The organism is Halobacillus sp. B23F22_1 (assembly GCF_043497005.1).
In the GTDB taxonomy this organism is placed as follows: domain Bacteria; phylum Bacillota; class Bacilli; order Bacillales; family Halobacillaceae; genus Halobacillus_A.
Genome location: NZ_JBIEKE010000001.1, coordinates 1,152,734 through 1,210,404, shown reverse-complemented (window position 1 = coordinate 1,210,404; position 57,671 = coordinate 1,152,734). Strand labels below are relative to the sequence as shown.

At 39.8% G+C, this 57,671-nt stretch carries 44 protein-coding genes and 1 riboswitch (2 of these 45 running past the window's edge); of the genes, 22 read left to right on the top strand and 22 right to left on the bottom strand.

The genetic code is table 11. From position 1 onward, the window contains the following. The 4 genes from ACGTNH_RS06130 to ACGTNH_RS06115 all read right to left on the bottom strand — a co-directional run. Positions 1–464, bottom strand: the start of a protein-coding gene (locus tag ACGTNH_RS06130) for a LacI family DNA-binding transcriptional regulator (protein WP_394585759.1). It extends 604 nt beyond the left edge of the window; the window shows 464 of its 1,068 coding nt (coding positions 1–464); its start codon is at positions 462–464; its stop codon lies beyond the left edge, outside the window. Positions 465–485: 21 nt separating this feature from the next. Beyond that, a complete protein-coding gene (locus tag ACGTNH_RS06125) occupies positions 486–1,310 on the bottom strand; it encodes a carbohydrate ABC transporter permease (RefSeq protein WP_394585758.1) in 825 nt (274 codons plus the stop codon). Then, the gene (locus ACGTNH_RS06120) at positions 1,310–2,170 is read right to left on the bottom strand and encodes a carbohydrate ABC transporter permease (RefSeq protein ID WP_394585757.1); all 861 of its coding nucleotides are present in this window, start codon (positions 2,168–2,170) and stop codon (positions 1,310–1,312) included. Before ACGTNH_RS06120 ends, ACGTNH_RS06125 begins: the two co-directional genes overlap by 1 nt. Before the next feature lie 207 nt (positions 2,171–2,377). Then, on the bottom strand, positions 2,378–3,682 hold the full coding sequence (locus ACGTNH_RS06115) for an ABC transporter substrate-binding protein (RefSeq protein WP_394585756.1): 1,305 nt from the start codon (positions 3,680–3,682) through the stop codon (positions 2,378–2,380). A 510-nt stretch (positions 3,683–4,192) separates the two neighbouring features. Between ACGTNH_RS06115 and ACGTNH_RS06110 the strand changes: the two genes are divergently transcribed. Continuing rightward, positions 4,193–4,954 (top strand): sugar phosphate isomerase/epimerase family protein, encoded by a 762-nt coding sequence (locus ACGTNH_RS06110; protein WP_394585755.1) that lies wholly within the window; start codon positions 4,193–4,195, stop codon positions 4,952–4,954. Positions 4,955–5,154: 200 nt separating this feature from the next. On the opposite strand, the gene ACGTNH_RS06105 is transcribed toward ACGTNH_RS06110, so the two are convergent. Beyond that, complete coding sequence (locus ACGTNH_RS06105; protein WP_394585754.1) at positions 5,155–6,729, bottom strand: glycosyltransferase; 1,575 nt, start codon at positions 6,727–6,729, stop codon at positions 5,155–5,157. 207 nt (positions 6,730–6,936) lie between these two features. On the opposite strand from ACGTNH_RS06105, the gene ACGTNH_RS06100 reads away from it, so the two are divergent. Beyond that, positions 6,937–7,992 carry a hypothetical protein gene (locus tag ACGTNH_RS06100; protein WP_394585753.1) on the top strand — a complete coding sequence of 352 codons (1,056 nt, stop codon included), beginning with the start codon at positions 6,937–6,939 and terminating at the stop codon, positions 7,990–7,992. A gap of 24 nt (positions 7,993–8,016) precedes the next feature. Here the strand turns inward: ACGTNH_RS06100 and ACGTNH_RS06095 are convergent, their stop codons facing one another. Continuing rightward, on the bottom strand, positions 8,017–8,871 hold the full coding sequence (locus tag ACGTNH_RS06095; protein WP_394585752.1) for a MurR/RpiR family transcriptional regulator: 855 nt from the start codon (positions 8,869–8,871) through the stop codon (positions 8,017–8,019). 140 nt (positions 8,872–9,011) lie between these two features. On the opposite strand from ACGTNH_RS06095, the gene gnd reads away from it, so the two are divergent. The 3 genes from gnd (at position 9,012) to gntK (ending at position 12,949) form a co-directional block, all read left to right on the top strand. Further along, entirely contained in the window at positions 9,012–9,911 is a 900-nt protein-coding gene (gnd, locus tag ACGTNH_RS06090) for a phosphogluconate dehydrogenase (NAD(+)-dependent, decarboxylating) (RefSeq protein WP_394585751.1), read from the top strand. A 59-nt stretch (positions 9,912–9,970) separates the two neighbouring features. Next, positions 9,971–11,326 (top strand): GntT/GntP/DsdX family permease, encoded by a 1,356-nt coding sequence (locus ACGTNH_RS06085; RefSeq protein ID WP_394585750.1) that lies wholly within the window; start codon positions 9,971–9,973, stop codon positions 11,324–11,326. Positions 11,327–11,404: 78 nt separating this feature from the next. Further along, the gene (gntK, locus tag ACGTNH_RS06080) at positions 11,405–12,949 is read left to right on the top strand and encodes a gluconokinase (RefSeq protein WP_394585749.1); all 1,545 of its coding nucleotides are present in this window, start codon (positions 11,405–11,407) and stop codon (positions 12,947–12,949) included. Between the two features lie 187 nt (positions 12,950–13,136). Here the strand turns inward: gntK and ACGTNH_RS06075 are convergent, their stop codons facing one another. Then, complete coding sequence (locus ACGTNH_RS06075; RefSeq protein WP_394585748.1) at positions 13,137–13,889, bottom strand: MurR/RpiR family transcriptional regulator; 753 nt, start codon at positions 13,887–13,889, stop codon at positions 13,137–13,139. A gap of 150 nt (positions 13,890–14,039) precedes the next feature. Here ACGTNH_RS06075 and ACGTNH_RS06070 point away from each other — a divergent pair, with 150 nt between their 5' ends. The 4 genes from ACGTNH_RS06070 (at position 14,040) to manA (ending at position 21,406) form a co-directional block, all read left to right on the top strand. Then, positions 14,040–16,007: a fructose-specific PTS transporter subunit EIIC gene (locus ACGTNH_RS06070; RefSeq protein ID WP_394585747.1), complete on the top strand. Its 1,968-nt coding sequence runs from the start codon at positions 14,040–14,042 to the stop codon at positions 16,005–16,007. Between the two features lie 60 nt (positions 16,008–16,067). Further along, entirely contained in the window at positions 16,068–18,707 is a 2,640-nt protein-coding gene (locus ACGTNH_RS06065; RefSeq protein ID WP_394585746.1) for a glycoside hydrolase family 38 N-terminal domain-containing protein, read from the top strand. Beyond that, complete coding sequence (locus ACGTNH_RS06060; protein WP_394586145.1) at positions 18,707–20,377, top strand: alpha-amylase family glycosyl hydrolase; 1,671 nt, start codon at positions 18,707–18,709, stop codon at positions 20,375–20,377. The genes ACGTNH_RS06065 and ACGTNH_RS06060 overlap by 1 nt, the downstream gene beginning before the upstream one ends. Before the next feature lie 72 nt (positions 20,378–20,449). Further along, entirely contained in the window at positions 20,450–21,406 is a 957-nt protein-coding gene (gene manA / locus ACGTNH_RS06055) for a mannose-6-phosphate isomerase, class I (RefSeq protein WP_394585745.1), read from the top strand. A gap of 272 nt (positions 21,407–21,678) precedes the next feature. Here the strand turns inward: manA and ACGTNH_RS06050 are convergent, their stop codons facing one another. The 7 genes from ACGTNH_RS06050 to ACGTNH_RS06020 all read right to left on the bottom strand — a co-directional run bounded on the left by ACGTNH_RS06050 (position 21,679) and on the right by ACGTNH_RS06020 (position 29,003). Beyond that, positions 21,679–22,545 (bottom strand): ROK family protein, encoded by an 867-nt coding sequence (locus tag ACGTNH_RS06050; RefSeq protein ID WP_394585743.1) that lies wholly within the window; start codon positions 22,543–22,545, stop codon positions 21,679–21,681. A 21-nt stretch (positions 22,546–22,566) separates the two neighbouring features. Next, a complete protein-coding gene (locus ACGTNH_RS06045) occupies positions 22,567–24,000 on the bottom strand; it encodes a sucrose-6-phosphate hydrolase (protein WP_394585742.1) in 1,434 nt (477 codons plus the stop codon). Between the two features lie 70 nt (positions 24,001–24,070). After that, positions 24,071–25,468 (bottom strand): sucrose-specific PTS transporter subunit IIBC, encoded by a 1,398-nt coding sequence (locus ACGTNH_RS06040; protein ID WP_394585741.1) that lies wholly within the window; start codon positions 25,466–25,468, stop codon positions 24,071–24,073. A gap of 206 nt (positions 25,469–25,674) precedes the next feature. Then, positions 25,675–26,664, bottom strand: a complete 990-nt coding sequence (locus tag ACGTNH_RS06035; protein WP_394585740.1) for a LacI family DNA-binding transcriptional regulator — start codon at positions 26,662–26,664, stop codon at positions 25,675–25,677. Positions 26,665–26,735: 71 nt separating this feature from the next. Continuing rightward, the gene (locus ACGTNH_RS06030) at positions 26,736–26,942 is read right to left on the bottom strand and encodes a hypothetical protein (protein ID WP_394585739.1); all 207 of its coding nucleotides are present in this window, start codon (positions 26,940–26,942) and stop codon (positions 26,736–26,738) included. Positions 26,943–27,118: 176 nt separating this feature from the next. After that, positions 27,119–27,715, bottom strand: a complete 597-nt coding sequence (locus ACGTNH_RS06025) for a class I SAM-dependent methyltransferase (protein WP_394585738.1) — start codon at positions 27,713–27,715, stop codon at positions 27,119–27,121. A 322-nt stretch (positions 27,716–28,037) separates the two neighbouring features. After that, positions 28,038–29,003 (bottom strand): ABC transporter substrate-binding protein, encoded by a 966-nt coding sequence (locus ACGTNH_RS06020; RefSeq protein ID WP_394585736.1) that lies wholly within the window; start codon positions 29,001–29,003, stop codon positions 28,038–28,040. Positions 29,004–29,138: 135 nt separating this feature from the next. Then, positions 29,139–29,241, top strand: a riboswitch (purine riboswitch). A gap of 87 nt (positions 29,242–29,328) precedes the next feature. On the opposite strand from ACGTNH_RS06020, the gene ade reads away from it, so the two are divergent. Next, a complete protein-coding gene (gene ade / locus ACGTNH_RS06015) occupies positions 29,329–31,101 on the top strand; it encodes an adenine deaminase (protein ID WP_394586144.1) in 1,773 nt (590 codons plus the stop codon). Between the two features lie 83 nt (positions 31,102–31,184). After that, entirely contained in the window at positions 31,185–32,606 is a 1,422-nt protein-coding gene (locus tag ACGTNH_RS06010) for a hypothetical protein (RefSeq protein WP_394585735.1), read from the top strand. 57 nt (positions 32,607–32,663) lie between these two features. On the opposite strand, the gene ACGTNH_RS06005 is transcribed toward ACGTNH_RS06010, so the two are convergent. Further along, positions 32,664–34,241, bottom strand: coding sequence for an EAL domain-containing protein (locus ACGTNH_RS06005; RefSeq protein ID WP_394585734.1), 1,578 nt, complete (start codon positions 34,239–34,241; stop codon positions 32,664–32,666). 201 nt (positions 34,242–34,442) lie between these two features. On the opposite strand from ACGTNH_RS06005, the gene dhaK reads away from it, so the two are divergent. From dhaK to dhaM, 3 genes are read left to right on the top strand one after another with little or no spacing between them, the layout of a single operon-like run. Next, complete coding sequence (dhaK, locus tag ACGTNH_RS06000; protein WP_394585733.1) at positions 34,443–35,438, top strand: dihydroxyacetone kinase subunit DhaK; 996 nt, start codon at positions 34,443–34,445, stop codon at positions 35,436–35,438. 18 nt (positions 35,439–35,456) lie between these two features. Further along, on the top strand, positions 35,457–36,071 hold the full coding sequence (gene dhaL / locus ACGTNH_RS05995; protein WP_394585732.1) for a dihydroxyacetone kinase subunit DhaL: 615 nt from the start codon (positions 35,457–35,459) through the stop codon (positions 36,069–36,071). 3 nt (positions 36,072–36,074) lie between these two features. Continuing rightward, the gene (gene dhaM, locus ACGTNH_RS05990) at positions 36,075–36,452 is read left to right on the top strand and encodes a dihydroxyacetone kinase phosphoryl donor subunit DhaM (RefSeq protein ID WP_394585730.1); all 378 of its coding nucleotides are present in this window, start codon (positions 36,075–36,077) and stop codon (positions 36,450–36,452) included. Positions 36,453–36,613: 161 nt separating this feature from the next. On the opposite strand, the gene ACGTNH_RS05985 is transcribed toward dhaM, so the two are convergent. Then, positions 36,614–37,516, bottom strand: a complete 903-nt coding sequence (locus ACGTNH_RS05985) for a DMT family transporter (protein ID WP_394586143.1) — start codon at positions 37,514–37,516, stop codon at positions 36,614–36,616. Positions 37,517–37,669: 153 nt separating this feature from the next. On the opposite strand from ACGTNH_RS05985, the gene ACGTNH_RS05980 reads away from it, so the two are divergent. Beyond that, the gene (locus ACGTNH_RS05980; protein ID WP_394585729.1) at positions 37,670–39,853 is read left to right on the top strand and encodes an FUSC family protein; all 2,184 of its coding nucleotides are present in this window, start codon (positions 37,670–37,672) and stop codon (positions 39,851–39,853) included. A gap of 132 nt (positions 39,854–39,985) precedes the next feature. On the opposite strand, the gene ACGTNH_RS05975 is transcribed toward ACGTNH_RS05980, so the two are convergent. After that, positions 39,986–42,019 (bottom strand): catalase, encoded by a 2,034-nt coding sequence (locus tag ACGTNH_RS05975; protein WP_394585728.1) that lies wholly within the window; start codon positions 42,017–42,019, stop codon positions 39,986–39,988. Between the two features lie 308 nt (positions 42,020–42,327). Between ACGTNH_RS05975 and ACGTNH_RS05970 the strand changes: the two genes are divergently transcribed. From ACGTNH_RS05970 to ACGTNH_RS05955, 4 genes are all read left to right on the top strand, one after another. Beyond that, positions 42,328–44,004 (top strand): M4 family metallopeptidase, encoded by a 1,677-nt coding sequence (locus ACGTNH_RS05970; RefSeq protein ID WP_394585727.1) that lies wholly within the window; start codon positions 42,328–42,330, stop codon positions 44,002–44,004. A 373-nt stretch (positions 44,005–44,377) separates the two neighbouring features. Then, positions 44,378–45,406, top strand: a complete 1,029-nt coding sequence (locus tag ACGTNH_RS05965; protein ID WP_394585726.1) for an AimR family lysis-lysogeny pheromone receptor — start codon at positions 44,378–44,380, stop codon at positions 45,404–45,406. A gap of 335 nt (positions 45,407–45,741) precedes the next feature. Then, positions 45,742–46,761, top strand: coding sequence for an AimR family lysis-lysogeny pheromone receptor (locus ACGTNH_RS05960; protein WP_394585724.1), 1,020 nt, complete (start codon positions 45,742–45,744; stop codon positions 46,759–46,761). 21 nt (positions 46,762–46,782) lie between these two features. Further along, a complete protein-coding gene (locus ACGTNH_RS05955; RefSeq protein WP_394585722.1) occupies positions 46,783–46,941 on the top strand; it encodes a hypothetical protein in 159 nt (52 codons plus the stop codon). A gap of 37 nt (positions 46,942–46,978) precedes the next feature. Here the strand turns inward: ACGTNH_RS05955 and ACGTNH_RS05950 are convergent, their stop codons facing one another. The 4 genes from ACGTNH_RS05950 to nadB form a co-directional block, all read right to left on the bottom strand. Beyond that, positions 46,979–48,661 (bottom strand): catalase, encoded by a 1,683-nt coding sequence (locus ACGTNH_RS05950; protein ID WP_394585720.1) that lies wholly within the window; start codon positions 48,659–48,661, stop codon positions 46,979–46,981. Positions 48,662–48,791: 130 nt separating this feature from the next. Then, complete coding sequence (gene nadA / locus ACGTNH_RS05945; protein WP_394585719.1) at positions 48,792–49,898, bottom strand: quinolinate synthase NadA; 1,107 nt, start codon at positions 49,896–49,898, stop codon at positions 48,792–48,794. Then, the gene (gene nadC, locus ACGTNH_RS05940) at positions 49,898–50,746 is read right to left on the bottom strand and encodes a carboxylating nicotinate-nucleotide diphosphorylase (RefSeq protein ID WP_394585718.1); all 849 of its coding nucleotides are present in this window, start codon (positions 50,744–50,746) and stop codon (positions 49,898–49,900) included. The genes nadA and nadC overlap by 1 nt, the downstream gene beginning before the upstream one ends. Further along, positions 50,727–52,283: an L-aspartate oxidase gene (gene nadB / locus ACGTNH_RS05935; RefSeq protein ID WP_394585717.1), complete on the bottom strand. Its 1,557-nt coding sequence runs from the start codon at positions 52,281–52,283 to the stop codon at positions 50,727–50,729. Before nadB ends, nadC begins: the two co-directional genes overlap by 20 nt. Before the next feature lie 89 nt (positions 52,284–52,372). Between nadB and ACGTNH_RS05930 the strand changes: the two genes are divergently transcribed. The 3 genes from ACGTNH_RS05930 (at position 52,373) to ACGTNH_RS05920 (ending at position 56,545) form a co-directional block, all read left to right on the top strand. Then, positions 52,373–53,494, top strand: a complete 1,122-nt coding sequence (locus tag ACGTNH_RS05930) for an IscS subfamily cysteine desulfurase (RefSeq protein WP_394585715.1) — start codon at positions 52,373–52,375, stop codon at positions 53,492–53,494. Between the two features lie 100 nt (positions 53,495–53,594). Then, entirely contained in the window at positions 53,595–56,054 is a 2,460-nt protein-coding gene (locus ACGTNH_RS05925) for an alpha-amylase family glycosyl hydrolase (protein WP_394585714.1), read from the top strand. A 143-nt stretch (positions 56,055–56,197) separates the two neighbouring features. Further along, positions 56,198–56,545, top strand: a complete 348-nt coding sequence (locus tag ACGTNH_RS05920) for a YflT domain-containing protein (protein ID WP_394585713.1) — start codon at positions 56,198–56,200, stop codon at positions 56,543–56,545. 104 nt (positions 56,546–56,649) lie between these two features. Here the strand turns inward: ACGTNH_RS05920 and ACGTNH_RS05915 are convergent, their stop codons facing one another. Further along, a protein-coding gene (locus ACGTNH_RS05915) for a YhgE/Pip family protein (RefSeq protein WP_394585712.1) crosses the window boundary here: on the bottom strand, positions 56,650–57,671 show its final stretch. It continues 1,162 nt past the right edge of the window; only the last 1,022 of its 2,184 coding nucleotides appear in the window; its start codon lies beyond the right edge, outside the window — the gene reads right to left on this strand; the stop codon is at positions 56,650–56,652.

Here is a 57,671-nt window from a genome sequence, read left to right as displayed (position 1 = left end):
TATAGTGGTTTGCCCACAACCACAAAGGGAAAATTATGCTTCATTAAATAAGGGGCTACTTTGTCATCTTCTTTAGAGTAAAGAACGATGATACCATCCACACGTTTTCCTTGAACCATTTTAACGACATCTTGAAAAATCGATTCCTCAGATTCACCGGTTGTTAAGTTCAAACTATAATCTCTTGTATGGCAGGATTCACTTATCCCTTTAAGTATCTCTGAAAAGAATGGATTTTCAAATGAATGAGTCGCAGAGTCCTTCATCACAATTCCAATTGTTTGAGTGGACTGACGGACGAGAACTCGCCCATTTATGTTTAAATGGTAGCCCATTTCCTCCATAATCTTTCGGACTCTTCTTTTTGTATCTTCACTTATTCTTGGACTATCAGATATTACTCGGGACACAGTGGATGGGGCCACATTTGCTCGTTTCGCAACATCTTTTATTGTGACTGACATGTTCATCCACCCCTTTAACTATTATTTCACGGCACCTTCAGAAACTCCTGCAATGATTTGTTTTTGAGCGAAGAAGTATCCAATAATCACAGGAATAATGGCAATGGTTAAACCAGCTAATGCTAGGTGCCATTGCTTCGTATATTGGCCGAAGAAGAAAAACATCTTCAACGGAATCGTTGCGTTTGATTCGCTTAACACGAGAGATGGAAGTAAATAATCATTCCAAATCCAGATAACATTCAAAATACCTACTGTGACAGAAATCGGCTTCAATAATGGAAAAACAATGAACCAAAATAATTGAAAACGGTTAGCTCCGTCGATGATGGCTGCTTCATCCATTGATTTTGAAACTCCAGTCATAGCTCCGTGATACAAGAAAATGGATAAGCTGCAACCAAATCCTAAGTACATGAAGATCAATCCACCCGCATTCAGCATATCTGCCTGACCGAAAAGAGCAACTAACGGGATCATTACTGATTGGAAAGGAATCAGCATAGCAGCTACGAATACGAAAAACATAATGCCGCTTAACTTACTCTTATTTCGAGCAAGAGCGTAACCTGCCATGGATGAGAAAATGATTATGATCGCTACACTTAAGCCTGTAATCAGCGTTGAATTAAATAATGACTTAAGGAACTCAAGATCGATAAACGCTTCTACAAAGTTTTCTGTAATCCATTCTTCCGGAAACCCTAGTACTCCTGTAAAGATATCACGTTTTGTTTTAAAGGCATTAACAATCATTAAATAAAATGGAGCAATCCAAAGCAATCCTAACACGAGACCTAATATTTCGATTGAGAATAAATTTCTCTTTTCGTTGTTCTTCTTCATTACATCTCAACCTCCCGCTTCTTGTTGTAATACACTTGAGTTAATGCAACAACAGATACAATCAAGAAGAAGATAACTGCTTTTGCCTGAGCATAAGCCATGTCATTATCAGAGAACGCTGTGTTTACAATTTCCATCGCAACCATTTGAGTTTGGTTAGCTGGCCCCCCATTTGTTAATGACAGGTTTTGGTCATAGATCTTAAAGGACATGGATAAGGTTAGAAACATACTAATTGTAAATGCAGGTGCAACTAGTGGAAATGTAATATTTTTAAAACGTTGAAATCCATTAGCCCCATCAATTTTAGCCGCTTCAATCAAGTCCTTAGGTATATTTTCTAAGTAAGCTATATAAATGATCATAATGTAACCAGCCATTTGCCAGCACGTAAGAATGACAATTCCCCAAAATCCAGTATTTGCTGTAGACAACCAGCCATTAAAACCTTCAATACCTGTTAAATCTCCGATGTCACCAAATACACTGATAAAAATAAACTGCCAAATAAATCCTAGGATGAGTCCGCCGATAAGGTTAGGCATGAAGAAGATTGTTCTTAATAAGTTACTAGATTTCAGGTTTCTAGTTACGATTAAAGCTAATCCTAACCCAAATACGTTTAATAGAATAACTGCTACAAAAGCAAATTTTGTAGTAAACCAGATGGAGTTCATAAATTCGGCTTCCTGGAACAAATTAATATAGTTTTGTAATCCTAGAAACTCATTAGCTCTAAGTCCATTCCAGTCTGTAAATGAATAGATAAATCCATAAATGAATGGAATGACCACGACTACCCCAAGGCCTAATATAACAGGGGTTAGGAATAACCAAAAGGCAAGGCTTTTATTATGCATGCGACCGTCCTCCAATGCTGATTACGCTAACTTTTATGTATAAAAGTAGAAGCGAGTTTTATGAAATCGATTTCAGAGAGTAATGAAAGATGAACATCTCATCTATTAGGCTGTCTAATTGCCTAAACACCCTAATAGAAAAGATATTCAATTAATGAATCGATCAAGAGCATGAAATCATGCTCTTGTCGATTCTGCATTCAAAAATTATTGTCTGGCGCTTTCCCAGCCATTACGTGCCTTTTCTTCAACTTCTTCCCACTCAATGTCTCCGCCAAGGTATTCTTGCATAGCAGATCCTAAGTGATCTTCAGTCCATGATGTCGGTGCCCCCATGAAGACCCATCCCAAGGTTTCTTCTTCAGATGCATATTTGTAAACTTCTTCAGAAATAGGGTCAGCAATGTTTTGATCTTCATAGCCTTCATACGCTGGAATGAATTTAAATTCTTCTGTTACAAACTTCTTACCTTCATCAGACATGTACATCCAGTCTAAGAAATCTTTACTAGCTTCAATTACTTCCTCGTCAGCCTGATTGTTTACTGCCCAGTTATTAGCTACTCCAACAGGAAGCTTACCTTCTTGTCCTTCAACCGGAATTGGCAGCAGACCTACGTTATTCTCGGCGAATTCAGGATCCATTTCTTCAAGTGTGTTGTAAACCCAGTTACCTTGCTGGATCATAGCCACATTCTCTAAAGAGAAATGCTCTTCTACTTGCTGAGAGTAGTCAAGGCTTAGTACAGGCCCTACAGAGTAGTCAGCTTGCAGATCTAGGAAATGCTGCATTTGATCTCCCTGCTCAAACTCCACGGTGTCAGCTTCATAAGCTGCTGTTAAGTCATTATCAAACTCAGTAGCTAGGAACGTATTCGCTAAGTGGTTGCCTAGCACCCACTGCTCTTTAGCTGGCAACGCAAATGGCGCTTCAATACCTAAGTCATCCTTCTGCTCGTCGATCGTTTGCACAGCTTCCTCTAAATCATCCATTGTTTTAATAGATTCTGCATCCACACCTGCATCTTCAAACATTTGCTTATTGTAGAGAATGCCGTACCCTTCCTGGTTAAAAGGAAGTCCCAAAATTTCACCATCACGCTCTACAGCTGAAAGTGTGCCTTCTAGCGCAGCTCCTGCAGCTTCTGTATCTGAAAGGTCTGTTAGGTAATCTTCATACTCATCTACATCTGCAGGTCCGCCTACGTTAAAAATGTCAGGATCTTCACCAGATGAAAAGGCTGTTTTCAGGGCTTGTCCATAATCATTACCGCCACCAACCGTTTTAACATTAATATTTACATCAGGATTTTCCTCTTCATACATATCTACTAATTCTTCAAACTGATTCTTGAATTCTACTTTAAACTGAAAGACATCAACGGTTACTTGATCTTCAGAACCTTCGCCATCATCGGATCCAGAATCTCCTGACGAAAAGGAACAACCTGCTAAAACAGTTGAAGCCAGCAGTGCTGAAGCCATTCCTGTATAAAACTTTTTCTTCTTCATGTAACACACTCCCCTAATAATTTGTCTAATTAAATGAATGCGCTTCCACTATTCACATAAAAAATAGATGGTTAGGTTATTATGGCGTAATCCTTCGACTTATCTGCATCTCACAACTCTAGTGCACTCGTTTGCATTTTGTATGTAGCAACGAAGCACAATGCTGTAAAAACGCTCAATAAGTACTAGTACAGAGATTGGATACGTTTTCGTGAATACGTTTGCACAAATTCATTATCTAAACTATACCATGGTAAAAATAGAATAACAACATGAATTTTTAGATAATATTTTTATTTTGTAACCGATTTCAATAACCATAATTACCCATAGCCCCCAGGCCCCCTGTTCTACCAACGATTTTATGGCAAACGTTTTCGCAAATCTTATTGAAAATCTATCGATAAATTTTTAATGTTTTTACAGAAAATTTGGTTTTTTTAAAGTGATTTTGTAAGATTTAAGGGAAGACATGTTCTAACACCATTTTAATAGAAAAGAGGGAGATGCATGAATGCGATACCTGTAGCCGTGCAGTTATACACACTGCGTGAAGAAACCGAAAAAGATTTTGAAGGTACGTTAAGAAAAGTCGCTGATTTAGGGTTTGATGGCGTGGAATTCGCTGGCCTCGGGGATTATACGGCAAGCGAAATGAAGGAAATTTTAGATGAGATTGGTTTAACAGCAGCTTCCAGTCATGTACCACTGGAACAAATTAAAAATAATTTAACACAAGTAATCGAGGTACAAAAAACACTTGGAAGTAAATATATTGTGTGTCCTTACTTCGAACCTCAAAATGAAAATGACTACCAACAGCTCATCGAGATTTTAAAAAGAGCTGGTGAGATGTGTCGTTTAGAAGGAATAAAGCTATGTTATCACAACCATGATTTCGAACTGGAAAAACGTCAAGAAGGAGGAACATTTCTTGAAATGATCTTTGAAGAAACGGATCCTCTTGATGTTAAAGCGGAATTTGATATTTATTGGCTTAAGAAAGCTGGTGAGGATCCAGTTGAATGGATAAAACGCTATGACCGTAGAACTCCTCTCCTACACTTGAAAGACATGACGACGGATGAGGAACAATTTTTTGCGGAGTTAGGATCTGGAGGCATTGACCTTGATTCTGTTTTATCACTGGGGGAGCAAACAGACGTACAATGGTGGATCGTAGAACAAGATGAAAGCCGAAAGTCCCCTTTAGAAAGTTTAGAGATAAGCATGAATTACTTAAAAACAAAGCTACCTCATTTAATGAAATAATAGTAAACAGGCTGGGGCAAAACTAAATAAAGCAAAAATAATCCGAACTGATTTTTTCAAAATCGTTCGGATTATTTTTGTTAAAGAATATTCACAACAATGCTCAGTCATAAAACTCGCTTTCCGAGGGCACGGCCTCAGATTCCTTGTAAAGCAAAGAGCACTTTCCTGCAGGATCTACGTTTACACTAATTTTATTATCAATGCTGTCTTTTATATTCTTCTACTTTAGCAATGGAAGTAAGAAATTTATCTTTGTAGGATTCTTTACTAAAGTTCTCCTTAATAAAGGCAGCACCTTTTACTCCCATTTGCTTAGTAGTTTCGGGATTCCTAAACAAATCAATCATTTCTTCAGCTAAGGCTTCGACATTTTTATCTTCTACCAGCTTTCCTGTCACATTGTGCTGAATTAAATCGTTAGGGCCATAGCGTACATCATAGCTGACAACAGGAGTCTCGTTAACTGTACTTTCCAAAACGGATAACGCAAAACCTTCACTTTTAGATGTTAATACAGAAAACAAACCACGTTGATACACTTCATCCGGATCATGGGTATAACCTTTAATACTAACGTTTCCCTCTAATCTCTGCTCTTTAACCAGCGATTTCAGCTTCTCTTCTTCTGTTCCAGTACCCCAGATTTCAAGCTTTGCGTCTGGAATGTATTGTACGACTTTCTTGAAAGCTTTTATAGTATGATCAATTCTTTTTAATGTAGATAGCCGGCTTACAACTACGGCTAGTTTTGGATCACGCTCATCGTTAGACAATACCTTCTTAATAGCTCCCCGGCTCTTACCCTTAGACTCATGATAATGAGGGATCGTATGGAAGAAACCCTCTTTTCCAAAGCGACGAATCAAATCCTGTCTTTGCTGTTCTGTTAATACAAAAGCACCATCGTATTGATCCAGATTTTTTATTGCTGTTTTCACCTTAGTTGCTATTTCTCCATTTTCATCAAACGGATAATGAACATGACTGCTGTGAAGACGCCATATTTTTGTAGCATATTTACGAGGGATTTCTGCTAACACTTCATCTGTGCTGCGCGTGTCAGAAATGACAACCGGATCTTTATACTGTGATAGAAGACTGGTAATCCAATCCACTTTAAACTTGGTACTGCCTTCTCTGTATATTTTAATAAGCTCTCCAGTTTTAGGATTAAACTGATTAATCCGAATCACCGATCCTGCTTTAGGATCAATCCATTCTGATAAATAGGCCTCTCTTTTTTTATTGTAATACACCTTCTGCCTAGGCTTATTCTTGTTGAAATCCATAAATACAATTCTCTTTATATTTCCTTTAGGATCAAAATCTTCTCTTTTCGTTCGGTAGCGGTTTTCATTAAAATAATCAATAAAGTTAAGGTGGTCATCATCCCCATAATCGATGTATTTTGTATAAACTCCATTTTGATAAATGCGGTAAGCGTTCTTTCCATTACGCTTGTCAATGGTCCCGCCTCCTGCTAAATCTTTTAGAGTTTTCTTCTTAAGCGACTTTTTACTTGGAGAATTTTCCATATTTCCATCTAATTCCTCATAGTGATTTAGGATGGTAACATTGGGATGGATTTTATCCATTTCTACTAATTGGCGTCTGATTTGCGGATAGTTAAGATTATAGTTGAAGGTTACCATATAGACATCAAATCCCATTTCAGCAAAGGTGGAAGCCTGCTTCAGCGAAGCCTTAGTTAATCCCCCTCTGACCAAATCGATTGAATTCATTAAGAAAAAGATAGGTTGTTGTTTATCCATGATCTCACCTGCTTTGAAAGGTTAGTTTAGTTAGTTATTAGTACATTCGTTCTTAGTCAACAATTTATGTGTACAACATCTTGTCTTTTCCCATATTCTTTAAATTTAAACTCCTTTTATTGAAGGAATTTACAGAAATATGTTTGCATTAGACTTTCACCCAGTCCTCTTGCGTTACATACCTTACAAAAAGAGGAGCGTGAGAATGTGAAGGGTAAAGAAATCCATTATTTTGGAGGCGACCATACAGCTAAAGGATTCTATCCATTTTATTTATCTAATTACCAAGGGTTGGATCACGTCATCAGATGGAAAAGAGGAGAATTAATTAGTGCATCTGATCCTTTAATGATATTGGCAAAAGAATGGAGGAATAAAGGATACGAAGTAGAAATGATCCACTGTGCTGCTAACCATAAGGCCCTGGACGGCTTTATACTACCCGAATTAAAGGTCGGCGTTTATGCTGGTCATCATATTGTTCGTGGGTTCGGAAAAGCCACTACTGAACGTTTTGTTTCCGCTCCTTTATCCAGCCATTTAGAACACAAAATTCAACTTTACAAACGTCAAATGAAAGAAGCCTATCATCAAGCTCAGGAAGCTTTTAAAATCGGGTTAGACATTCATGACGATCTGGAACTTATTTATATCACGAATATGAATTTTTCAAAAGCAAACGACTTAACCGATGATTTTATAAACCAGCTCAATCTTTCAAAAGCACCAACTGCTTCCATGCAAAGAACGAAACACCGCTTTTTTGGGGCGTCTACACCAGAGGGAGTTGTAGATTATATCCCGAATTTAACGGAAGGGTTAGAGCGTCGCTATTTTATTAAGGGGCGTGCAGGAACAGGCAAATCAACCTTTTTACGAAAAGTGGCTGAAGAAGCAGAGACATTAGGCCACAATGTTGAACTGTATCACTGTGGTTTTGACCCTGAAAGTATTGATATGGTCGTATTGCGGGAACTGGGTATTTGTGTGTTCGACAGTACCGATCCGCATGAGTACTTTCCTGAGCGTAAAGGAGATTCTATCGTCGACCTCTATGCAGAAACAGTTACAGCAGGAACGGATGAAAAATATGCGGAAGAAATTGAAGAACTCACTAAATCTTATAAATCCTATATGAAAAAAGGAATTATTTATTTACAACAGGCAAAATATTTAAATAATGAATGCCACGACCTTTTCTTAGAAAATGATTATGAAGATATTTATCAAGAAATAAATAAAGAAATACAAAATCATAAATAAACGGGGTCTGCAGACCCCGTTTATTTATAGTCTTTTTAACGACATGGCTTCTCGCATATCTTCAAGAGAACGTTTTCCCGTTTCCTGCTTAGCTATCATGATGTTTGTATACAGCGCGTCAATAATACTTAACTGAGCAATTCTTGATGAAAATGCTTCTGAACGAAAGTCAGTTTCTTCGGATACTGTATAAAGAGATATATCGGCTTCTTTTGTTAGTGGTGATTTCGCAAAGTTCGTTATAGCAATCGTCTTTATTCCTTTTTCCTTTAGAACTCTAAGAACATCGAGAGAATCCTTCGTCGTGCCAGAGTGAGAAATAATGACTGCTACATCGTCTTCTGCCAGCTGGGATGCCGACATTAACTGCATATGGGAATCAAGCTGAGTACTAGTTAACAATCCTGTTCGAATAAATTTATGATAACCATCTAGAGCGACCACCGCTGACCCCCCACAGCCATAAAATTCAATTTTTCTTGCTTGCAGTAAAGCATCAACAGCTTCTTCAATCGCTTGACCGTCAAGAATCTGTAACGTACTCTCCAGCGTCTTACTATTAGAATGAAAGACTTTTTCGGAAACCGTTATGATACTATCCCCATCATTAATTTCCTCATGAATATCTTTAATAGGGGTTACAATCTCAGCAGCTAAAGCAATCTTTAATGCTTGATAACCTTTAAAGCCAATTCGTTTACAAAAACGAAAAACCGTCGATTCTGCTACATCCAATTCATCGGCTACTTGGTTAATCGTATGGTGGATGATCGTTTCCGGCTGCTCGAGGATGTAATCTGCAATTTTCTTCTCTTTATCACTAAACTTCGAATAACTGCTTCTAATTCTTGCCAATCCATGCTGTGTCTCCCGTTCCATCATGCGCCCCCCTGCTTAAGTGTCATATTAATAGTATATAAGAAAAAATAATTTTTTAAATATCTTGCTTACGAAATTTTTTTTGATATAATCTCTCGTAGGTGAAAAAATATTCTTTTGCCACTAAGGAGGCAGTTCTTATGAAAATAGGTATGGTTGGCCTTGGAAAAATGGGCCTTAACTTGAGCTTGAACTTACTAGACCATGATCATACTGTTGTAGGTTATGATTCAGACTTAACGGTTCAAGAAAAAATAAATCGAGAAAAATTTTTTTATCGTAATTCTTTAGAGCAGTTGGTTAATGATCTTCCAACTCCACGAGTCATTTGGCTGATGGTACCTGCTGGTGAAGTAACTGAAAAAGTCATTCAGAACCTTTCAGAACTATTGGACCAGGGTGACATGATTATTGATGGTGGTAATTCAAACTACAAAGATACTCTTAAACAATCGGAGTTTCTAGAAGATAAGGGAATTTATTTATTTGATTGTGGTACAAGCGGAGGAACTGATGGAGCTAGAAGCGGTGCATGTACAATGATCGGAGGCCATCCCGATAAATTTAAACATATTGAACCGATTTTTGAAGACGTGTGTGTGGAGAATGGTTATCTTTATACAGGTAAAACGGGAAGCGGTCACTTTCTAAAAATGGTCCATAATGGGATCGAATATGGAATGATGCAAGCCATTGGAGAAGGATTTGATATCCTTCATAAGAGTGAGTTCAATTATGACTATGAGAAAGTAGCTAAAGTATGGAACCATGGATCTGTCATTCGCTCGTGGTTAATGGAACTAATGGAACAAGCTTTTTCAAAAGATGCAAATCTTGAGGATCTTCGAGGAGTAATGAATTCTTCTGGGGAAGGGAAATGGACTGTAGAAACGGCACTCGACCTACAAACTTCTGCACCTATCATTGCGCTATCTCTTATGATGCGTTATCGTTCTCAGGAAGAGGATACTTTCTCAGGTAAAGTTGTGGCGGCATTAAGGAATGAATTCGGTGGACATGCTGTCGTAAAACATAAGTAACTACCATTCTTTAATCTATTTTGTGAAAGCGGTTCATTACATTCAAAGGAGGAGATAACATGTCAGATTTATCATTAATTTTCGTAGCTATAACGGGAATTTTCTTACTATTATTTTTAGTTATTCGTACAAAGTTACACGCGTTTGTTGCCCTTTTACTCGTTAGTTTAGTCGTAGGTATTGCTGCAGGGATGCCTTTAGGCGATGTCATCGATTCCATGGAAAGCGGCATGGGCGGAACACTTGGATTTGTTGCAGTTGTTGTTGGTTTAGGTGCTATGTTTGGTAAGCTTTTAGAAGTTTCCGGCGGAGCTGAACGACTAGCCCAGACATTGATTGCTAAATTTGGTGAAGATAAAGCGCAATGGGCTTTAGGGATTACTGGTTTTCTAGTTGCCATACCTGTGTTTTTTGATGTTGGATTTATTATATTAGTCCCCATCGTTTATGGATTAGCTAAAAAAGCAGGAAAATCAATTTTATATTACGGAATTCCTTTACTGGCTGGTTTAGCGGTGACTCACAGCTTTATCCCCCCTACTCCCGGCCCTATAGCAGTAGCCGATTTAGTGGGTGCAGACCTTGGCTGGGTTATCCTTTTCGGTGTGCTGGCAGGTATTCCTTCTATGATTCTAGCAGGTCCTTTATTCGGCCGTTTTATCGCTTCTAAGATTAACGTAGGCGTACCAGATTACATGGAGATTAGTGAAGAAGAGCAGCAAAAAGAATACGATAAAGAGCTGCCTGGTTTTGGCTTAATCGCCACGCTTATCTTTATCCCTTTAGTATTAATTTTAATGAATACGATTTCAGAGCTGATGTTAGAGGAAGGAAACTTATTCCGAAGCATTGCTACTTTCCTTGGTCACCCATTTGTAGCCCTAACCCTCGCTACTTTACTTACGTTTACGTTCCTGGGAACGAAACGCGGCTACACAAGAGATGAAGTTCAAGAAATTGCTACAAAAGCACTGGAACCTGCTGGGATTATTATTCTAGTTACAGGTGCTGGTGGTGTATTTAAACAAGTATTAATTGATTCAGGGGTCGGTGATGTCCTCGGTGAAATCATGATTGATTCTGCGCTTCCACCCGTACTTTTAGCCTTTGTCATTTCTACAGCTGTACGCTTAGCTCAAGGTTCTGCTACGGTGGCTATGGTTACAGCTGCCGGACTTGTCTCACCATTAATTGAGACGCTTGGTCTAGACGGCCCAGTCCTCGGTCTCGTTGTTATCTCCATTGCAGCAGGGGCTACCGTATTTTCTCACGTGAATGACTCTGGATTCTGGCTCGTTAACCGATACTTTGGACTCGATGTTAAAGACACTCTGAAATCGTGGACTGTTATGGAAACCATTATCGGTTTCGTCGGATTTTCCGTCGTATTCGTCATAAGCTTGTTTATATCGTAAACTATATTTAACTGTGAAAAGGGGATAGCCATGTGTCTGTCCCTTTTTCATAAATAGATTCACACAGGAGGAACAGCGATGACTTCACTATCTTATTATTTAGGGGTAGATATTGGTACAACCAGTACCAAGTCCGTACTTTTCACAAAAAAAGGAGAAGTGGTGACTCAACATACCATTAATTACCCTTTACATACTCCCAACCAGCTTGTAGCTGAACAAGATCCATCTGAAATCTTAGATGCTGTTCTTGGTACCATTCGAGAAACAGTAAGAAAAGCGAAACTTAACGACGGAGATTTATCGTTTGTTTCTTTTAGTTCCGCCATGCACAGCTTGATTGCTGTAGATGAAGAAGACGAGTTATTAACCAACAGCATTACATGGGCGGATACAAGAAGTGCCGAGTATGCTAGAAAACTTAAAGAAGAACTAAACGGCCATGACATTTATTTGCGTACAGGGACACCTGTGCACGCGATGTCGCCTCTCGCCAAATTAATGTGGATGAAAGAAGAAAAGCCAGAAGTATTTGTTAAAGCTAAAAAGTTCATCTCTATTAAAGAGTATGTTTTTTATAAGTTGTTTGGTGAATATATTGTTGATCACTCGATTGCCTCCGCTACAGGGTTATTTAATTTACAAGAGTTAAACTGGGATGAAGGGGCCTTACAGGTTGCGGGAATTACATCAGATCAATTATCAACGATAGTGCCCACTACTCATTCTATTGCAGGTATCCGGAAAGAGTATCAACCGTACCTTGGTATTGCAGAGAATACCCCATTCATCGTTGGCGCAAGTGATGGGGTGTTATCTAATTTGGGCGTTAATGCGATAGAGCCAGGAGTTATTGCTGTAACCATAGGTACAAGTGGTGCTATACGAAGCGTCACAAACGAACCGAAAACGGATCCAAAGGGTCGAATTTTCTGTTATGCACTCACTGAGGACCATTGGGTTATCGGCGGTCCGGTAAATAACGGCGGAATGGTGTTACGATGGCTGCGCGATGAGTTTGCTGCAGCTGAAGTTGAAACAGCTAAACGGCTTGGAATCGATCCTTATGATGTGCTCACAAAAATTGCAACCAACGTCCCTGCAGGATCTGACGGTTTAGTGTTCCATCCTTTCTTAACAGGAGAACGAGCTCCACTATGGAATTCAAGTGCTCGGGGCTCGTTTTTTGGTCTCAGCATTCATCACGAAAAACAACACATGGTCCGCGCCGTTCTTGAGGGGATTATTTACAACTTATATACCGTTCTTCTCGCGCTCGAGGAATTGACGGGTGAACCCCAGCGGATTCAAGCTACCGGAGGTTTTGCTCGATCAGAAGTTTGGCGGCAGATGATGACAGACATCTTTGATAAGCCTGTCGTGGTACCAGAAAGCTATGAAAGTTCTTGTCTGGGAGCGATCGTTTTAGGAATGTATGCCACAGGGGAGATTGAAGATTTCAGTATTGTTTCTGATATGATCGGTAATACTCACACCCACGATCCGGTTCCTGAAACATCTGCTGTCTATCGTGAACTTCTTCCCATTTATATAAGGTTATCGCGCTTATTTGAAGAAGAGTATGGCGCTATTGCAGAATACCAGAGAAAACATATAAAATAACATGAAGCTGGAGCAAAACGATAAACAGAACGACCCGAACCATTCATTTGAATTGGATCGGGTCGTTCTGTTTATAATAGCACCGCTTCCTCCACACATTGCATTACTCATTCGCAGTCTTTTTAAAGTGGACGAAATAAACCCCCGATAGCTTTAATTACAATAATCAGCAAGCAGCTCCTAAAGCTTATTCTTTTTCAGACATAAACTTCAAATAATATTCAAAGGTTAAGTCAGCGAGCATAACAAGTGACGATCGGTTGGAGACATCATATCCTTCATACGATACTTTTTCGACCGGGGCACTGACCGCCTGCCTGCATGTTTTAAACAGCCGGCTGTCCGGATTATTTGTCATGGCCACTGTTTTAATGTTTAAATGATCAATTTTATCGCACGCTTTAATTAGCGTCTCTGTTTCTCCGCTTGAAGAAATAAAAATGACAAGATCATCTTTACTAATCCAATTACTAATAAGGTCGATCATATGAGACTCATAAATATACGTGGTCGACAAATTCATCTGCATGAGTCTTTTACTTACATACTCCCCTATCATTTTTGTAAGTCCAACAGACAATATAACGATCCGACTGGCTTCTTCAATCGATTGAGCGATGTTTCGTAAATCATCTGCACGCAATTGCGACAAACTATCTTGTACATCTTTTTTGTATCGCTCTATAGGATCAAGATCTCCTGGAAGTTCTGCTGCTTGATAATTTTTCAAAAAGTATTTTAATTCTGAGAAACCTTCCATATTAAGTTTGTGACACAAACGGATCACTGTCGTCGTGCTCACGTTATTTTCTGCTGCCATTTGTGTCAGCGGCATGTTTTTTGACTTTTCCCAATGATGTTCAATGTAATACAATACATGCTTCTCTGAATGCGTCAACAAAGGGATCTTTTCTGAAAATGTATCAAGTAAAACGCCCATTAACTAAGCCTCTTTTCTAGATAATAACCAGAGTATAGCATGCAGAATGTACAATTGTACATTTCCTGTATAACTACCGGTACTTAACCTATGATACAAATGAATTAAGCAAATGAAAACACTTACAAAAAGATAGAAAGGGTGACGGGAATGAAATTAGCACAAATGACAACATCATCACTTATTCGCTTTGACATAACAGATTCTAATAAAGAAAATGTCATAAGAAAGTTAACCGAACAATTGTATGATGAAGGATATTTGACATCCAGGGACGACTTTTACAAAGAAGTATTAGAAAGAGAAAAGTTATCCGCTACGGGTTTTGAAGCGGGGCTAGCTATTCCACATGGAAAATCAGAGGCGGTAAAAAAAGCCGGTTTTGCAGTAGCAAGACTTTCCACTCCTATTGAAGACTGGGAAAGCATTGATCCTGACAATAAAGTAGAACTTGTCTTTTTACTTGCCATACCTGAAGGGGAAGCAGGATCAACGCATTTAAACTTATTAGCTGAACTTAGTACAAGATTAATGGATAAATCGTATTATCAACGATTAATGGAAGCGGCAAATTCAAATGAATTCATTGAAGCTCTGGATCAGGAGGACAACCATAATGTTGAACAACCGATCCAGGGAATGGATCGTACTGTACTTGTCGTCACTGCTTGTGCTGCCGGGATTGCCCACACGTATATGGCTGCTGAAGCGATGGAGCAAGCCGGAAAGAAAAAAGGCGTACGTGTCTTTTCCGAAAAACAGGGAGCTAACGGTCTTGAAGACGAACATACAGCAGAACGTATTAATCAAGCGGACGCTGTCGTTTTTGCAACGGATATAACACCTAAAGGTAAAGAACGCTTTAAAGGTCTTCCTTATGTCCAAACTCGAGTAGCAGCCCCGCTGGAAAGAGGCGAAGAATTAATCGATCAAGTGTTAACTGATCCTGACGGCGTGGTCGAATCCAATGGTGAAGAGGAATCTTCTACTACATCTAATAAAAAGCAAGGCGTGCTTGCAGAAATGGGACAAGCCATTTTAACCGGTATTTCTTACATGATTCCGGTCATTGTGGCTGCCGGACTTATGATGGGGATTGCAAAGCTTGGAGCGATTCCATTTGGCCTTGTTAATGAGATTAATGATCCTAGCTATGCCACTTCTGACAATGAATTATTTGTTATTTTGCACCATTTAGATAAATTTGGGTTTCTTATTTTTCAATTTATGTACCCCATCTTTGCTGCTTTTACCGCTTATTCTCTTGCCGATCGAGTAGGGATTGTAGCTGGTTTTATAGGTGGTCTATTTGCTGCCGGGGTTCACTATCAATATTGGGGAGTGGAAGAAGGAATTCCATCTGGCTTCTTAGGTGCTCTCATCTTAGGTTTAACCGCTGGATATATTGCAAAATTTTTAAATGAAAAGATTAAGTTGAATAAAAATTTCCAAGCGATGAAGCCAATGCTTATCATTCCAGCCATCAGTGTGATGTCTATTTTCTTATTAAATTTTTATGTGGTAGACCCTGTGTTTGGTGGATTAAACGAGCTTCTTCGAGTAACCATCGAATCTGCTCAAGAATCCGGGGAGGTTGTGTTGTCGACAATTATTGCCTCTGCTACAGCATTTGACCTTGGCGGCCCTGTTAACAAAGCAGCAGGCGCCATCGCAATTGGACTGGCAGCTGACGAGATTTTCCCTTTAACGGCCCGCGTGCTAGCGATCGTTATCCCGCCGATCGGCCTTGGGTTAGCAACTGTCATTGACCGGTTTGTTGTAGGTCGCAGGGTTTTCGACGCCAACCTTCGTGTAGCCGGTAATACGTCGATTTTGCTTGGCTTTATTGCCATTAGTGAAGGTGCGATTCCATTCATGCTACGCAACCCGCTTATTACTATTCCGATTAATATTATTGGAGCGATTATCGGTTCAGTAACGGCGGTATTACTCGGTGCCATTCAGTGGTATCCGTTACCAGCATTCTGGGGCTGGCCGCTCGTTGAAAATATTTGGGCTTACCTGATTGGTTTGACTGTCGGTGCTCTGTTTATAGCACTAGCTAACATCTTCATTCGCCATTCATTAATTAAAAGAGGACGAATGACGGTTGAATAACTCACCTTGCCTGTCCGTACTCCCCCGGGCAGGCTCCCATGCTAAAGGAGGAAGTTTTCCATGTCAAAAAAGCGCGTTTATGTCGTTCCCCACTCTCACTGGGACAGGGAATGGTATTTCACTATAGAGGATTCAAACTTATTACTTGCTGAAAACCTTGATCATCTCGTAACGATTTTAGAAGAAAACCCAGATTATCACGGGTATGTATTTGACGCTCAAATTTCCATTGTTGATGAGTATTTAAAAGTGCGTCCTAAGAACACCGAACGTCTTCGTAGTCTAATTACCGAGAAACGACTGTTTGTCGGGCCTTGGTATACGCAGGCGGACTCTTTACTCGTCCACAAAGAATCACTGATTAGAAATTTGCTTTACGGAGTTAAAGGTGCCAAAGAGATGGGTCATTCGATGAACATCGGCTATCTCCCCGACATCTTCGGGCAAAACCAGTACCTCCCTTCTATTTTTAAAGGATTCGGTATTGATAACGCCATACTTCAACGAGGCATCTATCAAGACCAACTTGATGGGAACACGAATTTCTTGTGGCAGTCTCCAGACGGAAAACAAGTAAAAGCAAATGTTATCCCTTTAGGATACGGGCCAGGAAAATTCTTAAGTTCAGATGATGAATTTCATTACGAGCGTCTACAGCCGATGCTTGAGAAACTTGAAAACGTAAATCAAGACACGAATCACTTACTTCTTCCTTCAGGAGGTGACCAAGTATTGGTCCGCGCTCATTTCCCGGCGACCATTCAGCAATTAAATAAAAAAGATGATCGCTATGAATTTGTCCTATCAGATTATGAGACTTTTATGAATGATACATGGGAATCCAACTTCTTTAATAACGTGATTGAAGGGGAACTGATCGGAACCGAAGGTTCACGCATCCACAACACAATCGGTTCACAGCGGTATGATATTAAAAAACTGAACGATGAAGTCGAACACAAACTCATTCACCAATTAGAACCTCTTGCTACAATTGCTTTACACGTAGGCCTTAGATACCCTCAAGAATGGCTGGATCTTATGTGGAAACAGCTGTTTGATGTGCATGCACATGACAGCATCGGAGGTTGTAACTCTGATGAGACGAATCACGATATCATCCAACGTCTCATAAAAGTGAATCGTCAGGCAGATGGTCTTATGAATCTTCTTAAAAAACAAATGACGGAAGCGATTCGTAACGAAGAAAAGCATGATGATCTTGTAGTGATCTTTAATACAGATCCTAAACCCTACCAGGGCGGCATTCAATCCGTAATGTTTACAAAAACACCTCAGTTTGGAATCCATTCCATGAAGGAGGAGAAACTCAAATTTTCTATTATGCAACAAGATTACTTGAGCGGAGGGAAAAAAATAGTGGTTACTGCCCAAGGAGATCAAGAGGTCGAGATTCCTGGTTACTACCGCTCAGAAGTGTATATTCCTCACACGGAATTGCCTGCGTTAGGGTACTCTACGTGGAAGATTGTTGAAGAGGAAGGTATTAGTGACAATCTTAGTGAAGTGCAAGCTCAATCGATCGGTAACCGTCATTATTCCGTGGAATGGAAAGACGGCACCCTTACGTTACAAGAACGTGCTTCCAACGCAACAATTAAAGATTTTATTCAATTTGAGGATACGGCAGACGCAGGAGATTCATACGATTATTCTCCTCTTCCAAATGACCCACCCATCATCTCTGGTAAGGCTGAGCTTCTTTCTGTGGAGCATTCCGATGCTGTGCACAGGTTGACCGTGAGCCACAAGATGCAATTACCGCAAGACTTATCGGCTCGTAAACAGGGTGTTTCTGATGAAGCTTTTTCTATAAAGACGGTCATTGAACTTCGCAAGGATGAAAGCTTTGTTCGAATGAAACATGTGGTGGATAACCACGTAAATGATCACCGCTTACGTGTTCTGGTGAAAACGCCTGTGGAAAATCCGAATTTCTCTTATGGCGATCAGGGATATAGTTTAATTCGTCGTCCTGTAGTAAGTGAGCGAATGACTGACTGGCGTGAGCAAGGATACAAGGAAGCGCCCGTTCCTATTTATAAAGTCGAACAGTTCGCCGGGCTTTTAAGTGAGCGTGGTTCACTTATGGCATTCACAAAAGGAATAAAAGAATATGAGATTGTCGATTCTTCGATTGCTCTCACGATGTTCCGTAGTGTCGGGCTGCTTGGACGCGATGATTTAATGTGGAGACCTGGACGTGCTTCTGGAATTAACAATAAGGTCGTGACGACTCCTGATGCTCAGATGCACGGAGAAATGACGTTTGAATACGCACTGCGGTTGTCTGGCAGTGAGCTTTGCGCAGAAGAATTGTTTGATAGTGCCGTACGTTACAAGGAACGTTATGTGACGTATCAGAGACAAGAATTAAATACTTTTGAAGAACGACTGGACAGATTTGAAATTCCATACCCCGTGAAAAAGCTGCCTAGTCAGTATTCCCTTACTGAACTTTTCGATGATGGATTGTTTGTCAGTTCAGTGAAAAAAGCTTATGACAGTAAAGATTTAATTATTAGAGTGTTCAATCCTGCTGATGTTAAACGTGCAATTGATATCAAAGGACGCCCCGATGTCGAAGCGGTAAATTTAAACGAAGAGCCTGAAGGTGATTTGTTTGTGGAAGCGAAAAGCTTTCAGACGATTCGATTATCCAACGGAGGTGCTGAGTGATGAATTTGCTGGATCAAATAAAAAAGCATTTAGTAAACATTTATGATGACGTTTCAGATAAGGATCTACAGCTTTTTGAGCAGCTTATCAATCGCTGGGAAAAAGAGGAATGGCAGGCCGCAAAGACTCCAACGGAAAAGAGCGTCTATCTCATTTCCTACGGGGACAGCATTTATAGTAAAAATGAACCTGCACTGCCAGCTCTGCATCAGTTTTTAAAAGAAGAAGCAGGTGAAACCATTACTGATGTGCACCTTTTGCCAATGTTTCCTTATACGTCGGATGACGGCTTTTCAGTTACGGATTATCGTGCGATCAACCCTGAGCTCGGTTCATGGTCTGATATTCGTTCCTTCTCCAATGATTTTCGAATGATGTTTGACTTTGTTGCGAACCACATGTCGAAATCAAGTGAGTGGTTTCAGGAGTATTTAAAAGATCATCCCGACTACCGTCATTACTTTATCCCGAAAGATGAACAGTTTGACACCAGTCAAGTGGTCCGGCCGAGAACTTCTCCTCTTTTTCATGAGTATGGGGGTGGGAAAACAGCTTGGACAACATTTAGTGAGGATCAAGTGGATGTGAACTTCAAGCATATTCCTGTACTCGTGGAAATGACAGATATATTACTAGAGTACGCAAACCAAGGAGCTGCAAGCATTCGGTTAGACGCGATCGGATTTATTTGGAAAAAATCAGGTACAACCTCCATTCACTTAGAAGAAGCGCATGAAATTATCCGCTTATGGCATACGATCCTCAATGCCTTTAAGCCGAATACTCAGCTCATTACGGAGACAAATGTGCCGCACAAAGAAAACATCAGCTATTTTGGAGATGGGAAGAATGAAGCTAACATGGTCTATCAATTCAGCCTCCCTCCCCTTGTTCTCTATAGTTTGATGACTCATAAGGCTGATAAATTAACGGAATGGGCAAAATCAATTGAGAAAGTATCTGATTCAGCCACTTATTTTAACTTTTTAGCCAGCCATGATGGTATAGGTATGCGTCCGACAGAAGGCATTTTAAAAGACAAGGAACAACACCTGCTCGTTGAACAAGTGAAGCGAAACGGCGGAGAAGTTTCTTATAAAAGTAATCCAGATGGAAGTCAATCCGTATACGAGTTAAACATTAATTATTCTGAGGCACTTATAAACAAAGAAGAAGACCTTACGGAAGCAGACGGGGTAAAGAAAATGCTGGCTGCCCATTCTATTTTACTCTCCGTTATTGGTGTGCCCGCGATTTATTACCATTCTTTGCTAGGTTCAAAGAATGATCGAAAAGGGTATGAGGTTTCTGGGATCCCTCGTCGAATTAACCGGGAGAAGTTAGAGTACGAGCGGATTAAACGAGAAGTCCATGAAAATGAGAGGCGCTCAGCCATTTTTTACGGACTTAAAGAGATGATTCATATTAGACAAAGTGAAACAGCATTTTCCCCATACGCTGTCCAGGAGGTCTTAGAAATAGATGAGCGTATTTTCGCGTTAAAGCGAATAAACGAACAGACGGGAGAAGAAATATTTTTTGCCGTGAACACATCACGCGATGATGTTTCGTTTAATTTACCTTATCATGGTACAAAGCTTTGGGGCCCAGTTGGTAATAGTGGATCCATTACCCTTGGGGGCTACGACTTTATATGGCTGAGACGTTGACAACTTATTATACAAACTTGTGGTACAATGACCGATAGAGTAAACATTCAGACGTAAAGGTGTGAAGCAACTATGTATCAGGAACCTATTTTTCTTTCTCCGGAATTCAAAGAACGAATCTGGGGAGGAACCAAACTAAGAGATCTTTTTCATTATAATATTCCTTCTGATGAAACGGGAGAATGCTGGGGAATTTCCGGCCATGCGAATGGACCTAACAGAATTATAAATGGCCCTCTTGCAGGGAAAACATTAAATCAGGCTTGGGACAGCCACCGTGAATTGTTCGCTGACGAACAAGGTGATGAATTTCCATTACTGGTGAAGATTTTAGATTCAAAAAAAGATCTTTCAGTACAAGTACACCCTGATGACACGTACGCACGGGAAATCGAAGGTGAGAATTACGGAAAAACTGAGTGTTGGTATGTGATCGACTGTGAGGAAGAATCAGAAATCATTTTCGGACATTATGCCAAAAGTAAAGATGAACTTACTGCCATGGTAAGAGATGGTCAATGGAATCAATTACTTCGCCGGATTCCTGTTCAGCCAGGAGATTTCTTTTACGTTCCAAGTGGTACCATTCACGCCATTGGGGAAGGCATTCAAATTCTTGAAACGCAGCAAAGCTCTGATATCACCTATCGTGTCTACGATTATGATCGCGTTAGGGCCGATGGACAAAAGCGTGAACTTCATTTAGATCGTTCACTTGACGTAACAAAGGTTCCCCATAAAGATCCTGAAGTTGTACGTGATTCGTATTTAGAAGCAGGTTTACGATTTGAGAAGCTCGTGGAAGAGAAATATTTCACGGTTCATCATTGGGACTTAGATGGAAAAAGCAATGAGCTTTATCCAAATAAGTACACACTCATCAGTGTCCTCACCGGTGAAGGTGTTGTAACCATTGATTCAAAAGATTATTCCTTTAAGAAAGGTGATCATTTCATCATTCCTGCTACAATTAACAATTACACGGTAAGCGGAAGAGCGAAAATGATTACTTCCCGCTCCAATAAATAAGATTTAGCACGCCTGGCAATTCTGCCGGGTGTGCTTTTTCTATGCATTAATATGGGTAAGGTATGAGAATTAAAAATAGACCAGGATATTAGTAAAGCAATTGCGCCAAAAAGGACGGTAATTTAGGAGCAGATAATTGAACATAAGAATGGGTGTTAAATTGATTTCCGTGGATGGCACGGCGCACATTCGATGTACTATAAATAATCCGAACTGATTTCAATAGAATCGTTCGGATCATTTATGTATTATTCACTTATATTCCAGACTCTTTAACGCATGGCTAACCCTAACGCACCTTTGACACCTGCTTCATTCGTCAATCCTGGCGGAACGATGTAATCGTTAATATTCTCTTCCGTAAGTCTAGGAGAACTGACATAGCCGTTAAGCATCTCTACAACATTTTTTCGAATTAAAGTAAACAGCTGTTCTTGCTGCATGACACCTCCGCCCATAATAATTCGTTCAGGTGAAAGAATGTAAATATAGTTAACGAGCGCTTGAGCTAAATAGTAAGCTTCCATTTCCCATACGACCGGGTCCTCAGCAAGTTCTACTCCAGCTTTTCCCCATCTTGCTTCAATCGCCGGGCCTGCTGCCATACCTTCTAAACAATCTTTATGATAAGGACAAGTACCGGCAAACGTGTCTTGTTCATGACGTCGAACAGCAATATGTCCCATTTCAGGATGAGAAAGACCGGTTAACGTGCCGCCATTTACGATAGCACCTGCACCAATCCCTGTCCCTACTGTTATATATAAGCACGTATCCACATCAATTGCATTGCCCCAGCGTGCCTCAGAAAGCGCTGCTACGTTCACATCGGTATCTACCACTACAGGGACCCCAAGTTTTTCTTTGATATCGCCCGCTAAAGGAAAGTCAATCCAATCAATTTTCGGCGTTTTTTGAATCTGACCATACGTCCCGCCTTTTTCATTAATATCAATTGGTCCAAAGCTTCCTACTCCCATTTTTTCGATCCCTTTGTCACTAAAAAAATTATACACTTTAGGCATTGTTATCTCAGGGGCTTCTGTAGGAATAACTACTTTTTCAAAAATATTACCTTCTTCGTCACCGACAGCACAGACAAACTTTGTACCTCCCGCTTCAATTGCTCCAATCTTCATCCTCTCATTCACCATCCCATTTTAGTCTCTAATGTGTATTGTATCATTTTTCAAATCCCAAACTTGAAGTTGGATCGTATTTTTTGTAGATACCTTTAAGGAATCGTTCTCAACTTCAGCAAAGATTCTCGAAGTGAAAACTTCTTCTCCCTTATTCACGAATATTTCTAGTGATGAATGGTCAACAAACAGACGCAAATGATTGAAACCATTAGGTAGACGGCAGCTGCGAGTTTCAATTGTTCCGTCTACGTAGCTTAATCGCTCAAGGTGGAGGATATTCGCGTCACGATCATACATAATTTTCGCATAATCAAAAAGATGCAGCTCTTCTATTTCACCACTTATTTCAATTTCAGCCGTTCTCCCCAAAGAAGTTGAAAGATCACTGTCTACTGTTTGGCTATATCGCTCCTGTATTCGTAATTTTTTCATCTCTTCTAATGGCAGTTGATATAACTTTTCACCCTTCAACTCCAATTGTCTTGGCAGAGTCATTTGGTGTACCCAACCATTCGATACTGTAGGCTGCTCGGATTCATTTTGGTCCGGGACTCCCATCCAACCAACTAACAGTCTTCTTCCTTGATCATCTAAAGTGGTTTGTGGGGCATAAAACTCAAATCCACGATCCACCTCTTCAAAATCGCTATGCGAGAATGAAGCAGAGGAATAATCAAGAGAACCAACTACATACCCAGACTGATATTGGTTATTGAAATCGATCCCATTTGCAGCTAATCCTTGGGGCGAGAACAGCAAGATTTCACTACCCCCTAATGAAAATAGATCGGGGCACTCCCACATATAACCTAAGTTGTTGAACGGAGTTGCTTCAGCATCAGAAAGTACTCCCCTGTGTGTCCAATTCTCCAAGTCCGAAGATTCAAGAAAAGCTACACAGCCTTTTTTATCAGTCGATTGAGCACCGATCACCATGTACCAGTGGTCTTTATATTTCCATACTTTCGGATCTCGAAAATGTGGGGTATAACCTTCAGGGAGAGGGACCTTTACACCTTTTTTCTCAAACTGAATGCCGTCTGCTGATTCTGCGAGGCATTGATACGTCTGACGTTCTCCTCGTTCATTCTTAACGTTTCCTGTATAAAAAACCTTCAATTTATCTTCATCAGCTATGGCACTGCCTGAATAACATCCATTTTTATCAAACCAATCACTTGGCGCAAGTGCAACGGGCTCCAGTTTCCAGTCTATTAGGTTCTCTGACCGGAAATGACCCCAGAATTTCGCTCCATGACCAGTATGAAACGGCATCCACTGAAAAAAGAGATGATAATTTCCGTTCCATTGAATCCAGCCATTAGGATCATTCAATAAGCCTGCTGGAGGAGCCAAATGATAGCCGGGATAATAAGGATCCTGCTTCACTACCGGGAATTGATGATCCACAGCATCAGATATTTGCTGACGTAAGTTTTCTTCATAGCTCATAACTCTTATCTCCTTACTTGAACAAAAGGAGACCCAGCAAGTATCTCCAGGTCTCTTTTTTATCATGATATTACTTCTTTTCAAGCATTTTATCGTTAAATCCAAACATATACGTTAACACGAAGGCAATAGCAATCGCTACAATATTTACGAGAAGGTAACCAAAGATTTGTTCATTGAGATAGAGGAGAGATCCAGGGATTACGGTAATCGCCAGTCCCGTTGCTTGTAAGTTAAAAATGGAAGCAAGGAACCCTGAAACACCACCGCCGATCAACCCCATGATAAATGGTTTCATATAACGTAAATTCACACCGAAAATCGCTGGTTCAGTAATACCTAAGAAAGCAGAAATCGATGATGGAAATGCGATAGCCTTTAATTTGTTTGAACTTGTCTTTACAGCTACAGCCAGTGCTGCTCCACCTTGAGCGGCGATTGCGCCTGTAATGACCGGATTAAATGGATTATACCCGAGGTTCTCAAACAGTTGAATTTCCAGGAAATTAAAGATATGGTGTACACCTGTAATTACTATTACTTGGTGGAACAACCCGATAAGCAAACCACTCAAACCAAATGGAAGTTCCAGTAAGAACAGCATAGTTTGGAAGATTCCATCTTCTGCAATATGCAAAATAGGTCCAAGAATAAACAAGGACAAGGCAATCATAACTAGTAACACAATAAAGGGTGTAAGAATTAAATCAAGCGCGTCTGGAATCCGCTGCCTGCACCATTTCTCAAGTTTGGCGCCAACTAAACCGGCAAAGAAAGCTGGTAATACCGAGCCTTGATAACCGACAATAGGAATAAAGTCCAGGAAATAGATTGGACTTTCGCTTCCTTCAGCAACAGCCCACGCATTAGGGAGAGAAGGCGAGACAAGCATTAAACCTAGAACTAACCCAATGACTGGTGTACCACCAAATACTCTAAACGTCGACCAGGCTACAAGAGCTGGTAAGAAAATAAAAGCCGTGTCTGTGAGTACCTCAGTAAATAGAACAATATTTTCAGGGACTGTCTCTGGAGTTAATCCAAAAAAATCTAAGAAAGCTTCCTGGAGCAGCAAGCCGCGCAGCCCCATAAATAGCCCAGTAGCTACCAGAACAGGAATAATAGGAACAAATACATCACCAAATGTACGAATTGCTCTTTGAAAAGCCGTTCCCTGTTTAGCTGCTTCCTCTTTCATTTCGGATTTAGAAGATCCTTCTACTCCGTGTTCTGTAACAGATTGGTATATTTGGTTAACTGTTCCAGTGCCAAAAATAATTTGGAATTGTCCAGAATTATAAAAAGCTCCTTTAACCTTTTCGATATCTTCCAGCGTTTCTACGTCTACTTTTTCTCTATCGTGTACCATCACTCGAAGTCTTGTCGCACAGTGTGCGATGGATTGTATATTTCCCTCTCCACCAACAGCCTCAATCACCTGCTTAGCAATCTCTTTATTACTAGCCATGAGAATTCCTCCTTTTAATACTGATATGTGTGATCGATTACATAACTGGTAAAAATGAAATTTAAAAGTGCTATTTCTATTTCTTCACCCTGTGTAGGGAATCGATTACACATCTTACAATAAAAAATGTAAGCGTTTGTAAGTCGATTCAAAAAAAAGAGATGAACGTTTTGTGTAATCGATTACATATCATTTACTGCTTTGTACTATACACTATCTCTTTTAATAAGTCTATAGGTCTGAACAAATCTTTCTTTTTCTTTTATTTGCTTCAACTGTTCAAGCAATAGTCGAGCGGCTTTCTGCCCTGCTTCTTTATTAAAATAATCCACCGTGGTTAAAGAAGGAGTGACGTATTGCGACATCGTTGACGCGCCGACTCCAGCTACAGCTATATCTTCCGGAATACGAAAGCCTTGCTCTCTTAGATATTCCATTGCACCAATAGCCATACGGTCTGTGACAACAAATACCGCTGTCGGTAGTTCTTCACTACTGTTTTTAATGATTTTTTTCATCGCTTCATACCCAGATTCAATACTGAAGTCACCCGTCTCCAACCATAAATCTTTCACTGGAAAACCGTATTTGGCTAAGGAATCTTTATAACCTTTTTTGCGCAAAACTCCTACTGAAGGATCTTCTTCGCTCACCCCTATAAAAGCAATTCGCTCATGACCTTTGCTTACGAGCATGTTGGTCATATCTACTGCAGCGTGGTAGTCATCATATAAAATTGACGTCACCCCTGGAAGGTCTTGACCCAGGGAGATAAAAGGCAGTTCAACGTCTTGAATGGTCGATATAAGGTGCTCATTTATATTTGTCGCTAATAAAATAATACCGTCTACATGACGACTTTGAAGCAACCTTATATATTCGATTTCCTTTTGTTTATCAAGTTCAGTATCGGTTAAGAGGATTTGAAAGTTTTCTTTAGCAACCACTTCATTAATCCCACTAACCACTCTACTGGCGGTTTCAGTATCAATTCTAGGAATGATTACCCCTATGACTCCGGACTTTTTCGTACGGAGGGACTTAGCGGAAAGACTTGGAATGTAGCCTGTTTCTTCCACGATTTGCATAATCCGTTTTCGTACTTCTTCACTAACGTATCCGTTATTGTTTAACACGCGAGAAACGGTCGTTCGAGAAACATTTGCCATTTTTGCGATATCATTGATCGTTGTCATATCCGCGCCTCCATTACGTAATCTACAATCATTTTAGGCGATTAGGAGCAAGTTGTCTATGAATAATAAATTTATACAGTCTTTCCAAACTTAGAAAATTTCTTAATATCTTTATAGAATTCATAGCAATCTTTACATAGTTCGACCCAGGCGGTTTTACCGTCTGTAACAGTAACTAGTTCTTTCTCATCTACTAATTCTTTACACTTCCAACAAGAATCCTTAATTTCAATTGCTTCCGCTAATTCTTTTCTTTCCATATGGTCAAAATAACTCATTGTTCCAGCCCCCTAGTTTAATTTGACCTTACTATACGTTTTTTAAAGAAAAGCTTCTACTAATTAAAATGGGAACTTCATAGCACAGAACCTGTTAGAAATGTTAATTTCCCCTCTAAACTTTTAAAGTTACCTAAACTTCAGCAAGTTATAATAATTATTATTAATCTATTTTATTATTCAGGAAGATGACCTATAATCGTTACGAATAAGCCGCCAAAGTAATCTTCCACGCAATCTATTTTTATTTTAGATTCTTTTACCAGCTTCAAAGTCTCTCGATCTAAATGACATCCATCGCATAACCGCTTCCATAATGGAGTAACTGCTTTTTGCGTAAAAGCCATCCATTCTTGTTCCATTTTCACATGTTCAAATAAAATTACTTTAGCCCCAGGTTTGGCCACTCTTTCTATCTCTTTTACAGCACGTTTAGGTTCAGGAATGGTACAAAATACTAATGTACCAACAACCGTTTCAAACCGATGCTCTTTAAATGGAAGGCGTTCAGCCACTGCATCGTGAAACCTGATGATTGGCTTAGCTTGCTTTCCATTTTCAAAAGCATAATTCACCATAGCTGTGTTCGGTTCTACAGCATCCACCGAAGAGACACGGTCATGGTAATGCGGAAAATTCAGACCAGTCCCTGCTCCAATCTCAAGAACGTTCCCCCTTGCCTCCTTTAATAAGTCTTTTCTTATTTCACCCATCTTGCTTTTTTCAACAGGCTTCATAAAATAATCATAAATAATAGGAAAAATACTTCCCATCGTTCTCATCTCCTTGTGAAAACCTTATAAAATCAAGCTTCCCTATTAAGTTAAGAACATAACTTAAAAAGGTCGACATACTTAATGAGGAGTCCACTGATTAAGTCCTTTCTATAATGTGCATACAAGGTGTAATGTCGATTTTCTTAGCTAGTGTGAATTTATACTTATAAAGAAATAGAAAGTGCAATTCTCTTGAAAGTTAAAAAAAGCGGTCAGTGTGGAAATTAACTTCTACACCAACCGCTTTTTTAAATTTTCCCTTTTACGGACTTTCAGTTTTTCAGGTGGTTTCCTTAAAGATAACAGGGATAAAAAGAATTTAATTATTTTCTAAGAGTGCATCTGTTACTTCTACAGCTAATCGCTCAGCGGATAAAGGACCAGCAAAAGTCCCCATATCTCCGGGAAGCTTATAGGTTCGGTTATTTTCAACAAAATTAAGATTTGTCCACCCGGGATTATCAGCAAGTTGCTCAAAAACATTATCATCTTCCTGAACTATGTAAAAGAAATGGGCTTTCTGATAATTTTGCAAGGTTTCAACTGTGGTCTCTATAAACCCATAGATTTCTGGCTCATCAGTATGAACAAGGTTGCGAATACCGATCTCTTGAAGTACACCAGCTACTACAGAATTAGTAGTAAAATGCCTCATCGTTGGAGTATTCTGAGCTGTAAAAGCTTGCGTAACTACCGCTTCTACATTATGTATTTCTTCTTCTTCAAGGCGTGAGACTTGTTCCTTATACGTCTCATTTAATTGTTTAATCGTATCGCCGGCTACCTCCTGCTTATTAAAAATAGCAGCCATGGTATCAAATTCATCTAATAAGTGTTGGTATTGATCGTCTGCCGCTTCCTCTGAATAAGGAGAAAAAATTACTGTGGGGGCGATTTTCTCTAGTTCATCAATTATTTCTTCATGACGATATTTTGCTCCAATAATTAAATCAGGTTCCATACTAGCAATAGCTTCAAAGCTGGGTTCTGAACGAGTTCCAACATCTTCTGTTGATTCAGCCAGCGGGTCCCCTACATTAACCCAGCGATTATAGCCCTCCACATCGGCTACTCCTGCAGGCTCTATTCCCAGCGGTAATAAATGCTCGACATAAGACCATTCAAGCACGACTACTTTTTCTGGTGTACCATTTATAGTTTGTTCCCCCAATCCGTCTTCAATTGTAACGCTCCTTTCAGTATCAGTTGAAGCTTCCTCTTCTTCACTGCAAGCGAATAACCAAATGGGTAATGTCATAATTAAAAATAACCATAATTTCTTCATTCCACATGACTCCTTTCACTATGTAATCAGTTAATTGATAAAGATTATCATTATCAATACTATGTTATCCTTGGACTTTGCTTCTGTCAATAAAAATTGACGGTTTAAGCTCTTTCTTCTATACTATCGAATAACAATCTCAACAAAATTTGCTTATGTATAGGCGTGAGAATAAGGCCCAGGTGTTTCTACCCAAGCAACCGTAAATTGCTGGACTACATGACCTTCACTAAGGGCGACGTATACCCTGAGAAGTTTATGTAACACCTGGACATTTGTTCAGGTGTATTTGTTTACTTTTAAAAAAGGAGACCCCCATATGAAAATGACAAGCTATCAACGCCAACAACTGGCTGCAACAGCATTAGGAAAAAGGAAAGCAGAAGTTATTATTACTAATGGAACTATCGTTAATGTTCACTCTAAAGAACACCTCAGAGGAAAAGATATTGCCATTACATTGGGGGCGATTGCTTACATTGGAGAATGTCAACATCTTATTGGAGATGAAACAGAAATTATCGATGCAGAAGGAAAGTTTATTACTCCAGGATTAATTGATGGACATATGCATGTAGAAAGTACGATGCTGAGTGTCACTGAATTTGCTAAAGCAGCCATTAAACAAGGAACAACAACTGTTTTCATGGATCCACATGAAATTGCCAATGTCTTTGGGCTCGAAGGAGTTCGCTGGATGCACGAAGAAGGCCAGCAGCTGCCTTTACGCGTGTTCACTACTGTTCCATCGTGTGTGCCTGCAACAGAAACGTTGGAAGATGCAGGTGCAGAACTTTTACCTGATCATATTAAAGAAGCTTTGAACTGGGAGAAGGTAGCAGGTTTAGGAGAAGTGATGAATTTTCCTGGCGTAATTCATGGCGATGAAAAAATGACTAAAGAAATTGACGCAACCATTCAAGCGGGCAAAACGGTTACTGGACATATCCCGGTTGAAGATCCTAAAATGCTTCAAGCTTATGTGGCTTCAGGTGTTTCCTCTTGTCACGAAACCGTTACCCGCGAGCAGGCACTTGAAAAATTAAGATTAGGCTTACACGTGATGATAAGGGAAGGTTCAGCATGGCAGGATGTAGAACAATTAGCTCCCATCATTACAGAGGACCAGATGCCGACTGAAAATCTTTCACTTATTACGGACGACGTATATCCCCAAACATTAATTCAGCAAGGCCACCTCAATCACGTGGTACGAAAAGCTATAAAAGAAGGAATTGATCCTACTACAGCCATTCAATTAACCACCATTAACCCTGCCCATTACTTCAATTATGGAGATACGCTCGGAAGCATCGCTCCAGGGAAATGGGCAGATATTTTAATCGTAGATCAATTAGAAGAAATGAAACCGACTACAGTGATGATCGAGGGTAAAGTCATATACGACGAGGATACTTATCAAGTGACTTTTCCTACGTACACTTATCCAGCCAAGGCAAAGAATTCAGTTCATTTAAATCGCTCGTTACAAACTAATGATTTTCATGCCGCTACAACTTCCGCTTCTTCTGTTAGGGTAAATGTAATTGAAGCATTAGAAAATAATGCACGAACTGTAAAAGCAACAGCAAATCTTCCGGTAAACGACGGGGTTATTCAATCAGATCAAGAAAATGACATCATCCACCTTTCCTGTATCGATCGTCATCATCAGTCTGATCAAATTTCGAACGCTTTTGTTAAAGGATTTCAATTTAAAAGTGGAGCTGTAGCTTCTACTGTTGCGCACGATAGTCATAACCTTTTAGTCATGGGTGTAAATAAAGAAGATATGACAGTCGCAGCTAACAGACTATCTGAACTAGGTGGAGGCATGATCGTTGTAAATAAAGGAAAAATATTAGCTGAAGTTCCTCTCCCAATTGCTGGACTTATGTCTGACCAACCTTTTAAAAATGTTGTTAAGCAAGTAAAGGCTCTTGATCAAGCATGGAAAGAAATTGGATGCCCGCTGAATGCGCCATTTATGACATTTTCGTTAATTGCACTCCCCGTGATACCTAGTATACGAATAACAAATCGAGGAATAGCAGACGTGGATACATTTGAATTAATCCCATTAGAGATTAGCGAATAAAATTAGGTAAACACCCATAAAGCTCCCCATGCATATTCTACTCCTATCCCCTTCTGTTAATCGGGGGTGAGGAGGCATGTGTGGTGGAATTGACATTATCTCACGGGCTGTATGGCTTCTTTACACTGCTCATTATTATAACGATGACTTTGAGAAAAGGTGTAGTACTGCCCACCTTATTAGGGACATTTGTAGTAGCATGGGTTTTTAATGGCAGTTTAATAGGTGGGTTTACAGCAATATTCAATGCAAACCTCGTGGCTGCTAAAGAACTGTTCAATATATTTTTAATCATTACTTTCATGGTAGCGCTGCTCCATTCGTTAAAAGACTTAGGTGCTGACCGGAGAATGATTGAGCCTGTTCAGAAGGTTATGATCAATAGTCATATCTCGTTCTTCGTACTTGTCGGAGTTACGTATATTATTTCTTTATTTTTCTGGCCGACTCCAGCTGTTCCGCTGATATGCGCTTTATTAGTTCCAGCAGCCATCCGGGCAGGATTACCGGCTATGATTGCAGCCGTAGCTGTGGCTTTAGCAGGTCAAGGAATGGCCCTATCTTCAGACTATATCGTCCAGGTAGCCCCAGGGTTATCAGCAAAATCTGCGGGAATATCAACAACTGCCGTCATGGATCAAGCTTTGGTACTATCCTTTATAACCGGAGTAGTTGCTATTGGAACGGCCTATCTTATTTATCGAAAAACTTTTAGGAAGAAATCAGACCCAAGAAACGAGTTAGAGATCCAGGCCATGCAGGGACTAAAAAATGAGCACAAGAGTAGTAATAAAAACATAGATCGATGGAGTAAATTTTTTGCGGTACTCGTGCCCATATCCATGCTTGCCGTCATGATTTATATGGTTTCCACGAAATTAGAATCAGGTCGAATGGGTGGATTTGAAGGTGGAGAAGGCGCAGCCTTCATCGGAGGTGTAGCCGTTATCTTATTATTACTTTCGACGGTGGCATTTGGAAAATATCGTTCCCTCGATTACATTAGTGACCATATTACTGAAGGCTTTGTCTTTGCTTTTAAAGCAATGGGACCAGTCATTCCAATTGCAGGCTTCTTTTTTCTAGGCAGTCCTGATTTTGCAGGGAGTATCTTATCTATTTCGGATGAAGCGGCTCCAGCGTTGTTGTTTGATTTAGTACAATCCAGCCAGGAATTCCTGCCTCAAAGCGCGTTTTTAGCAGCATTTAGTGTATTGTTGATTGGGATTATTACCGGTTTAGACGGGTCAGGTTTCTCTGGTCTTCCTTTAACAGGAGCTTTAGCTGCTTCTTTAGCTAATAGTAACATTGAGCCGGAAACTTTAGCAGCGATTGGACAAATGGGGTCGATATGGACTGGAGGCGGGACCATTATTGCTTGGTCCTCCCTTATTGCCATCGCAGGTTTCTGTGGTGTTTCCGTCATGGATCTTGTTCGCAAAAACTTCATTCCCGTTATGCTTGGATTGTTGATGTCGACTACTCTAGCTTTATTTATTTTTTAAAGCTCATATAAAAACTGTCTCAAGATTTGAGGCAGTTTTTCTAATTAACATTCTAAATTAAGAAGGGGTGTTTGTTACATCTCTGGCTACAACTACAGCGTGAGTTATTTTTTGATTCTCATCCAGTACTGGTGTTCCTTTTGCATCCACTTGCACCCAGTAGCCATCAGAGTGTTTGTGTCGGTACGTTGCACGGCGGATTTGTTTTGTAGCAAGAAGTTGATTAAATTCATATCGTACACGTTCTGCATCTTCAGGGTGAATATAGTCAAAAATTCGTTCCCCTTTATACATGTCTGCCTGAAATCCAAGAACCGCCTCGTGAGAAGGAGAAGCGTATTCTACCAATCCATTTACGTTCACTACTTTTATTAGATCAGAAATATTCTCAGTAATAAAACGGTACTTTTCCTCATTCTTTCTAAGAGCCTCTTCTACTTTTTTTCGTTCAGTAATATCAACACACGAGCCTATAACTTCGACAACACATCCCCTTTTTATTAAAGGTCTTAAGGACGCAATGTAATGAATGCCGTTAACTTCCGCTTCATAGGTCACTTTATCCGTTCCATTCCAAGCTTCTTCATAATACCTTACTTTATTTGCAGCCAGATCACCAGGTAAAAATTCTTTAAGCTCACGCCCTACAACCTGTTCAGGGGTGAGCCCCAACCGATAAAGCAGTTCTCCATCACACAATGTGTGGATGAACCGCCCGTCTCGCTTTACATATTTCAGCGTCATTCCCTGCTGTTCTCTAACCGTTTCCCACAGTTCTTGGCGTACGGTACGTATTTCTTCCTCCATCCATTTCTTTTTAACCATATCATCATTAGGCCCATGCTTTTCCAATACTTTATTCACGTTACGAACGATGGTCAAAAAATCATAAGCGGCTACAGGAGGGCTGAATAAATAACCTTGGGCTTCATCACACAAATTGCTTTGTAAAAAAACGATATGATCTTCTTTTTCTACGCCTTCTGCTACGACCTGAAAATTTAACTGATGAGCCATGATAATCATCGTTTTTACAATAGTTTCATCATTAAAGTCTTGAGTACAGTGTTGAATAAATGATTGATCAATCTTAATTTTATCAATCGGAAGCTTCTTTAAATAATGCAAAGAACTATAGCCTTTGCCAAAATCGTCTATGCTGACTTGAAACCCCATGTTTTTTAGCTCTCTTAAAATCGTATAAGCAAAGTCAATATCCATCATCATGCTTTCTGTTATCTCTAACTCTATCTTCTCAGGGTTTACTCGTGTCTCTTCAACAATCCTCCGTACCATTTCCAGAAAATCAGGTTGATGCAGCTGACTCACCGAAAGATTAACAGACATGGTAATGGAATCCTGTTCCCTATGCTCCCAATCTTTTAATTGTAAGCAAGCGTTTCGTAACACCCACTCCCCAATGGGAATGATCCAGCCTGTCTCTTCCGCTAAAGGAATAAATTCGCCTGGGGAAATCATTCCTTGCTCAGGGTGTTTCCATCGAATTAAAGCTTCCGCCCCGATGAACTCGCCATTAGTTAGATCTACTTTAGGCTGGTAATAAAGCAGAAACTCCTGGTTTAATAACGCGTCTTGTAAATCTTTTTCTAAAATGACGTGAGACCGATTATCCATTGCCACAAACCCTCCTTAAGATATTTTATCTTTATATCGACAACTTTCGCCAAAATTCGAGGTGTATCCCGAGCATTTGTTCCATTTCTTAATCCAGCCGCTTCGAAATTAGTATTTTTTTCTCCAATATAATAAAATGGAAGCGTATACTTCTCAACATAAATTGTAAATGTCGAAGTAAACCAAAAGGAGAGGTTAAAAGTGAAAAAAATTGTAAATGATCCAGAATCCGTCGTTCAAGACATGTTAGATGGATTGATTACAGCTCATCCAGATTCTCTTAAACTAGTACCCGATACCACAGTTGTAGTTAGAAAAGATGCTCCCATTGCTAATAAAGTAAGTATCGTCAGTGGCGGCGGAAGCGGTCATGAGCCTGCCCACGCCGGGTATATAGGCAATGGAATGCTTGATGCTGCTGTATGCGGAGAAATGTTCACCTCCCCTACTCCTGATCAGGTGTTTGAATCTATTAAAGCGGTGGATGGAGGTGCAGGTGTTTTTCTCGTTATAAAAAATTATACAGGTGACGTAATGAACTTCGAAATGGCTGCAGAACTCGCAGAAGCAGAAGGAATTCAAGTGGAAAAAGTTATTGTTAACGACGATGTAGCTGTGGAAGACAGCTCCTTTACCACCGGACGCCGCGGGATTGCTGGCACGGTTTTTGTTCACAAAATTGCTGGAGCAAAAGCAGCTGCCGGCGGCTCGATAGAAGAAGTGAAAAGCGTGGCAGAGAAGGTTGTCGCCAATGTTCGTTCCATGGGAATGGCTATCACTCCTTGCACGGTTCCGGCTGCTGGAAAGCCAAGCTTTACCCTGGAAGAAAATGAAATGGAAATAGGAACGGGCATTCATGGAGAGCCAGGAATTGAACGAAAACCAATCGCCTCTGCCAGAGAAATCGCTGAAGAACTGACGCAAAAAGTTCTTGAAGATATTGAATTTAATAGCGGGGACGACGTAGCTGTCATGGTTAATGGGATGGGTGCTACACCCGAAATGGAGCTCTATATACTAAATAAAAAAGTAAACGAGATGTTAACAGATCGAGGACTTACGATTCATAAAACCTTCGTAGGCGATTATATGACATCTTTGGAAATGGCAGGATGTTCGATTACTTTGCTAAAGCTCGATGATGAACTAAAAACTTTATTAGATGCGGAAACGAGCGCCCCTGCTTTTCGCAAATAACCAATAAGGAGAATGCATATGGAACTGCACGTACAAGATGTAATCACTTGGATGAATAAAACGAATGAACGACTGCAAAACAACAAGGAATATTTAACTTCACTCGACCAGGCTGTTGGCGATGGTGACCACGGGATCAATATGGCACGAGGGTTTAACGAAGTCGTCCAAAAACTGGAGGGGGCAGATTATGAAACGGTATCTGATGCATTAAAAGATGTAGCGATGACTTTAATGAGTAAAGTCGGAGGGGCAGCCGGTCCTCTCTACGGTACAGCTTTTCTAAAATTATCAACATCACTTAAAGGGAAAGACTCTATCGATCAGGAACCGTTTAAAGCTGGTTTAGAAGAAGCGTTAGCCGGAATGAAACAACGAGGAAAATCAGAGGAAGGAGAAAAAACATTAGTCGACGTTTGGTCGCCGGTCATAGAAGCATTTACGAACAACTTCAACCCTGATGACTTAGTTGAAACAGCTCAAACAGCTATGGAAAAAACGAAAGATATGAAAGCAACCAAAGGCCGTGCTTCTTATCTTGGTGATCGTTCAATCGGACACCTTGATCCAGGCTCTGTGTCCTCTTTTTACTTATTTGAGTCCTTGGCCGATACACTCAAAGGAGGCGAATAAGCAGTGAAATCAGTAGGAATAGTCCTAATCTCCCATAGTTCAAAAGTGGTCGAAGGAATTAAAGACATTCTCAACCAAGTGGCAAATGACGTACCTGTTGAATTGGCCGGCGGGACAGATCAAGGAGACATAGGGACCAGTATTGATAAAATCCAAACCGCCATAGACAGAGCATACACTGATAGTGGAGTACTTATCATTTACGATCTTGGTAGTGCCATGATGAATGCAGAAGTCGCAGTTGAAATGAGCGAATTTGATGATATAGAAATCGCGAATGCTCCCCTATTAGAAGGAGCTTATGTAGCTGCAGTTGAATCAAGCATGGGGAAAAGCTTATCAGAAGTTAAACAGGCAGCTGAGCGAGCGTTGTTAGATTAAACGTATGATTTATGAAATAAGAATGAGATGCAAAGAAGCAGACATTTATACTAACGCAGAGTATAAGCGTAGTAAAAAAACATCTAACATAAATCATCCGAACGGATATCTACAGAATCGTTCGGATGATTTATGCTTTCTTCAGTTTTCCCCTGACTGTATTATTGTTCTATCGTTTGGTTTCGTCTTCGCTGCACCATATATTCCACGGCCCCGGTACCAATAAGAACTCCGCCTACGATCAGCACTAAACCTGATAAGTGATACCATTTAATAGCCTCTCCCAGAAACAAAGCAGCACCCAGTAAAGCAAAAAAAGTATTGAAATTTATAAATATAGCCGCTTCCGCTGGACCTACCTGCCTTATCGCAAAATTATAAACCATATGGCCAAACGCCGTACAAATCAATGCACTAAACAAAAACACTGCACCCAGTTCTACATCAAACAGCTGTATAATTTGACCTGGATTCGATTCCACAACTAAGCTAAATAAAAAAATTATTACAGAACCAAGGACGAGCATATACCCAGTCAGCAGCCGCGGATCTAAATCCGGATTTAATTTGCTGATTAAAATAAAACTGAACGCCTGGGCTGCAATTGAAATAAAAACGAGTACATCACCTACAGAGACCCCCGTCACTCCACCAGATCCGACAAGCGTGGTCACAATTACGCCGGCAAACCCAAGCATGAAGCCCAAACTTTTAAAAATCGTCACATGCTTACTTAATAGAACTGTAGAAAGCACCATCGTCAACAGTGGGCCTAATCCAACGATGAGACCAGTATTAACTCCTGATGTCAGCCTTAAACCGATCGCCATAAAGGCATGATGAACTATTACATTGAATGTGGCAATATAAAAGATAAGAAGTACTTCTTTTTTCGTCGGCCATCGAAGTATTTTCATAAAATACAAGATCACTAATACAGCTATCCCTGCTGCAAATATTCGAACCGATGTTAACAATATCGGATCAATATCTGTAACCAGCACTTTAATCGCAGAAACATTAAATCCCCACAACATCATAACGAAGAGAAGCAATATGTACATGCGTGCCACTTTATCACCTAATTTCTTGATTTCAACCTTCTCCCCACTATACTATGAATTCAAATGTATGACAGCTAAAACTTTTTTCTAAGTAATTCCAGTGAAACTATGGTAAAATATAATGTTACTTACTAAGAAAAGGTTGATTTACTATTGAAATACTCACACCTCCCTTTTAATTACTGGTACAACCGATTACTTGCTTCAGACCCAGGACGAAAAAGGCTTCATCAAGCTGGTAAAGCAACCATCAGCTTGATGTCTTCTGTGTTTACCGTCCTGATCATCCTCGAAATGACTAACGGTCCTGAACTTACCCCCGCTATAATGGGAGGAATTGCAGGTATGATGGGAATTCTGGTAGTTAATGATGAGACGACTGAACTAAAAAAAGGAACAACGCTTCTGCTCAGTGTATCCGCTATTGGCGGAGTCACCTTTGGATCACTCTTAGCTTGGAATGTAATTTTAGTCTCGTCTTTAATGATTGTCATCATTTTTAGTGCGTTTTATTTTTCTAAGTTCGGAAGCCGTTATTTCTCACTGGGGATGATTGCTTTTCTAACCGTTTACTTTGCTTCATTTTTAAAACTGCCGCCTCAACAATTTATTTGGTTTTATTTAGCTATTCTTATTGGAATAAGTATTGCTTATATTTGTAACTTCATCATTTTTAAAGGCACAGCTCAACTTTTAAAAAGAAGTATGTATTCGTTTCATAGACAAGCAAATCTAACGTTTCAGCTGCTTCTCGATATGCTTGAGGACGAAGCGATTGATGAAAATCGCAGCAAACGATTAACAGCAAACGTTAAAATTCTTCGAGATTATGCCGGGCATGTGTCCACCGACTTAAATACACACGATATAAAGGAACTGTGGCCGGGTCTCTCTTCATCTCAAGTAAAGCTTTATGTATTTGATACAGCTATGTTTGTTGCCACTCTTGCCGATTCGCTTTCGCAACTAAAAAGAGATGAAGCAATCAAGCCTAATGGTTTGCGGTCGTTACTTATCCAATTGATCGGATCGCTGCAGAAAGCTGATGTCCTAGCAGTGAATTATGAAGAAAGAAACTTAACAGAGGCCCAGCTGGCTACCGACGAATTAAAAAGCAAGATTAACGATTTATTTAGAAAACAAGGGGAACCGGAAGGCCGATTGTACTTACTTCGTAGAATTGAATCGATCTCTCACCACGTCACTCATGCAGCCTTGTCGATTCAACGAATTAAAAACGAAGAGTCACTTGATCGTTTTGATAAAGCCACGCGAGAAGAACAACCTCAAATGGAAGAAGAAGTGAAAAATAAAGGACTTGAGCCCACTACTAAAAAGGCATACCAAGCATTAGTAGCAGGCACCATTTCAATTGGCGTCGGATATGCCATTTCTCCGATTCAGCCCTACTGGGTGGTCCTCACTTCCTTTATTGTATTACTCGGTACTCAATCAGTCGGCCGTATTTACTTAAAAGGACTTCAACGTTCAATCGGTACAATCCTTGGAGCTGTTATCGGCTTCTTTTTAGCAAAAACAGTGTCCGGTCATTCAGAACTTGAAGTATTTCTATTGTTTGCCGTCGTGTTCTTTGCTTTCTACTTATTAACAGTCTCCTATATGATGATGAGTCTGTTTATCACCATGTTGATTGCCTTTATGTATGATTTATTACTTGGGGGGATCAGCTTTGAGCTGCTAGGCGCCCGTGTCATCGATACCATTGCAGGTGCTGGAATTGCTTTACTCGTCTCTTCTTTCCTATTTCCTACAAAAACACGAGATAAAGTTTATGAGACATTTACAGACTATCTTGATGAACTTAAAAATTACCTTATCCCTTACATTCGCAGCTTCACAGAAAACACTGATGTAAAAGCCCTGACTGACCAGGCCTTCATACTCGATGAGAAACTACAAATCATTCTTGATGAAGCAGAGCCCGTTATGCAGCATCCCGCTACACGTCGACACTCTGAGCTGCCAAAGTGGGTCACTATTTTCACGGCAGTAAATTACTACGCCAATCACCTGGTAGCCTCTTCTTATCAGAAAAATATAGGCTTTCCTAAAGAAGTACAAGACGTTTTTCCTGTTCTCGAAGAAAAACTTGTCCATAACATTACAACTATCACACAATTGCTAAATGGAGAAGACGTTTCAAAAGAATTATTTTCATTAAAAAAAGAGAGAGAACTGATCGAGAAAGGAGCCCCTCTTGAACATCAGCATTACATTGATCTTGTGCATCATGTCTATTATATCTGGCGCATAAATCAGTCGTTGCTTCTTTTAGGAGACAAACTTACAAGGGTACCACGTACCGAAAAGCTGTAAAAGAACGTAGTACCAAGTGTTAATTTTTGGACCTGTTACCCGGTACGCGGCATATAAATAATCCGAACGATTTCAATAAATCGTTCGGATTATTTTATGCCTTATTCAGATATGTCTCAGTCTCTCTCTCTTTTATACAAGCTGACGATCCCAATGACGATGTTCAGCAATGGCACTAATAAATTCATTTACAAATTTTTTCGCATCATCTCCATGCACCACCCCTGGACTAGCAGAAATATTAATTTCTTCAAGCCATTTTTTCCCTTCATGGGTTGCACCGATCGGTTTACAGTGGGAAAAAGCTTCCTGAATAAAGTATAAGGCATCCTTATGAAACTGCTCACTTACCTCATTACCGCCTACCGCATAAATGGAATCAAATAAAACGGATTCTCCCGTTAAGAACGTGTGATCTGCTTGTAACTCTGCTCCATCAGATCCTTTAATAGTGCCCAGCTTTTCACTTACAATTTCCGGCTGTACTCCTCTGTCTTTAAGTGCAGAAATAATAGAGCTGACTTCTGAGCCATCGAAGCCATTAGCCACTAGTACAGCAACTGTTCTCGTATCCGGTTTCTTAGGGGAGTTCTCCTGACTAAGAGCAGGAGAAGCTTTAGTCACGTCAGAGCCTCCGGTTCGAGGGATCTCACATCCAATGTTTTCCGCAAACCCTTGGGCTAACTCTAAGCTGACATTGGCATACATGTCTACGACTTGCTGCTGCACAGAAGGATCTTTTACTTTTCCTAATTCAAAGCTAAAGGCTTGGATGATATGCTGTTTCTCCGCATCACTCATACTGTTCCAAAATAAGGTTGCTTGTGAAAAATGGTCTTTAAAGCTTTCGCTTCTTGCCCTTACTTTTCGACCTTCCACCTTCTCTTGATAATGAGTGAACCCTCCTTCTTCTTCACTTGCAGGTTCTGGAGTATTATCTGCCAATGAATTCTTATGATAACTGACCGGTCCTTTGTTAATCGTCATGCGGCTGTACCCATCCCGTTGGTTATTATGAAATGGGCAAACTGGCCGGTTGATCGGAAGCTCGTGGAAGTTTGGTCCCCCGAGTCGAATAAGCTGAGTATCTGTATAAGAAAACAAACGTCCTTGCAGGAGCGGGTCATTAGAAAAATCAATACCTGGTACAACATTTCCAGGATGGAAAGCCGCCTGTTCCGTTTCAGCAAATACATTATCGACATTCCTGTTCAGCGTCAGCTTTCCAATGATTTTAACGGGAACATCTTCTTCAGGCCATAGTTTCGTAGGATCAAGAATATCAAAGTCGAAGTTATACTCTTCATCTTCTTTAATGATTTGTACACCAAGCTCATATTCTGGATAATCCCCAGCTTCAATCGATTCGTAAAGGTCCCCGCGATGGAAGTCCGGATCCTTTCCGTTAATTTTTTGCGCTTCATCCCATACGAGCGAATGCGTACCAAGGACAGGCTTCCAATGAAATTTAACAAAGTGGGCTTCCCCACGTTCGTTTACGAAACGGAATGTATGAACTCCAAAACCTTCCATCATCCTGAAACTGCGCGGGATGGCGCGGTCAGACATAGTCCACATAACCATGTGTGCGGACTCCTGATTGTTAGCTACAAAATCCCAGAATGTATCATGAGCAGAAGCAGCCTGCGGCATTTCATTATGAGGTTCAGGTTTTACAGCGTGTACCAGATCGGGAAACTTAAGAGCATCTTGAATAAAGAAAACCGGAATATTATTTCCTACTAAATCATAGTTTCCCTCTTCTGTGTAAAACTTCGTTGCAAATCCACGAGCATCGCGGACTGCTTCTGCTGAACCTTTATTACCCGCAACTGTAGAAAAACGAACAAAAACAGGAGTTTTTACTGAAGGGTCTTGTAAAAATCCAGCTTTCGTATACTCTTTCATAGATTCATAAAGCTCGAACTCCCCATGAGCTGCAAAACCGCGCGCATGTACTATTCGTTCAGGGATTCTTTCATGATCAAAGTGAGTCATTTTCTCTCTAAAATGAAAGTCTTCCATTAATGTTGGTCCACGTTCTCCAGCTTTTAAGGAGAATTCATCTTCCGACACCTTTGTTCCATGATTCGTCGTCATTTTCTTTCCGCGGTCATCCGTTCTAAACTGCTCTAATTTTTCATTCTTCTTATTTTCGTTTGTCATCCTGATTTCCTCCTTAATTTGTAGAAATATGTATAATCGAATACTATATTCAGATACCTCTTTTGCTTACGAAATAAACCGTTTTCAATTAATTCCATAAATTTAACCCTACTTTATCACTATCATATGTTAACTTGTGAAAGACATTTGTGTTTAATCGTATTAAAATGAACGTTTCCTGTGAATTTTGGCATAATTAACCAATGAAAAGACAAATTTTCGAATATTTCAAACAGTTCGATTGACTCTGGGTAAATATTCTATATTTTTCTATAATTGTAATTAATCTTTTAAAGGAGGAATTTATTTTGAAGAAAAAATATGTTTTGCCCATCGCTGTCTTATCATCTGCTTTATTCATAGGCAACATTGCACCTGTACATACAGAGGCTGTAAACCTTCAAGCAAATACTGCTAATAATTTCAGCCAATCAAACGAAAATAAGCCTTTTTTTGTAAAAGAAAAGCAAGCGAATAAAGCTCAAGCTACTTCCGCAAACGAAAATGCTGCAAAAGCCCACCTAAAAAACAACAAAGAGAAATATAACATTGACTTACCCGAAGAAAGTCTAAGTTCCGCGAAGGTATCAAAAGACAAGCTGGGGTTAACTCATGTCGAAATGAAACAACAAAAAAATGGTTTTCCTGTAGAAGGCCATGAAGTAACCGTTCATTATGACAAAAATAACAAAGTACAAGCTGTAAATGGCCAGTTCAGTTCATCCGTCGAATCTGAGGAAATAAATACAAAAGCTTCGTTGTCCGAAGACGAAAGCGTCAAAATTGCAGAAGCAGCAGTAGAGGCACCAGACAAGTTGGAGGAATCTCCTACATCAGAACTTGTCATTTATCCTTTTAACGACAACAACTACTTTGCCTACAAAGTAAACGTAAACTTCTTAGGTGAGCAACCGGGGAATTGGTATATTTACGTGAACGCTAAGACTGGAGAGGTTATTGATCAGTACAACGCTATTATGCATGCTAAAGACTATAAATCTTCTAAAGGAACAGGAATTGGTGTGTTAGGGGATAGACGTCAATTACATATCACCCATAAAAATGATAAAGAAAACGACAGAGGAACATCTTTTTATCTATACGATAATTCTCATGATAATTTAGATGGTATTTATACAAATGATTTAAAAAACGAGTGGGGATTTAACTCTAGTGAAATTTTCAATTCTCATCGAGCTGTCTTTAAAGAAGATTATGACCGTCCTGCTGTAGACGCTCATTATAATTCAGAGAAAGTTTATGAATACTATCTTGAGGAACATGATCGCAATTCGATTGATGGAGAAGGTATGGCTATTGTTTCTAACGTACATTACGGTGAAGAATACAATAACGCTTTCTGGAATGGAAGTGAAATGACTTATGGAGATGGAGACGGAGAGTTTTTCGTTCCATTATCCGCAGGGCTGGACGTGGCTGCACACGAAATGGCTCATGGTGTAACCACTCATACAGCAGGATTAAAATATCGCAACCAATCAGGTGCTCTTAATGAAGCTTTTTCTGATATATTCGGCGCGTTAGTCGACGAAAATGATTGGGAAATTGGCGAAGATATCATGGCGGAAGAAGCTAAAGATTCCGGAAGAACTTCTCTTAGAAGTTTGAGCCACCCAAGTAAATATCCTGTAGGAGAAGATTATACTCCTTATGGAAATGGCAGTGGCATGTATCCTTCACACATGGATGAATATTATGACCTCCCCAGTGATCTGGATAATGGCGGGGTTCACATTAATTCATCGATCATTAATCATGCGGCTTACCTTACTGGCGAACAAATAGGAAAAGAAAAGCTGGGTCAAATCTATTATCGTGCCTTAAACATCTATTTAACGCCAGATTCTGATTTTAGTCACGCTCGAGAAGTACTGATTCAATCAGCTGAAGACATCTATGGAGAAGGGAGCGAAGAAGCTGCTGCAACTGAAGATGGGTTAAACAAAGTGGGTATTACAGAGTAATAGACAAGGTCAGGGCGTCAGTTGATACTGACGCTCTAAGGCTGTCAAGAAAGTTATCGACAGCTTTAAATTTTTGCATTTTTACTTAAATTTTATCTATCAGTACACTAAAGAACGGGATAAGCTGATTTATTGTCGCTCGCCCGCCACAAGTGCTCATGACAGCTGCCAAAGAAAATCTAAGGAGCGAAGGCCCCTTCCACTCCTGCAGAAGAACGAGTGAGCCGAGATCACCGAGCGTGGATTTCGAGAGGAAGCTCGGGCGCTCGTCCGCGTGTAGGTCATTTTCCTCCGACTGGTAAACATTTTTCTTTATTTTCCAGATGGGTAGTATATAATAGAATAAAAAACCATAGTTATGGAGGAGTCGTAAATGGGGTGTCATAACTTAATAGAACCAAGTTCTATCATGAAAATCCAAATGAATACAGTTTCTGATATTTACCAAACCTACCACCATCTTTTAAGAATGCATCCAAAAGACAAAGCTACCCGGCTTACAAAAGAATTTTGCTTAAAAACAGATCCACTATCCTTAGAAGAACAACTGGCCCGTTTAGAATTTTTATATATGAACGATTATCATGATGAAGTAAAAGCATTGATTCACTCTCCTCACTTCACTTATGAAGCAGCTGCTCTTTACCATGTGCTTCTCTCTCGAAAGCAAAAACTACTAACCTATCAGGAGTTACGCTGGTTGGAATCCCTCAACTTTACCCACCCCTCAATTCAATGCTTACATTATTTTACGATCGTCTATGGATACTACGATTTAAAACAATATGCTGGTTTTGATAAGTATATGGATTTATGTATTCATGCTGTTCATAGAATTAATGAACCGCTGTTTCACTATTATATGAAGCTTCGTTTGGATGAGATTACGTTTCATCACTACTGGAAAATGAACCAGACTCTATTAGCAAGAAAATACGCGTATAAGTTTATTAATAAAGTTATCTCACCAAGCGAGCTCTGCAAGATGAATCACCATTTAGCATTAAGTCATGTGTTCGATAGCTTCGATACAGCGTACGAATATGCCCGAACTGCTCTATCAATCGCTAAGGAAAATAATTTAGTCTTCGCCGTCGCTTCTATTGAAAACCACACGATTCCATTTATTTGTGCGTTTCATCAGAATACTGAAGGCATCTTAAGTCCGGATCCTGTTGAAACGGCTCACATTGCCATCGCTGAGGGGAACCTTGATAAAGCAACAGAACGCCTGGCTGCACTTGATGAATTGACTCCATTTCAAGAAACCTATTTAGGGATCGCCACTTTAAATAAAGAACTACTACTACACGCTCATAAACGTTTTAAATGTGAACTCAATGACTTTTTCTTTGCCCGCCTTCCTCTGGAATATGAAAAAAGAATAAAAGATTATGTATGAGACTCGGAAAAAATTAAAACAGTGATGGGAAAAACGAACGTAGTTAAAATGAGAAAATTCCCGCGGGAACAGCACTAGCCTTAATTCTTCAGGAAAGCGTTCTTAGTTTCTGAGGAATCTAAGGCTCTGCCCGCGAAAGCGCGAGTTGACGAAAGCAATGGTATAAATTAAATAATTCGAACTGAAATTAATAAGATGATTTAGTTTTGAACCCGGGTTCTTTAATATTTTCTGCTTAATTTTGTATAAATTAAGATAATTATGTAAAATCCCTTTTGCTTTTCTACAATGATGTATATAATTAATGTTAAATCTAGGAAAGTCGAGGTCTCTAAATGAATAGTCACACTCTTATTGAACCCGTCCACCTCCTTCAATTTCAAATGAATCATTCCTCTAAAGTTTATGAGCGTTACCACTTCTTCTTAAAATCACACTCCAATGAAAGAGCAGCCGAGCTCACAAAAGAATATTGTATGAAAACCCCCTTTTACACAGTTGATGATCAATTGGCTTGTTTTGAATTTCTATATATGAATGATTACATCATTGAGTTAGAAACGATTCTGCATTCTAAGAACAATCATCCAGATCCTTCTTCTTTATATGAAATGTTAATAAAGAGGAGGGAAAAAGCTTTTTCTCTCCATGAGTTACAAGAATTCGAAGCTCTTATTTTCAAGCATCCTTCGCTTAAATGTCTGCATTTATTTATTATGATTTATATGTACTACGACCTAAAAAGGTATACGGCTTTAGATAAATACATAGATCTCTGCTGTGTTCATCTGCTTGCCGTGAAAGAACCTTTATTCTATTACTACATGAACCTTCGTTTTGATGAGCTGTCTTTTCACCATTACTGGAAAACGAACAACCTTATTCTAGCTAGAAAATATGCATTTAAATATATTAGTAAAGCCATTGCGCCTCAAAATTTAAGTGCTATGCACCTTAACCTATCACTTACCTATGTTTTTGAAGATTATGACTCTTCAATGTATCACGCTGACCAAGCATTGAAAATCGCTGACATCCATGGTCTTTCTTCTATAACCAAGATTTTAAAGAATAATACCATTCCATTTATAGCTGCCTTTCATTACCGTACGGATAACATGACAACCTCAGATTTAGTAGAAACAGCGCATATTGCCCTTGCTGAAAACGAATGGGACAAGGCTCGTTCTATATTAACGAGTCTGCCAACGTTAACCCCGTTTCAAGAAAGCTATTTAGGTTTAGCTACTCAAAATTCAAAGATACTTCGTCGTGCGCATGAAAGGTTTGTTGAAGAGAATGGTGATTTATTTTTCGCAATGCTGCCGAAACTTTACTTAAAGCGGCTTAACTAAATTTATTGAGGAGGGAAATGAATGAGAAAGTGGTTCATAAGTCTGTTACTCGTACTAGGGTTAGTGATTTCTATTTCGGCGGAAAGTTCAAATGTAGCTAAGAAGGATCCCGGAGATGGCGGAATTGGAATAATTATATCGATACAGTCCCATGATCCTGGGGATGGGGGTATAGGTTAATCAAAAAACAGCGGGCGTGCTCCCGCTGCTTTTCTTTTTAATATGGTTCTGCGTCATGTCCTTTTTCTTGCGCTTCATCTACAGCATCTGAGGCTCCTGTATTTCCAATTGGAGATCCACCATTTTGGGGAAGTTTTCCTTTTGAAGGAGTAATTTCATCAGCAAACTCCCCGCTCATTTCAGCATTTGCTTCTTCTATTGTTTTGCCTAATCCTTCAGCTACCCGCTTTCCGTAATCTTCATCACATTTAGTAAATAAGTGAATCATTTTATTCTGAATATGAGACTGGCACGGCTTCAATGAATTGACTAGATTTGTGATTAGTTCTTCTCGCTCCCAATCTTTATGGAGACGATATCTCTCTCCGGCCTGCTTGAAATTATTCTCTCGATCAATCGTTTCTTTGATCAGCTTTCCTTCTGCATGAGGTTGATGATGGTTTACTTCGTGTTCTGATTCTGTCAAACCATTCAAGGTGGAGGGTTCATAATTTACGTGTGGATTTACACCTTTAGGTCTGTCCACGTAATATGACATTTGTCCGCCTTCCTGGTTCGTCGCTGCATGCTTTTTAGGAGCATTTACAGGTAATTGTAAATAGTTGGAACCGACTCGATAACGCTGCGTATCGGAATAGGAGAATGTCCGTCCTTGAAGCATTTTATCATCAGAGAAGTCAAGGCCATCCACAAGGACTCCTGTTCCAAATGCTGCTTGTTCGATCTCGTTGTAGTGATGGTCTGGATTTTTGTTAAGTACCATCTTTCCTACTTTTAAGAAAGGAAACTGATCTTCCGGCCAAATTTTTGTATCGTCCAATGGATCAAAATCAAGCTCGGAGTGTTCATGATCCTCCATCATCTGCACACAGAGCTCCCATTCAGGATACTCTCCTTTATCTATGGCTTCGTATAAATCTTGAGTCGCATGATTAAAGTTTTCCGCTTGTACAGCACTTGCTTCTTCCTGCGTCAAATTTTTTATACCTTGAAGGGGCTCCCAGTGATATTTAATTAAGGTGGCTTTTCCTTCCTTGTTTACCCAGCGATACGTGTTCACTCCAGAACCTTGCATTTGACGATAGTTAGCTGGGATTCCCCATGGAGAGAACAAGAAGGTGATCATATGCATAGCTTCTGGCGTACCACTAATAAAATCAAAAATCCGTTCGCTACCTTGAATATTCGTAACCGGATCGGGTTTAAAAGCATGAATCAAATCAGGGAATTTCATAGCGTCTCGAATAAAAAATATCTTTAAGTTATTCCCTACTAAATCCCAGTTCCCATCTTCTGTATAAAATTTCACCGCAAACCCTCTTGGGTCACGAAGTGTTTCAGGAGAACCAGCCGGGTGGGTCACCGTTGAAAAACGTACAAGGACAGGGGTTTTCTTTCCAGCTCCTGAAAACACCTTCGCTCGTGTATACTTCTCAACTGGTTCATCACCGACTTTTCCGTATGTTTCGAAGTAGCCATGAGCCCCTGTTCCCCGAGCATGAACCACACGTTCAGGTACACGCTCTCTGTCAAAATGGGATATTTTTTCAATAAAATCATAATTCTCCAGGGTTGCCGGGCCTCTATTTCCTACCGTTCTTATATTTTGATTGTTACGAACGGGGTGACCCTGCCGAGTGGTTAATGTTTTTTCACTCTCGTCCTGTTTAGAAAAGCGTTGATCTTGTGGACCTCCTGTGCGTTGGTTCTCATTATCCACTTAAACTCCTCCTCTATAAAAGTGTCTTTCTTTACTGAATGTCAGCTGACTTTGTACTTTTACAGTTTTTCTAAAATGGAGGGTTTTTATTCCATAAATTACAATTAAACCAGTAAGGGCTAATAACTTATTATGTTCTTTCTAACATACGTTCCAGGGCTTTCTTTGCATCGACAGCTATCGCTCTGTCCACTTCTATTTGGTTGACCGGCTTTCCTTCCTCAATGGCTTCCAAAGACCATGTTAAATGGGGAAGATCAATTCGATTCATCGTTAAGCAAGGACACATATTGGGGTTAAGTGAAACTATTTGTTGATCAGGATGCTGATGAATAATTCGATTGACTAAGTTCATCTCTGTTCCTATCGCCCAGGAGCTTCCAGAAGGAGCCTGATCAATCGTCTTAATAATGTAATTTGTAGACCCTGCATGATCGGAGAGTGAAACTACATCTCTACTGCATTCAGGGTGTACAATGATCTTCATGTCTGGATAGTTTTCCCGTATGTGATGAATATTTGAAACAGTGAAATTTTCATGTACTGAACAATGCCCTTTCCACAATATAACTTTTACATCTTTTATATCCTTCTCATGTATTAGCACTTCTTTAATAGGGTCCCAGACGGCCATTTGTTCCAAAGGGATCCCTAAGTTATAGGCAGTGTTCCTGCCAAGATGCTGATCGGGTAAAAAAAGAATACGTTCTTTCTGATTAAAAGCCCACTTGATCATCTTCTCAGCATTCGAAGAAGTCACTGTTGCTCCCCCGTGCTTCCCTACAAAAGATTTAATTGCTGCTGTTGAATTCACGTAGGTCAAGGGAACTATGGAATCATCAAAAACATCCATTAGTCGGCTCCAAGCCTTCTCTGTTTGATTAAAAGTAGCCATGTCAGCCATTGAACAGCCTGCACGAAGATCTGGAAGATATACTTTTTGATCGTTTCTAGTTAAAATATCTGCTGTTTCTGCCATAAAATGGACCCCGCAGAAAATAATGAACTCCGCTTCATGGTGGGAAGCAGATAGTTGAGCTAATTGTAAAGAGTCCCCCCTGGCATCAGCAAATTGGATCACTTCATCTTTTTGATAATGATGCCCGGGTAGAAATAACGTTGGTCCCATCTTTTCTTTAATTTCACAAATCCGATATGTAAGTTCATCTGCATTCATTTGGGTGTATTTTTCAGGAATTACTGGAGTAGAAGCCTGCATTGTGTCAAAAATAGTCATTATAACATTCCCCTTTCTAATTGGTTAACGTTTAAACTAATGTCTAAAGAAGCAGCTGAGTGAGTTAAACAACCTAAAGATATGTAGTCGACCCTGCAATTGCTGTATTTCGAAAGGTTCTCCACCTTAATCGATCCTGAAGCTTCAGTTATTATTTGAGGAGGGATGAGTTGGAGAAAATGCTGAATCTCTTGTACGGTGCGATTATCGAACATCACGCAATCCACTCCTGCCTCAACGGCTTCCCTTACCTGATTTTCAGTCTCTGTTTCTACCTCAATTTTCACCATGTGCCCGAGTCTCTGACGCAAATGGTGTACGGCTTTAGTAATAGATCCAGCAAAAGCAATATGGTTGTCTTTAATCATCGCAGCATCATATAACCCATTTCTATGATTAAATCCTCCCCCCGTCCTTACTGCATACTTCTCAAACATTCGAAGGCCTGGTGTGGTCTTTCTTGTATCACATATTTTAGTGTGCTCACTATTTAGTTTTTTTACGGCCAAAGCTGTTAAGGTAGCGATTCCGCTCATTCGTTGAATAAGGTTTAATACCACCCGCTCTCCTTTTAATAAACTGGCCTGTCTGCCTTTAACACTTGCTACGACCTGCCCGGGAGAAACCTTTTCTCCGTCTTCCTTTAATAAATGCACTTGAGTAGAGGAATCGATTAGCTGAAACCCTGCTGAAATAACAGAACCTCCACAAAATATACCTGCCTGCTTCACCTGAAACTGTACTTCTGCTTCATGATCTTTAAATAAATAATCACTTGTTACGTCTAAATCTCCAATATCCTCAATAAAAAAATATTCTAATGCTTTCTTAACTTTTAGCTGGTTCATAATTTCCCCTCATTTCTTTTATACACTGAACCGTATGTTCTCTTACCCAATTCTCAGATTCAAAGGGATAGTCACTTCGATAGTGCCCCCCTCGACTCTCCGTACGTTCTAAAGCAGCTCTGGTTATTAATAAACTCGTTTGCAGCATTGCTATAGTTGTCCATTGCTTTTTGCTAAGCTTTGCAAAGTCCACACGAAGCCATTGATCAAGTTTGAAGGATTCGATCCAGCTTAAGTGTCTTTGCAGCGACTTTTCATGTCGGATGATTCCTGCATTCTCCATCATTTGACCTTGAATCTCTTTGATTTCCGGTAAACGATGGCTCGGAAGATTAACAGGGGGCTTATGCTTTGGAACGAGTTTTATGTTAAATTCTCTCTTTTGGTTTTTAATATAGTGAGCGAGTCTTTTGCCGTAAATCAATCCTTCCAACAAGGAATTACTTGCCAGACGATTAGCACCATGTATTCCAGTGCAAGCTGCTTCACCAATCACATAAAGACCGGGGACGCTTGTACTTCCTCGTTGATCGGTTTCTATGCCGCCCATAAGAAAATGAGCTCCAGGGGCGACGGGGACTTTATTTGTAAAGTGATATTTTCTACATAGCTTTGCCACTGTAGGAAAACGTTGCTCGAAATTAGGTACAGGGGTTAAATCTAAATAAACAGGATGATTATTTTTCAAAGAATGAAAAATTGTTTGAGCAACGATATGCCGAGGAGCCAGATCACCCATTGGATGGACACCATCCATAAGGTAGTTCCCTGTATCATCTACTAGACGTGCCCCTTCCCCTCGAACCGCTTCTGTTATTAGTCCTCTGGTTTTTCCATTCGTATAGAGTAAAGTCGGGTGAAATTGAATGAATTCCATATCTTTCACCTTTGCCCCGGCCCAATAAGCTAATGCGATGCCCTCACCAGTAGATTGTATTGAGTTGGAGGTAAATGTATAAAGCTCTCCACAACCCCCTGTAGCTAATACAACATGTGGTGCCGTTAAAGTATGTACCTCTTCATTCTCGTCGAACGTTTTTACACCATAACAGCGGCCCTCTTCATTAACAAGCAAGTCATATACTAATTCATTTTCATTTACCCGAACATTTGAACTGATCTTATTTAGTAAACAATCTACAATTGAAGCGCCTGTTTGGTCTCCTCCTCCATGGACGATCCTGGCCTGGCTATGTGCTCCTTCTTTCCCGAGCTGCAGTTCATTGATGTCATTTGTATCCAATTTACAATGAAAGCGTCTTAATTCTTCAATGATTCTTGGTGCTTCTTCAGCAAGTTGATAAACAGAAGCATGGTCATTTATTTGCCTTCCTGCTTCGAGTGTGTCTGCGTAATGGAGATATGGATGATCATTAGGAGCGACGGCTGCAGCAACTCCACCTTGTGCCAAATAGGAATTATTATTGTTGATATAAGACTTTGTGATAATCCTCACATTCAACTGCGTGGGTAGATGAACAGCAAGCTGCAGTGCCCCTACCCCGCTTCCAACGATTATGACATCATTTTTTCTCATAGTATTCACCTTAACCTTACAAGTGTATTGACACTTATATTTACATATATTTTAATAGATTACAAGACTTTTTAAAAAGGAGAATAAATATGAAATATTTCGATTTTGCTTCAACTTGTCCTATGAGTAAAGAATCTTTACAAACTTATATAACCGCATCTCAAGACTATTATGGGAATACAGAGAGTCTTCACGACGCCGGTTCTAAAGCTGAAACCTTAGTTGAGCATTGTCGAACCACACTTGCGGACCTTCTTAAAATTGAGAAGGAAGGAATCAGTTTTACGAGTGGAGGAACCGAAAGTAATATACTGGCCATTCATGCTCTCGCTGAAATCAATCGGGGCAAACATATCATCATTTCAGCTGGAGAACATTCTTCGATCAAAAATGTAACTACAAAATTGATGAGTTTTGGTTTTGAAGTTAGTGAAGTATCTCTAAAGAATAAAGGGATCATCGACCTGCAGCATTTGCAGGAGCTCATACGAGAAGATACCTCTCTGATTTCTATACAGCATGTCAACTCAGAAACGGGGATTATTCAGCCAATCGAGAAAGTCCATGAGATTTGCAAAAATAATCATATATTGCTGCACAGTGATTGTGTCCAATCTTTTGGAAAGATTGACTTAGCGTCAATTCTTTTAGTAGACAGCTTTTCAATTTCAAGTCATAAAATCTACGGCCCCAAGGGCGTAGGCGTCTTGTACATTCGCCCCTCACTCTCTTTTCGACCCTTTTTACCTAACGTTACTCATGAGAGCGGTGTTCGCCCAGGTACGTTAAATACGCCTGGAATTGCTGCATTTACAACCGCAGCCAAAGAAATGATTATGAACCTTCCCTCTCTTCAAAATCACACCCGAGAATTAAAAAAAGAACTCCTTAAACATTTGGAGGAAGTAAAACATAAGATCGAGATTATCGGTTCACAATTAGAATCGCCCATCCCTATTATTGGACTTTGCATTAAAGATATCAGCGGTCAGCACATGATGTTAGAAGCCAATCGAAAAGGTTTTTGCTTCTCTACGGGAAGTGCCTGTCAAATGAGTAACAACGCTCCTTCTCAAACCTTATTGGCTATGGGACTCTCGGAACAAAAAGCCCAAACTTTTATTCGTATTTCTTTCGGGAGAGATCACACGTTAAATAATGTAAGAAGATTGGCGAGTGTCATAGTAGAGGTGATACAAGACGAAAAATAGTCATCCTTAAAAAGACCCAATCAAAATGAACTATGGACATATGTCTGAAAATTTAATATTATGAAAACGATTACATTAAACGGAAGGAAGGGATATTACTTTGAAGAAATATTTTTTTACAATTGGGTGCCTGCTTTTTTTATTGGTTTTTGTGCAACCGATTGCATCACTCGTAGCAAATGCAAATAAGAACTATGATTCTGTGGTGCTTCGTGGAAGCGCCGATTCTCTGGATTGGGATTCGAACAACAACCCGCTTACATACAACAAAGAGGAAGAACAATGGATAAGTGAGCCGATTTCGCTTGAGGGTGGAAAAGCGATTGAATTTAAATACGTATTTGACGGAACATGGATGGAAGGCAGCAATCTAACATTTACACCGCCTCAGGATGGTGATTATATTTTCATTTTTGACCCAAGTGATGAGCGTAAGGTAAATGTTCAGTTGGCTGACACGTCTTCTGGCAGCTTAACGTTACAGCTTAAAGTGCCTGAAGGAACACCTGATTGGGTGACTCCTACTCTCGCATCTAATAAAAATAACTTCAATTATTCCGTCAGTCCGCTTGAGAAGGTAAATGAGGGTACATTTGAAATTGAGGTAAAAGGTGAAGCTGGAGAGACATTGGAATATGTGTACAGTTTAGGCGGCAAATCTTACAAAGAAGAAATTGACACGAACCGTGAAGCCATTTTTACTGAAGATAATAAAGTATATGAGGATGAAGTAACAGCCTGGAAGACCGTTCCCGTCGCTAACGAAGTCACTCATGATTTTAACCATGATCCTTATACACCTGATCAAACCGATGATACGATCGTTCAGGTAAGTGTAGAGCATTATGGACCAATCGATGAAGGGGCTGTCTATTATAGGACAGATGGTTCTACTCCAAGTGGTAAACGTGGAAAAGTGAAAAATGGCCAAGTTTCTTCTTTAGAAAGGATAGAAACTGAAAAGAATGAGGATGGTTTACAAACCTCCCTTTTTAAAGGAACGATTCCAAAGCAAAAAAATGAAACGAGAGTAAAATACAAAATTGATGTTTGGAACTCCGAAAGTATGGGGTCCCAATTTGCAGATAATAATGAATTAAATGCTGAGGATGCTACTGAGTTTGCTTACTATGTAGAAGATTACCAGTCGCCTGATTGGGCAAAAGAATCCATTATATATCAAGTATTTGTAGATCGTTTTCATGACGGTGAAGAAAGCAACAATACTTCTGTAGATCCTACTCTGCCTGAAGACGAAAGATTAAAAGGATGGATGGGGGGAGACCTACAGGGTGTCATCGAGAAGCTTGATTATATTGAGAGTCTAGGTGTAAATACCATCTGGGTATCTCCTATTTACGAGGGTCCATATTCCCACGGCTATCACCCTACTGATTTTTTAAAGATTGACAACCGTTTTGGAAGTAATGAATTGATGAAAGAGTTAGTCGATTTAGCTCACGAAAAAGATATGAAAGTAATTTACGACCTTGTCCCAAACCATGTCTCTAATCAGCACGACTTCTTCCAAGATGCAGTAAAAAATGGAGAAAATAGTGCATACTTTGATTGGTTTACGTTTACGAACTGGCCGGATGAATATGAGACGTTTTATGATGTGCAGGAATTGCCGGAATTAAATAATGACAACCTGGAAACAAGGGACTATATGCTGAATACAGTTGTACCCTTCTGGATGGACGAAATTGGTGTCGACGGCTTCCGTTTAGATTATGCAAAAGGTCCAAGTTACAGCTTCTGGGTGGATTTCCGCCATGCGGTTAAACAAAATAATCCTGAAGCCTTTATTTTTGGAGAAGTATGGGATGATCTTGATAAAATTACTTCTTACACTGGTAAACTTGACGGCGCGATTGACTTTGAAACACAGTCCGCCATTACTGACGCACTGATCCACGGTGAGAGCATGAGCGGATTTGGTTCTTCCTTAGAAACTATATTTGATTCGTATGATGAAGAGTTTGTGCCAGCCACTTTCTTAGATAGTCATGATGTGCCCCGCTTTATATATGAAGCTGATGGAAACGTGCAAACGATGAAGAACGCAGCAGCTATCCAATTCACATTACCAGGAGCACCGATTGTTTATTACGGAGATGAAGTAGGTCTTTCTCAAAGCGGAGACCACAACCTCGTTAATGAATGGAAAGACCGTTACTATCGTGAAATGATGCCATGGGATGAAGAAGAACAAAATTTGAATTTGAAAGCCCATTACCAAGAGTTAATTGAAATAAGAAAAGATCAGAAAGCTCTAACTCAAGGCAAGTTTAATGTCATTCATTCTGATGAGGATGTGCTTATTTATGAAAGAACCATGCCACAAAATAAAGTAGTAATAGTTGTTAACCAGGGGAATGAGGACATCACTATTGATTTATTTGAAAGTTACAATCAAAGGACGCCCAACAATGTAAAGCTCCTTCCTTTACTGGAAAATGGAACTGAACTAAGAAGCAAAAAAGGTAAACTTCCAATTGAAACTTCTGCTCACTCTGTAGAAATGTACGAAGTAAAAGGAAAACTTAAATCCAATTAATTAAAGCGGAGCCCTCATAACAAATCCTGTGATGAGGGTTTCTCTTTTACTAGTATTCCTTAAGCCTATTGATAGGTTTGGATGTGTTTTTCACAGGGAAGTGTTGTAGTGAAATAAAATTAAAATGTAGGAGTGAATAAAATATGCCATTTATTCGAGAGTATACAAACGATGAAAACGTAATGGAAGATGTAAAAAAACTACAGCACAATGGTATCAGCAGTAAAGATGTCTATATCCTCACTCACGACGATGATCGTACGGATCGAATCGCCAGTAATGTAAATGCCAATACAATTGGTTTATCAGAGCAAGACGTTAAGACATTCTTAAACAACATTTTTAGTAAAAAAGGCGATGAGCTTAGAGCTAAACTGCAAGAGATTGGGTTATCTGAAGAAGACGCTCATGAATATGAAGAAGATCTGGATGAAGGTAAAGTCCTGCTGATTGTTACAAGTGACAAAAACGTAGAGAGTCTATTTGCATAAAAAATCTGCCCCTGTCAGGGGCAGATTTTTTTATGTCTTACATCAATTGGTTGCTTTTGCATGGATATTATCGGCAAACTCGTTTTTACACTTTAATCAAATAATTAATGAAATAATCCAGATTCTTTCGATTTTTTCATTAATGCCTGGGTTCTCTTGTGCAATGGCTTCTTCAGTAAAGTACCAGCCAGCAACCCGCCCAAACCAAATAAAGATAAAAAGATGACATCTCGATAGACTCGTTCCCATACAATCCCACCTACTGCTTCCCTTAATAAATCAACAGCATAAGAAAATGGTAAAAAGGGATGGATGTTCTGGAAAAATTCAGGTAGTAAGGCAACAGGATAGGTACCGCCCGAACCTGCGATTTGTAAAACAAGTAAAACGATGGCCATCGCTTTCCCGACGTCCCCAAATACCGAGACTAACGTATATACGATTAGCAGGAATACAAGACTGATAAACATACCAAATATGACAAACCAGATGGGGGCTGCGATATCAACACCTAATATAAGAATATCTCCTAAACTGACAACAAGTGCTTGGGTCGCTCCAATACTTGTAAATGTGAAAAGTTTTCCAAAGTAAATTTGTTTTTCCGTATATCTTTCAGCATTTACAGCGCTAGTGGCTAATAAAGAAATTAATAATAGTCCTCCAACCCATATAGCAAGTACAGTATAAAAAGCTGTCATCCCTGTCCCATAATTGGCGATAGGAAAAAGGCTGTTTTTATTTAGTTCAACAGGTTCTGCATAAAAACCTCGTTCTGATTCCGGATCATTCTGAAGCAGTTCAATCAGTTCATTTATATCTGTCTCTCCTTGAATCTCTCGAATCCGATCTGCTAATTCGTTAATTTTCTGGTTCACATAAGGATACTCACCTAATAAATATTCAAGCGTTTTTTCCCCTTCACCTAAATTCTCTTCCGTGCTTCCTAATAGACGTTCCACTTCTGGTATCGTCGTCTGAATTTCTTCTAAAATTGCGCCTGCATCGCCAAGTGTCGTTTTAGCCTGAGCAACTTCTTCCCTTACTCTCGGTTCAATATTTTCATTATACTCAGCGATAAAAGCATCAATTTCACTTGCTGTCGAGTCTGCTCTTTCTTGCAGCC

What these genes read in the sequence shown, in the direction of transcription:
- ACGTNH_RS05965 (WP_394585726.1), top strand. Translation starts at nt 44,378, where the DNA reads ATGGGGTGTCATAACTTAATAGAACCAAGTTCTATCATGAAAATCCAA.
- ACGTNH_RS06105 (WP_394585754.1), bottom strand. Translation starts at nt 6,729, where the DNA reads ATGGATAAACAACAACCTATCTTTTTCTTAATGAATTCAATCGATTTG.
- ACGTNH_RS06035 (WP_394585740.1), bottom strand. Translation starts at nt 26,664, where the DNA reads ATGACAACGATCAATGATATCGCAAAAATGGCAAATGTTTCTCGAACG.
- ACGTNH_RS06070 (WP_394585747.1), top strand. Translation starts at nt 14,040, where the DNA reads ATGAAATTAGCACAAATGACAACATCATCACTTATTCGCTTTGACATA.
- gnd (WP_394585751.1), top strand. Translation starts at nt 9,012, where the DNA reads ATGAAAATAGGTATGGTTGGCCTTGGAAAAATGGGCCTTAACTTGAGC.
- ACGTNH_RS06005 (WP_394585734.1), bottom strand. Translation starts at nt 34,241, where the DNA reads ATGGATAATCGGTCTCACGTCATTTTAGAAAAAGATTTACAAGACGCG.
- dhaL (WP_394585732.1), top strand. Translation starts at nt 35,457, where the DNA reads ATGGAACTGCACGTACAAGATGTAATCACTTGGATGAATAAAACGAAT.
- ACGTNH_RS06065 (WP_394585746.1), top strand. Translation starts at nt 16,068, where the DNA reads ATGTCAAAAAAGCGCGTTTATGTCGTTCCCCACTCTCACTGGGACAGG.
- ACGTNH_RS05930 (WP_394585715.1), top strand. Translation starts at nt 52,373, where the DNA reads ATGAAATATTTCGATTTTGCTTCAACTTGTCCTATGAGTAAAGAATCT.
- ACGTNH_RS06040 (WP_394585741.1), bottom strand. Translation starts at nt 25,468, where the DNA reads ATGGCTAGTAATAAAGAGATTGCTAAGCAGGTGATTGAGGCTGTTGGT.
- ACGTNH_RS06125 (WP_394585758.1), bottom strand. Translation starts at nt 1,310, where the DNA reads ATGAAGAAGAACAACGAAAAGAGAAATTTATTCTCAATCGAAATATTA.
- ACGTNH_RS06095 (WP_394585752.1), bottom strand. Translation starts at nt 8,871, where the DNA reads ATGGAACGGGAGACACAGCATGGATTGGCAAGAATTAGAAGCAGTTAT.
- nadC (WP_394585718.1), bottom strand. Translation starts at nt 50,746, where the DNA reads ATGAACCAGCTAAAAGTTAAGAAAGCATTAGAATATTTTTTTATTGAG.
- ACGTNH_RS06030 (WP_394585739.1), bottom strand. Translation starts at nt 26,942, where the DNA reads ATGAGTTATTTTGACCATATGGAAAGAAAAGAATTAGCGGAAGCAATT.
- nadA (WP_394585719.1), bottom strand. Translation starts at nt 49,898, where the DNA reads ATGACTATTTTTGACACAATGCAGGCTTCTACTCCAGTAATTCCTGAA.
- ACGTNH_RS06025 (WP_394585738.1), bottom strand. Translation starts at nt 27,715, where the DNA reads ATGGGAAGTATTTTTCCTATTATTTATGATTATTTTATGAAGCCTGTT.
- ACGTNH_RS06020 (WP_394585736.1), bottom strand. Translation starts at nt 29,003, where the DNA reads ATGAAGAAATTATGGTTATTTTTAATTATGACATTACCCATTTGGTTA.
- ACGTNH_RS05985 (WP_394586143.1), bottom strand. Translation starts at nt 37,516, where the DNA reads ATGTACATATTGCTTCTCTTCGTTATGATGTTGTGGGGATTTAATGTT.
- ACGTNH_RS06085 (WP_394585750.1), top strand. Translation starts at nt 9,971, where the DNA reads ATGTCAGATTTATCATTAATTTTCGTAGCTATAACGGGAATTTTCTTA.
- gntK (WP_394585749.1), top strand. Translation starts at nt 11,405, where the DNA reads ATGACTTCACTATCTTATTATTTAGGGGTAGATATTGGTACAACCAGT.
- ACGTNH_RS06060 (WP_394586145.1), top strand. Translation starts at nt 18,707, where the DNA reads ATGAATTTGCTGGATCAAATAAAAAAGCATTTAGTAAACATTTATGAT.
- ACGTNH_RS06110 (WP_394585755.1), top strand. Translation starts at nt 4,193, where the DNA reads ATGAATGCGATACCTGTAGCCGTGCAGTTATACACACTGCGTGAAGAA.
- ACGTNH_RS05955 (WP_394585722.1), top strand. Translation starts at nt 46,783, where the DNA reads ATGAGAAAGTGGTTCATAAGTCTGTTACTCGTACTAGGGTTAGTGATT.
- ACGTNH_RS06120 (WP_394585757.1), bottom strand. Translation starts at nt 2,170, where the DNA reads ATGCATAATAAAAGCCTTGCCTTTTGGTTATTCCTAACCCCTGTTATA.
- ACGTNH_RS05975 (WP_394585728.1), bottom strand. Translation starts at nt 42,019, where the DNA reads ATGACAAACGAAAATAAGAAGAATGAAAAATTAGAGCAGTTTAGAACG.
- ACGTNH_RS06045 (WP_394585742.1), bottom strand. Translation starts at nt 24,000, where the DNA reads ATGAGCTATGAAGAAAACTTACGTCAGCAAATATCTGATGCTGTGGAT.
- ACGTNH_RS05920 (WP_394585713.1), top strand. Translation starts at nt 56,198, where the DNA reads ATGCCATTTATTCGAGAGTATACAAACGATGAAAACGTAATGGAAGAT.
- ACGTNH_RS05960 (WP_394585724.1), top strand. Translation starts at nt 45,742, where the DNA reads ATGAATAGTCACACTCTTATTGAACCCGTCCACCTCCTTCAATTTCAA.
- ACGTNH_RS06050 (WP_394585743.1), bottom strand. Translation starts at nt 22,545, where the DNA reads ATGAAGATTGGAGCAATTGAAGCGGGAGGTACAAAGTTTGTCTGTGCT.
- ade (WP_394586144.1), top strand. Translation starts at nt 29,329, where the DNA reads ATGACAAGCTATCAACGCCAACAACTGGCTGCAACAGCATTAGGAAAA.
- ACGTNH_RS06075 (WP_394585748.1), bottom strand. Translation starts at nt 13,889, where the DNA reads ATGGGCGTTTTACTTGATACATTTTCAGAAAAGATCCCTTTGTTGACG.
- manA (WP_394585745.1), top strand. Translation starts at nt 20,450, where the DNA reads ATGTATCAGGAACCTATTTTTCTTTCTCCGGAATTCAAAGAACGAATC.
- ACGTNH_RS06115 (WP_394585756.1), bottom strand. Translation starts at nt 3,682, where the DNA reads ATGAAGAAGAAAAAGTTTTATACAGGAATGGCTTCAGCACTGCTGGCT.
- nadB (WP_394585717.1), bottom strand. Translation starts at nt 52,283, where the DNA reads ATGAGAAAAAATGATGTCATAATCGTTGGAAGCGGGGTAGGGGCACTG.